Source organism: Geodermatophilus sp. SYSU D01180 (assembly GCF_054050415.1).
The window spans coordinates 1-56,350 of the sequence record NZ_JBJGZH010000022.1; the positions used below are offsets into that span (position 1 = coordinate 1).

Below are 56,350 nucleotides of genomic sequence, written 5' to 3' on the forward strand. Positions count from 1 at the left end.
CCCCCCCCCCGCGCCCCCCGCGGACCCCCGCGCCCCCCCGCGCCCGCCCCCCCCCCCCCCCCCCCCCCCCCCCCCCCCCCCCCCCCCCCCCCCCCCCCCCCCCCCCGGGGCCGGGGTGCCCGGGGGCGCCTCGAGGAACCCGGGCAGGTCGTCGACCGCCCAGTGCGGGCCGGGCGGCCGCTCCGGCGGCGGAGGCTCCTCCGCCGGCTGCGGCCGGGCCGGCGCCCCCCGCCGGCTCAGCGCCAGCCCCGCGACGACCGCCGCCAGCGCCACCAGGGCCACGCCGAGCACGACCCAAGGAGCGACCGGCGCAGGGAAGTCCATCCCCCTGAGCATCCCAGGGGCCCGCCCCGGGCGATCCCGTGCGGCACGCCGGGGCGCCTGACACGATCCCGGCGTGGCCGAGAACCCGGGAGCGACGGCGTCGGCGTCGGCGGCCCGAGACCGGGTGGTCGCCCTGCTCGCCGAGCTGGGGGTGTCCGACCCGGTCCTCGCCGTCACCGACCTGTCCGCGCGGGTGGGCCTGGTGCAGGGCGTGCTCGCCGACCGGGTGCTCGACCTCGCCGTCACCGAGAGCGGCCGGGGCCGGCTGCAGGCCGAGCTGCGCGGCCGGCGGTGGGCCGAGGAGCGGCAGGTCGGCGTCCCCGAGGTGGTCGCCGCGGCCGACGACGGCCGGTGGCTGCTGTCCCGCCGCGTCCACCCCGCCCCCTCCGGCGGGCCGCGCTGGACCGCCGCCGCGGTCGAGGCGGCGGTGCGGATCGCGCCGCTGCCCGCGCCGGCCGGGCAGCCGTGGGAGCCGCCGGCCGGCCGGTCGCTGCGCCGCGCCCGGGCCACCGTCGAGGACGCCTCCCGGCTCGTGCGCGGCGGCGTGCGCCTGGGCGAGCTGCGGGCGGTGCGCGCGGCCGCCGCGCAGCTGCCGCTGTCCGAGGTGGCGCACGGCGACCTGCGCGCCGCCAACGTCGTCGTCGACTCCGGCGGTCCCGACGAGGACGGGCGGCTGGTGGTCCTCGAGTGGTCCGGGGTGCGGGCCGCGCCCCGCCACCGCGACCTGCTCACGCTGTGGGCCACCACGCCCGACGCGCAGGACCGGGCGCAGGTGGGGGAGGTGGTGCTGTCCCGCACCGCCGGCTGGGAGGAGCCCGACGTCGGGCTGCTGTGGCACGCCGTCGCCCTCGAGCAGCTGGCGGCGCGGTTGACCCGCGCCGACCGCGGCGACGGCCTGGACACCGCCTTCGCCCGCGCCCGCCTCACCGAGGCCCGCGCGATGGCCGCCGAGCTCGGCAGCCCGGTCGCGACGTGATGGAACGGCCCCCTCGCAGGGGCCCGCCGCGAGCCTGCGAGCGGTGGGGGACGAGGGGGTCCTTCGTCAGCCGGTGGGGTCGATCTCCTCCGGGTCGCGGCCGAGCAGCACCGCCACCTGGTCGACGACGACGTCGCGCACGAGGTCGGCGAGGTCGTCGCGGTCGTGCGCCCGGATCTCCAGCGGCCGCCGGTAGACGACGATCCGCGCCGGCACCTCCCGCCCGTCCTCGCGGTGCGCCGGCAGCACCCGCGCCAGCGGCACCGTGCCGTCGTCGAGGACGTCGGGGTCGAGCACCACCTCGTCGGGGCTGGTGTGGTCGACCCAGGGCACGTCCTCGACGGCGAACTCCACCCCGGCCAGCTCCCGCTCCCAGCGGCGCTCGAGGTCCTCGACCGCGTCGAGCACCAGGTCGTCGAACTGCTCGGCGCGGCTGCGCGCGAGGGGGACCTCGTCGGGGACGAGGCGGCCCCGCAGGCCCCGGCCGTGCCGGTCGCGGCGGGACCGGGCGGGCCGGGAGCGGTCGGGACGGACGGGTCGGCTCATGGCGGGGCGAGCGTACGGCGCTTCGCGGGGGCGGGGCAGCGGGACATGGCCGTGCCCCGCTGACGGGGCGCGCGGGGACGTCGGGTTGGATGGGAACGGAGGGGCGCCGGTCCGGTGTGCCTGTCGCCGACTTCCTGGGTACGCGGTTACTGTGCCCAGCGTGAGGAACCGGTGGTGAGGCAGTCACGCCGCTGCAGTCGCAGCGGCTGCGCGCAACCGGCGGCGGCGACACTGACCTACGTCTACGCCGAGTCGACCGCCGTCGTCGGTCCGTTGGCCACGTTCTCCGAGCCGCACAGCTACGACCTCTGCGAGTTCCACGCCGAGCGGCTGACCGTGCCGCGCGGCTGGGAGGTCGTCCGGCACGAGATCGACGTCGAGGACTCCGGCCCGACCGGGGACGACCTGCTCGCGCTGGCCGACGCCGTCCGCGAGGCGGCCCGCCCCGAGCCGCCGCGCGCCCCGGCCGACGACGGCCGCGGCACCCGCCGCGGCCACCTGCGCGTCCTCCCCGACCTGGACTGACCAAGGACTCCGCTGCCACCATCGGCCCCGTCCGGAGGCTCACGCCGAACGTGCGAGGCGTGAGGAGGACGGGGTCCTTATAGGGTCGGCCCGACCGGGGGCAGCACCCGGCCAGTCCAGGCGAGGGTGGGCAGTGACGGACCTGTCGGCGATCATCAAGGCCTATGACGTCCGGGGCGTGGTCCCCGACCAGTGGGACGAGGACGTCGCGCGGCGCATCGGCGCCGCCTTCGCCGAGTTCGTCACCACCGAGAGCGGCGCGACCGCCGTCGTCACCGCGCACGACATGCGCCCGTCCTCGGTGCCGCTGTCCCGGGCCTTCGCCGAGGGCGTCCTGTCCCGCGGCGTCGACGTCCTCGAGGCGGGCCTGGGCTCCACCGACCTGCTCTACTTCGCCGCCGGCTCGCTGGACGTGCCCGGCGCGATGTTCACCGCCAGCCACAACCCGGCGCAGTACAACGGCATCAAGCTCTGCCGCGCCGGCGCCGCCCCGGTGGGGCAGGAGTCCGGGCTGGTCACGATCCGCGAGTGGGCCGAGCGCGACTCCTACGACCGCGTGCCCGACCGTGTCGCCGAGATCGGCCGGCGGGACCTGCTGCCCGACTACGCCTCGTACCTGCGGTCGCTGGTCGACCTGTCCCGGAGCCGCCCGCTCAGGGTCGTCGTCGACGCGGGCAACGGCATGGGCGGGCACACCGTCCCGGTCGTCCTGGCCGGGCTGCCGCTCGACGTCGTCCCGCTGTACTTCGAGCTCGACGGCACCTTCCCCAACCACGAGGCCAACCCGCTGGACCCGGCCAACCTGGTCGACCTGCAGGAGGCGGTCCGCCGCGAGGGCGCCGACATCGGCCTGGCCTTCGACGGTGACGCCGACCGGGTGTTCGTCGTCGACGAGCGCGGCGAGCCGGTGAGCCCCTCGGCGATCACCGCGCTGGTCGCCGTCCGCGAGCTGGCGAAGGGCCGGGGGACGACGGTGATCCACAACCTGATCACCTCGCGGGCGGTGCCCGAGATCGTCCGCGAGCACGGCGGCACCCCGGTGCGCACGCGGGTCGGGCACTCGTTCATCAAGGCCGAGATGGCCCGCACCGACGCGGTGTTCGGCGGCGAGCACTCCGCGCACTACTACTTCCGCGACTTCTGGCGCGCCGACACCGGGATGCTCGCCGCGATGCACGTGCTGGCCGCGCTCGGCGAGCAGAGCCGGCCGCTGTCGGAGCTGACCGCCGCCTACAGCCGTTACGCCGCCTCCGGTGAGATCAACTCCACCGTGGCCGACGCCGCGGAGCGGTCGAAGGTGGTCCGGGAGGCGTTCGAGGCCGACGGCGCCACGGTCGACGAGCTCGACGGGCTGACCGTCGACCTGCCGGACGGCTCGTGGTTCAACCTGCGGGCCAGCAACACCGAGCCGCTGCTGCGGCTCAACGTCGAGGCGCCCGACCGGGCGCGGATGGAACGGCTCAGGGACCGGGTGCTGGGGATGGTGCGCGCATGACGCAGGGGGCGACGCAGGGACCGCTGGGACTGGACCCGCTGCTGCTGGAGGTCCTCGCCTGCCCGGACACCCACCACAGCCCGCTGACCGTCGACGAGGCGGCGGGCGAGCTGGTGTGCCCGACGTGCGACCGGGCCTTCCCCGTGCGGGACGGCATCCCGGTGCTGCTGCTCGACGAGGCGCGCACCCGCGGCGGCGGGGGGACGGCGGGCCGATGACCTCGCCCGAGCTGGCCGAGGAGGTCCTCGACGACCTCGACGTGCTGCGCGCCCGCGACCCGCGCGGCCTGCTGCCGGCCGTCGCCGGCGCCGGGGCGCAGGTGCGCGAGACCGCCCGGCTGACCGAGGAGGCCGGGCTGGGCCGGGTCACCGAGGGCGGCCGCCCGCGCGGGCTGGTGATCGTCGCCCGGCGCGAGGGGGCGGTGGCGGCATCGGTGCTGCGGGCGCTGCTCGGCCCGGCCAGCCCGGTCACCGTCGACGTCGTCCCCGGCCCGGACCTGCCGGTGTGGACCGGCCCGACCGACATCGCCGTCGTCGCCACCCGGACCGGTGCCGGCCGCTACGCGGTGACCCCGGCCTACGAGGCGGCCCGGCGCGGGGTGACCCTGCTGGGCATCGGCGCCGACGACGCCCCGCTGCGGGCGGCCTGCTCCACCGCGCGGATGCCCTACGTGCCGCTGCCGCGCTCGCGGGTGCGGCACACCACCCTGTGGTCGCTGCTCACCCCGCTGCTGCGGCTGGCCACCGACCTCGGGCTGCTGCGGCCCGAGGCCGCCGACCCCGAGGCGATCGCCGCGGCCCTCGACGAGGTCGCCGCCGAGTGCGGACCCGCGCGCGAGTCATTCACCAACCCGGCCAAGACCCTCGCCCTGGAGCTGCTCGACGCCTTCCCGGTCATCGCCGCCGAGGGGCCGCTGGCCGGCACCGCGGCCGCCCGCTTCGCCGACCAGCTGGCCACCCTCGCCGGCCTGCCGACCAGCGGGTTCCGGCTGCCCGACCAGCGCGTCGCCGCCTGCGCGGTGCTCGGCGGTCCGCTGGCCCCGCGCGACGTCGACGACTTCTTCCGCGACCGCGCCGAGGACACCGGCCGCCGGCTGCGGCTGCTCACCATCCGCGACACCGACGCCGCCGACCACGACGGCGCCGGCGAGCGGGAGCCCCGCTCGGCGCACGAGGCGATGAGCGAGGTGCTGCGCACCGCGGCGGCCAACAACGTGCCGGTGAGCGGGCTGGCCGAGCACGGCGAGCCCGAGCGCCACGGCCGGCTGCCCCGCCTGGCGCGGCAGATGGCGGTGGCCGACTTCACCGCCGTCTACCTGGCGCTGGCGCTGGACCAGGAGCGGGCGCTGCGGCGCTGAGACCGGATCGGCCCGTGTCCGGGCGGCCGGTCCGGGGTACCGGATCGCGATCGACCGTGAGCGCACCCGACTGCTGACCGACTGGAAGGACCTCCCGTGGCCGGTGGACTCGTAGCCCTGTTCGACGACGTGGCACTGCTGGCCCGCGCCGCGGCCGCCTCCATCGACGACGTCGGGGCCGCCGCCGCCAAGGCCGGCGTCAAGGCCGCCGGCGTCGTCGTCGACGACACCGCGGTGACCCCGCAGTACGTGCAGGGCATCGCCGCCGAGCGCGAGGTCCCGATCGTCAAGCGCATCGCGATCGGGTCGCTGCGCAACAAGCTGCTGATCATCCTGCCCGCGATCCTGCTGCTCAGCGAGTTCCTGCCGTGGCTGCTCACGCCGATCCTCATGCTCGGCGGCGCCTACCTCTGCTACGAGGGCACCGAGAAGATCTGGCACCGGCTGCGCGGCCACTCTGCCGCGCACGGCGACGCCGAGGGACAGCCGCCGGACGAGGACACCCTGGTCCGCGGCGCCGTCCGCACCGATCTCATCCTGTCGGCCGAGATCATGGTCATCTCGCTGAACGAGGTGGCCGGCGAGGGCTTCTGGTCGCGGCTGGCCATCCTCGCCGTCGTCGGCGTGGCCATCACCGTCCTCGTCTACGGCGTCGTCGCGCTCATCGTGAAGATGGACGACGCCGGCCTGCAGCTGTCCCGGTCGGGGAAGAAGGGCGTGGCCGGCCTCGGCCGCGGGCTGGTCCGGGGCATGCCGAAGCTGCTCACCGGGCTCACCGTCGTCGGGACCGTCGCGATGCTGTGGGTCGGCGGGCACATCCTGCTGGTGGGCAGCGACGAGCTCGGGCTGCACGCCGTCTACGGCGCGGTGCACCACCTGGAGGAGGCGGCGCACGAGGCGACCGGCGCCCTGGGCGGGGTCGTGGGGTGGCTGGTCAACACGTTCGCCAGCGCCCTCGTCGGCCTGGTCGTCGGCGCGGTGGTCGTCGCCGTCGTGACCCTGCTGTTCCACCGGAAGAAGACGCCGGCCGCGGACGGGGCCGCCGCCCACTGAGCCGGGGCACCCCCTCCGGGGGAGGAGAGGGGATCCGCGGCGCCGGAGTGCCGGACAGGAGCGCTACCCGGCAGTAGCCTCCCCGGTGATGTGGCAGCTGACCAGTGCGGTCCGGCACTACCCCTGGGGTAGCCGGACCGTCATCCCCGAACTGCTGGGCGAGACCGTCCCGGCCGAGCAGCCCTACGCGGAGCTCTGGATGGGCGGGCACCCCGACCAGCCCAGCGTGCTCTCGGACGGCACGCCGCTGGACGAGGCGATCGCGGAGCAGCCCGACGCCCTGCTCGGGCCCGCGGTGCACGAGCGCTTCGGGCCGCGGCTGCCGTTCCTCATGAAGGTGCTGGCCGCCGACAGCCCGCTGTCGCTGCAGGCCCACCCGACGATGGCGCAGGCGCGGGCCGGCTTCGCCGCGGAGGAGGCGGCCGGGGTCCCGAAGGACGACCCGACCCGCACCTTCAAGGACCCGTGGCACAAGCCGGAGCTGCTGCTCGCGCTGACCACCTTCGAGGCGCTGTGCGGCTTCCGGCCGGTCGAGGAGTCGCTGCACTGCCTGGCCAAGCTGCAGCTGCCCGAGCTCAAGCCGACCATCGCGGCGCTGGCCCGTGGCGGGCTACAGGCGGCGATCCCGCAGCTGCTGGCGCTGTCGGGCAAGCGGCGCTCGCACCTGGTGGAGGTCGTCGCGCACAAGGCGGCGGAGTTCGTCGCCGCGCACGACCCGGAGTTCATCAACACCTACCGGTGGGCCACGACCCTGGCCGAGGAGTACCCGGGCGACTCCGGCGTGGTCATCTCGCTGATGTGCAACCACCTCAAGCTCGCCCCCGGCGAGGCGGTCTTCCTGCCGGCGGGCAACCTGCACGCCTACCTGTCCGGGGCCGGCGTCGAGGTCATGGCCAGCTCCGACAACGTGCTGCGCGGCGGGCTGACGAACAAGCACGTCGACCTCGCGGCGCTCATCGAGGTGCTCGACTTCTCCGACGGCAAGATCCCGGTGCTGCACCCGGTGCTCGGTCCCGGCGGGCTGCGCTACCCGGTGCCGGTCGACGACTTCGACCTCACCCGCTGCCAGCTCGACGAGCTGGCCGGCTCCCTGAGCACCCGCGGCCCGCAGGTCCTGCTGTGCACCGAGGGGGAGGCGGTCCTCGAGTCCGCGGGCGGCGAGGTCCGGCTGACCAGGGGCCGGTCGGCGTTCGTGCCGGCCGGGGCCCCGGTCACCGCCCGCGGCCCCGCGGTGCTCTACCGGGCGACCACGAACCTGCGCTGACGGACCCGCGGCGCGTGTCGCGGCCCCCGGCAGCGCGGCCGCGGACGTAGCGTCGGTCGTGCACCTCCGACCGGCCCCGCCGCGACCCGCCCCGCTGCGGGCGGCGCTGGCGCTGGGCTTGGTGGCCGCGCTGGGGTCCGGGTGCACCGCCCTGCTCGGCGACCCGCCCGCCGTCCCGTCCGCCGGCAGCGCCCTCGAGGCGCTCGACTCCGTCGAGGTCCGCGGCCGCGCGCCGCAGACCGGCTACTCCCGCGACGAGTTCGGCGACGGCTGGGTCGACACCGACCACAACGGCTGCGACACCCGCAACGACGTCCTCGCCCGCGACCTCACCGGGGAGCGCTTCGAGCCGGGCACCCGCGACTGCGTCGTCGTCAGCGGCACCCTCACCGACCCCTACTCCGGCCGCACCATCGCGTTCCGCCGCGGCGAGGGGACCAGCGACGCGGTGCAGATCGACCACGTCGTCGCGCTGTCCGACGCCTGGCAGAAGGGCGCCCAGCAGTGGGACGCCGACCGCCGCACCGAGTTCGCCAACGACCCGCTCAACCTGCTCGCCGTCGACGGGCCGCTCAACCAGGCCAAGGGCGACTCCGACGCCGCCACGTGGCTGCCGCCCGCCCGGTCCTACCGGTGCGCGTACGTGGCCCGGCAGGTCGCGGTGAAGGTGACCTACGGGCTGTGGATGACCCGCGCCGAGCGGGACGCCGTCGCCGGCGTGCTGGACGCCTGCCCGGACGAGCCGCTGCCCGGGCGCGGCCCGCTGCCGGGCCAGGAGGCGCCGGAGAGCGCGCCGCCGGCGCCGGCGACGCCCTATCCCGACTGCGCCGCGGTGCGCGCCGCGGGCGCGGCCCCCCTCCGCGAGGGCGACCCCGGCTGGAACCCGTCCCTGGACGGCGACGGCGACGGCGTCGGCTGCGAGGGCTGAGCCCGCCGGGCCCGCTGCGTTAGGCTGGACGACGGCACGAGCCCCGCCGAAGCCTCGGCATGCTCGCTCATCTCAGTGACCCCGAGTCCCCGCCGCTCCGGCGGGGCCCTCGACCCTGGAGCGACATGACCGCCTCAACCGGCACCCGCACGCTGTCCGACGGTGACTTCAAGGTCGCCGACCTCTCCCTGGCGCCGTTCGGCCGCAAGGAGATCCAGCTCGCCGAGCACGAGATGCCCGGCCTCATGGCGCTGCGCGCCGAGTACGGCGACGAGCAGCCGCTGGCCGGCGCCCGCATCGCCGGGTCGCTGCACATGACCGTGCAGACCGCCGTCCTCATCGAGACCCTGGTCGCGCTCGGCGCCGACGTCCGCTGGGTCTCCTGCAACATCTTCTCCACCCAGGACCACGCCGCCGCCGCGATCGTCGTCGGCCCCGAGGGCACCGCCGAGCAGCCCGCCGGCGTCCCGGTCTTCGCCTGGAAGGGCGAGACCCTCGAGGACTACTGGTGGTGCACCCAGCGGCTGTTCGAGTTCCGCGACGAGAACGGCGACGTCGTCGGCCCGAACATGCTCCTCGACGACGGCGGCGACGCCACCCTGCTGGTGCACCTGGGCACCCGCTTCGAGGCCGACGGCGCCGTCCCGGAGACGACCGAGGCCGACTCCGAGGAGTACGGCGTCATCCTCGCCGCGCTGCGCGACGGCCTGGCCACCGACGCCGGCTACTGGACCCGCATCGGGCAGGGCATCAAGGGCGTCACCGAGGAGACCACCACCGGCGTCATGCGGCTGTACGAGCTCGCCCGCGACGGCCGGCTGCTCTTCCCGGCGATCAACGTCAACGACTCGGTCACCAAGAGCAAGTTCGACAACCTCTACGGCTGCCGGCACTCGCTCATCGACGGCATCAACCGCGCCACCGACGTCATGATCGGCGGCAAGGTGGCCGTGGTGTGCGGCTACGGCGACGTCGGCAAGGGCTGCGCGGAGTCGCTGCGCGGCCAGGGCGCCCGGGTGATCGTCACCGAGATCGACCCGATCAACGCCCTGCAGGCGGCGATGCACGGCTACGAGGTGACCACCCTCGACGAGGTCATCGGCAGGGCCGACATCATCATCACGGCCACCGGCAACCGCGACATCATCACCGCCGAGCAGCTCGGGCGGACCAAGCACCAGGCGATCGTCGGCAACATCGGCCACTTCGACAACGAGATCGACATGGCCGGCCTCGCCCGCACCCCGGGCATCGAGCGGACGCAGATCAAGCCGCAGGTCGACGAGTGGCGGTTCGCCGACGGCCACACGATCATCGTGCTCTCCGAGGGCCGGCTGCTGAACCTGGGCAACGCCACCGGGCACCCCAGCTTCGTCATGAGCGCCTCGTTCTCCAACCAGGTGCTCGCCCAGATCGAGCTGTGGGGCAACCGCGCCGCCTACGAGGGCGAGACCCCCACCGTCACCGTGCTGCCCAAGAAGCTCGACGAGCACGTGGCCCGGCTGCACCTCGACGCGCTCGGCGTGAAGCTCACCGAGCTCACCAAGGTGCAGGCCGACTACATCGGCGTGCCGGTCGAGGGCCCGTTCAAGAGCGAGCACTACCGCTACTGAGGAAGGACCCCTCTGCCCCCCACGCCTCGCAGGCTCGGCGCGGGGCCCTGCAGAGGGGCCGTTCCATCCCCTCACCTCGCCCTTCGGGCAGGGGAGGATGGGACGGATGGTGGCGCCGGACCGGTGATTCGGTCCGGCGCCACCGTTATCCGGCCGTGACGTCGCAGAATGGTCACGTGCCTCCGACCGCAGCGAACAACGGGCCCAGTCGCGGCCGCGTCCTGGTCGTCGACGACGACGCCGCCCTCGCCGAGATGCTCGGCATCGTCCTGCGGCGCGAGGGCTACGACCCCGCCTTCGTCTCCGACGGCAACCGGGCGCTGTCGGTCTTCCAGCAGACCCGGCCCGACATCGTCCTGCTCGACCTCATGCTGCCCGGCCGCAACGGCCTGCAGATCGCCCAGGACATCCGCAGCCAGTCGACCGTCCCGATCGTCATGCTCACCGCCAAGGGCGACACCATCGACGTCGTCCAGGGACTCGAGGCCGGCGCCGACGACTACGTCACCAAGCCGTTCAAGCCCGTCGAGCTCGTCGCCCGGGTGCGCGCCCAGCTGCGCCGCGGCGAGACCGGCCAGGCCGAGACGCTGTCCATCGGCGACGTGCACATCGACGTCCCGGCGCACCAGGTCACCCGGGACGGCTCGCCGATCCCGCTGACCCCGCTGGAGTTCGACCTGCTGGTCGCCCTGGCCCGCAAGCCGCGCCAGGTGTTCACCCGCGAGCTGCTGCTCGAGCAGGTGTGGGGCTACCGGCACGCCGCCGACACCCGGCTGGTCAACGTCCACGTGCAGCGGCTGCGGGCCAAGATCGAGCGCGACCCGGAGAAGCCGGAGATCGTCCTGACCGTCCGCGGCGTCGGCTACAAGGCCGGCCCCCCGTGATCCCGTGAGCACCACCGAGCGCGCACCGGCCGCACCGGCGGACGACGGCGACACCGACGCCCCCGCGCCGGCGCGCCCGGCCGCGGTCCGCGCGCCCCGGCGGCGGCCGGCCGACCTGCCCGCGCTGCGCCGCGGGCTGCGCCGCCGGGCGGTCCGGGCGCGGATCCGCGCCCGCCGGCTGGCCGGGCGGGCGGTCACCGCCTGGCGGCGGTCGCTGCACGTGCGCATCGGCGCGATCACGATGGTCGTGGCCGGCACGGTCGTGGTGATCGTCAGCCTGGTGCTGTTCAGCCAGATCCGGACCCAGCTGCTGTCGGTCAAGGAGCAGGCCGCGATCGACCAGGCCCAGGCCGGCGTCGTCTACGCCCGGTCGGAGGTGGTGGGCATCGCCGCCGGCGACGCCGCCAGCGTCCGCGCCACCCTGGGCCGCACCGTGAACGGGCTGCTCACCCGCGGCGGCTCGGCCGGCGACTTCGACGTCGTCATGGTCTACCGCACCGGCAACGCCGAGCGGCCGCCCGCGATCAGCCGGCCCGGCGTCTACCCGGCGCTGCCCGACGACCTGCGCGCGGGCGTGCAGGGCGGCGGCCAGTACACGCAGTACGCGCTCGTCCCCGACGACACCGGCGAGCCGCAGCCCACGCTGCTGGTGGGGGTGCCCGTCCCCGGCGACGTCTCCTCCTCCGAGGCGATCGAGCTGTACTACGCGTTCCCGCTCGACCAGGAGCAGGAGACGCTGTCGCTGATCCGCAGCACCGTGGCGATCAGCGGCATCGCGCTCACCCTGTTCGTGGCCGGGATCGGCGTGCTCGTCACCCGGCTGGTCGTCGACCCGGTGCGCCGCGCCGCCGGCACCGCGCAGCGGCTGGCCGAGGGCCAGCTCGAGGAGCGGATGGCCGTCCGCGGCGAGGACGACCTGGCCCGGCTGGCCACCAGCTTCAACGCGATGGCCGACAGCCTGCAGCGGCAGATCACCCAGCTCGAGGGGCTGTCCCAGCTGCAGCAGCGGTTCACCTCCGACGTCAGCCACGAGCTGCGCACCCCCCTGACCACGGTGCAGATGGCCGCCGACGTGCTGCACGAGTCGCGCGGGGACTTCCCGCCGCACGTGGCGCGGTCGGCCGAGCTGCTGCACGAGGAGCTCGACCGGTTCGAGCGGCTGCTGTCGGACCTGCTGGAGATCAGCCGCTACGACGCCGGCGCCGCCGTCCTCGACTGGGCGCCCACCGACCTCGGCGCGCTGGTCGGCCGGGTGGCCGACGGGATGTCCTCGCTGGCCGAGCGGCACGGCTGCGAGCTGCGGGTCACCGGCCCGGCCGACCCGGTGATCGCCGAGGTCGACGCGCGGCGGGTCGAGCGGATCCTGCGCAACCTGGTCGGCAACGCCGTCGAGCACGGCAGCGGGCAGCCGATCGAGGTGACGCTGGCGGCCAACCGGACGGCAGCGGCGGTCACCGTCCGCGACCACGGTGTCGGGCTGTCCTCGGCCGAGGCCGCGCACGTCTTCGACCGGTTCTGGCGGGCTGACCCCTCGCGGGTGCGCACCGTCGGCGGCAGCGGGCTGGGCCTGTCGATCAGCCTCGAGGACGCCCGGCTGCACGGCGGCTGGCTGCAGGTGTGGGGCCAGCCGGGCCTGGGCGCGCAGTTCCGGCTCACCGTCCCGCTGGTGGCCGGCGCCGACCTCACCAGCTCGCCGCTGCCGCTGCGGCCGACGATCGTCCGCCGGCCGGGGGAGCGGCGGTGAGGCGGGTGCCGGCCGCGCTGGTCGCCCTGCTGGTGGGGCTGCTCGCCGCGTGCTCGACCGTGCCCACCGGCTCCGCGCCGCAGGCGATCACCGACGCCCAGGCCCGGCCCACCGGCGACGTCGGCATCGAGCCGCTCGGCCCGCGCGCCGGGGCGCCGCCGGAGGAGATCGTCCGCGGCTTCATCGACGCCGCCGCGAGCACCGTCAACGGCCACCCCGTCGCCGTCGAGCACCTGACCCCCGAGGCGGGCGCGACCTGGTCCGACGAGGCCGGCATCACCCTGGTGGGCCCGGACTACGCGACGGTGACCACCGGCTCGGGCACCGTCGTCATGACCGGCGACCTGGTCGGCACCGTCGACCCGCGCGGCGTCTTCACCGCGCCCGACGACACGGTGTTCACCCGCGAGTTCACGCTGGCCGAGGTGGACGGCGGGTGGCGGATCACCAACCCGCCGGACGGCCTGGTCATGCTCGTCCCCGACTTCGAGCGCCTCTACGACGACCTCGCCGTCTACTTCGTCGACCCGACCGGCGCCCGCGTGGTGCCCGACCCGCGGTACCTCATCTCCGGCGAGGCCCAGCCGACGACGCTGGTGCAGCGGCTGGTCGAGGGCCCCTCGCCGGCCCTGGCCGCCGGCGTCGGCAACGCGCTGGGCGGGGTGACGCTGACCCGCGCGGTGACCGTCTCCGGGGGGACGGTCACCGTCGACCTCGCCGGCCTCGACGACCTCGCGCCCAACCAGCTGGCCCAGCTGTCCGCCCAGCTGGTGTGGACGCTGGACCAGCTCGAGGGCACCAACTCGGTGGAGGTCACCACCAACGGCGAGCCGGTCGCCATCGACGGCGTCCCCACCGTCCAGCGCACCGACGACTGGGCCTCCTACAGCCCGGACTCGGTGCCCGCCGACGCCTCCGGCCACTACCTCGACGGCGGCCGGCTGATGACCGTCGACGGGCAGCCGGCGCCCGGGCCGGCCGGCGAGGGCGCCTACGGGCTGACCGGCGCGGCGGTGTCCGCGGACCCGCGCACCAGCGCCCTGACGGCGATGGCCGGCGTCTCGGCGAGCGGGGGGAGCGCGTCACTGCTGGCGGGCAGCTACGGCCAGGGCCTGGCCCCGGTGATCACCGGCGCCGGCCGGCTGTCGGTGCCGACGGTCGCGGCCACCCGGGCGGAGTTCTGGGTGGTCCGCGACGAGAGCACCGTCGTCCGGGTGCCGGCGTCCGGGCAGCCGCAGCCGGTGAACGCCCCGACCCTGCCCGGACAGGGCCGGGCGACGGCGCTGCAGCTCTCGCCCGACGGCGTCCGCGCCGCCGTCGTGGTCACCCGCGGGGACGGCGCCGTGCTGCTGGTCGGCACGGTCGTGCGCTCCGACGAGGGCCAGGTGGCGCTGCGCGACCTGCGCGAGGTGGCGCCGTCGCTGACCGCCGTGGTCGACGTCGGCTGGCGCACCGCCGGCAGCCTGATGGTGCTCGCCGACGGCGAGGAGGGCGTGGTGCCCTACGTCGTCGGCGTCGACGGGTGGGGGCTGGCCACGGTGCCCACCGCCGGCCTGCCCAGCGCGCCGACGGCGCTGGCGGCGGCGCCCGGGCAGCTGCCGCTGGTCAGCGCCGGCGGGACGATGTGGCTGCTGGTCGGCGGCACCTGGGTGACGCTGCTGCGCGGCCAGGAGCCGGTGCCGGGCACCGAGCCCTTCTACCCCGTGTAGCGGGAGGACCCCTCGCCCCCCGCCACTGGCAGGCTCGCGCCAGGCCTCGTCCTGAGGCTCGCCGCGAGCTCGCGAGCGGGGAGGAGGACGCGGTCCTTCTGCCTGCAGAGGGGCCGCTCTCCACAGATGCGGTCGGAGCCGGGTGCCGGGGGGCCCGGAGCCGCAGGCTGGGGCGGTGGGAGGTCCCGTCGCTGCGCTCGCGGGCAGCCTCGTGGACCTCGTGCTCCCGCGCACCTGCGCCGGCTGCGGCGTGCCCGGCCCGGCGCTGTGCCGGCGGTGCGCAGCCCTGCTCGGCGCACCGCGGGAGGCGACGCCGCGCCGGCTCCCGCCGGGCATGCCGCCCACCGTGGCCGCCGGCGCCTACGCCGGGCCGGTCCGCCCCGCGGTCGCGGCGTTCAAGGAGCACGGCCGCGCGGAGCTCGCCGGCCCGCTCGGCGCGGCACTGGCGCTGGCCGCCGGCGTGCACGCGGTGCTGCTGCCCGGCCGGCCGGTGCTGCTGGTCCCGGTGCCGCCGACCCGGGCGGCGCTGCGGGCGCGCGGCCGCGACTGCGTGCGGGAGCTGGCCGCGGCCGCCGTCGCCGACCTGCGCGCCGCGGGGGTGCCCGCCGGGTGCGTCCGGCTGCTGGCCCGGGCCGGGCGGGTGCGGGACTCCGCGGGGCTGTCGGTGGCGCAGCGGCGGGCCAACCTCGCCGGCACCTTCGCCGTCCGCCCGGCCCGGCTCCCGCCCGGGGCGGTGCTCGTGGTCGTCGACGACGTCGTCACCAGCGGCGCGACGCTCACCGAGGCGGCCGCCGCGCTGGCCGCGACACGCCCGGACGGCGACACGCCGGTGCTGGCCGCCGTGGTCGCCGCGACGCCCCGTACCGGTCCCCGGCCGGTCCACGCGGCGTCACCTGGGCGCTTCGCGGACGGCTCCGCGGGGGCTTCCCGGGTGTCCCGCTGATCGACTGTCCGGCCCACGTGACAGCGACTAGCGTTGCATCGATCACACCCGATGACCGGGAGGTCTGATGGAGATCGTGGTCCGTGGCCGCAACGTCGAAGTGCCTGAGCACTATCGGCAGCACGTGGAGGACAAGGTCGGTCAGCTCGAGCGGTTCGACGGCAAGCTCTCGCGCATCGACGTCGAGCTGTTCCACGAGAAGAACCCCCGCCAGTCCGCCAACTGCCAGCGCGTGGAGATCACCCTGCGCGGCAAGGGACCCGTGGTCCGCGCCGAGGCCGCCGCGCCGGACTTCTACGCCGCGCTGGACATGTGCTGCGGCAAGCTCGACAACCGGCTGCGGCGGGCGAACGACCGCCGCCGCGTGCACCACGGCCGGCGCACCCCGCCCAGCGTGCGGGTCGCCGGCCCCACCGCCGCGCCGCTGGAGACCCCGGCGCCCGGCATCCCCGACGTCGAGCAGCAGTTCGCCGGGGAGCCCCTCGTCACCGACCTCGACGAGCACCTGCCCGGCCGGATCGTGCGGGAGAAGCACCACCCGGCCGTGCCCATGACCGTCGACCAGGCCCTGCACGAGATGGAGCTCGTGGGCCACGACTTCTTCCTCTTCCAGTGCGCCGACACCGGCCAGCCGACCGTCGTCTACCGGCGGCACGCGTTCGACTACGGCCTCATCCGGCTGGTCGAGCCGCCGTTGGGCACGGAGTCCGCGCACGTCGCGGTACCGGCCGAGCCCGCCGCCGTCCCGCGCTGACCGCCCCCGGAGGGGCCGTGCCGTGCCGGCACGGCCCCTCCACCGTGTCCGGGCACCGATGAGCCACGGCCGGCCCGCCGGTCTGCCCCGCATGACGAGGACCGTGCAGCGGGTGCTGAGCGTGTCGGTGCGCGTGGCCGACCAGGACCGGGCGCTGGCCTGGTACCGGGACGTGCTGGGCTGCGAGGTGGTGCGTGACGTGGAACTCGGCCCGGGCGCCCGCTGGCTGGAGGTGGCGCCGCCCGGCAGCCCCGTCACCGTCGCGCTGCTCACCGAGGAGGGCGGGATCCCGATCAGCGTCCGCTACGCCGCCGGCCGACGTCCGGGCCTCGCACGCGGCGCTCATCGCGGCCGGCGGCTCGCCGGGCGAGGTGCTCGACACCGGCTTCGCACCGCCGATGCTCACGACGGCCGACCCGGACGGGAACGCCGTGGTGCTCGTCGAGGAGGAGTGACCCTCAGTCGGCGGCCAGCCGGCCGAACAGCACGGCGTCGGCGCGGGTGCCGTCGCGCCGCGGCAGGGCCGAGCGGACGACGCCCTCGCGGGTGAACCGGGCCCGCAGCGCCACCGCATGCGAGGCGGGGTTGTCCACGTCGACCACCAGGTGCACCCGCGGTGCCCCGTGCGCGAACGCCCAGCCGGCCAGGCCGTCGGTGACCTCGGTGGCGTAGCCGCGCCGGCGGGCCCACGGCGCCACCGAGTAGCCGATCTCCGGGCCGAGGTGCCGCCCGCCGAACAGCAGGCCCGCCGTGCCGACGAACTCCCCGTCGGCTTCGGCCACGACCGGCAGCCCCGTGCCCTCGGCGCGCTGGCGCACCACCGTGTCCACCCACGCGCGGGCGTCGGCGAGCGTGTAGGGCACCGGCGCGGCGCTGATCCAGCGCTGCGTCTCCGGGTCCTGGGTGGCGCGGTGCACGGCGCCGGCGTCGTCGGGGGTGAACGGCCGCAGGACCAGCCGGGCGGTGCGGACCACCTCGGTGGTCAGGTCGATGCCGGTGAGCTCCACCCGCTCATCGTCATGCGTTGCCGAGGACGCGGTCGACCGAGATCTCGACGACGACCCGCGCCGGGTTCTCCCGCGGCTGCCGGTACCGCCGCGCGTAGCGGGCCTCGGCGTCGGCCACCGCGGCCGGGTCGTCGCGCACGACCGCCGTCCCCTCGAGGGTCAGCCAGCGGCGCCCGTCGACCTGGCAGACGGCGACCCGCGACCGCCCGGCGCGGACGTGCCGGGCCTTGGCCGAGCCGCCGGAGGTGATGACGCGGGCGGTGCGGGTGTCCGGGTCGTAGGTGACGCCGACGGGCACCACGTGCGGGGTCCCGTCGGCGCGGAGCGTGGTCAGCGTGGCCAGGTGGCGCTCGGTCAGGAAGGCGAGCGCGCCGGGCCCGAGGGCGGCGGGGTCGGTGGCCACCCGGCGGAGGGTACGTGCGGCGTCCCCGGGGTGCTGGCCGGGCCGCCTACGCTGGTGCCGTGGTGTTCTCGAGAATCCTGCGAGCCGGTGAGGGCAAGATCCTCCGACGACTGGACCGGATCGCCGACGCGATCGAGTCCCTGGAGGGCGACGTCGCCGACCTCACCGACGCGGAGCTCCGGGCGAAGACCGACGAGTTCAGGCAGCGGTACGAGGACGGCGAGACCCTCGACCAACTGCTCCCCGAGGCGTTCGCCGTCGTCCGGGAGGCGGCCACCCGGACGCTGGGCCAGCGGCACTTCCGCGTCCAGCTCATGGGCGGCGCCGCGCTGCACCTGGGCAACATCGCCGAGATGCGCACCGGTGAGGGCAAGACCCTGACCGGCGTGCTGCCGGCCTACCTCAACGCCCTGACGGGCGAGGGCGTGCACGTGGTCACGGTCAACGACTACCTGGCCAAGCGCGACGCCGAGTGGATGGGCCGGGTGCACCGCTTCCTCGGCCTGAGCGTGGGCACGATCCTGTCCGGCGAGAAGCCCGCGCACCGCCGCGAGCAGTACGCCGCCGACATCACCTACGGCACGAACAACGAGTTCGGCTTCGACTACCTGCGCGACAACATGGCCTGGTCCAAGGCCGACCTCGTGCAGCGCGGCCACCACTTCGCGATCGTCGACGAGGTCGACTCGATCCTCATCGACGAGGCCCGCACCCCGCTGATCATCAGCGGCCCGGCCGAGTCCGCCGGCAAGTGGTACGTGGAGTTCGCGCGCATCGTGCCGCTGATGAAGCGGGACGAGCACTACGAGGTGGAGGAGGCCAAGCGGACGGTCGCCGTCACCGAGGAGGGCGTCGAGTTCGTCGAGGACCAGCTCGGCATCGACAACCTCTACGAGGCGGTCAACACCCCGCTGATCGGCTACCTCAACAACGCGCTGAAGGCCAAGGAGCTCTTCCACCGCGACCAGCAGTACATCGTCAGCAACGGCGAGGTGCTGATCGTCGACGAGTTCACCGGCCGCGTGCTGGCCGGCCGCCGCTACAACGAGGGCATGCACCAGGCCATCGAGGCCAAGGAGAAGGTGCAGATCAAGGACGAGAACCAGACCCTCGCCACGATCACGCTGCAGAACTACTTCCGGCTCTACGACAAGCTCTCCGGGATGACCGGCACCGCCCAGACCGAGGCGGCCGAGCTCTCGCAGACCTACAAGCTGGGCGTCGTCCCGATCCCGACCAACCGGCCGATGGTCCGCGAGGACCGCTCCGACGTCGTCTACAAGACCGAGAAGGCCAAGTTCGACGCGGTCATCGACGACATCGCCGACCGGCACGAGAAGGGCCAGCCGGTCCTCGTCGGCACCGCGAGCGTCGAGAAGTCCGAGGTGCTGTCGAAGCTGCTGCTGCGCCGCGGCATCCCGCACGAGGTCCTCAACGCGAAGAACCACGCGCGGGAGGCGGCGATCGTCGCCCAGGCCGGGCGGCTGGGCGCGGTCACCGTGGCCACCAACATGGCCGGCCGCGGCACCGACATCCAGCTCGGCGGCAACCCCGAGTTCATCGCCGACGAGGAGCTGCGCGCCCGCGGCCTGTCGCCGTCGGAGACCCCGGAGGAGTACGAGGCGGCCTGGGACGAGGCGCTGTCCGCGGCCAAGGACCAGGTGAAGGCCGAGCACGAGGAGGTCGCCGAGGCGGGCGGGCTCTACGTGCTGGGCACCGAGCGGCACGAGAGCCGCCGCATCGACAACCAGCTGCGCGGCCGGTCGGGCCGGCAGGGCGACCCGGGGGAGTCGCGGTTCTACCTCTCCCTCGGCGACGACCTCATGCGCCGGTTCAACGGCCCGATGCTCGAGTCGATGATGACCACGCTGCGGGTCCCCGAGGACCAGCCGATCGAGTCGAAGATGGTCTCCCGGGCCATCCGCTCGGCGCAGACGCAGGTCGAGCAGCAGAACTTCGAGGTCCGCAAGGACGTCCTCAAGTACGACGAGGTGCTCAACCGGCAGCGCACGGTCATCTACGACGAGCGCCGCAAGGTGCTCGACGGCGAGGACCTCCACGAGCAGGTGCAGCACATGCTCGACGACGTCGTCCGCGCCTACGTCGACGGCGCCACCGAGACCGGCTACGCCGAGGACTGGGACCTCGAGCAGCTGTGGACCGGCCTGAAGTCGCTCTACCCGGTGGGCCTGGACCGCCAGGAGCTCATCGACCGGGTCGCCGACGGCGAGCAGGCCGCGCTGACCGCCGACGTGCTGCGCACCGAGCTGCTCGAGGACGTGCACCGCGCCTACGAGGAGCGCGAGGCGGCGCTGGGCTCGGAGGTCATGCGCGAGCTCGAGCGGCGGGTGCTGCTGTCCGTGCTCGACCGCAAGTGGCGCGAGCACCTCTACGAGATGGACTACCTGCGGGCCGGCATCCACCTGCGCGCGATGGCCAACCGCGACCCGGTCGTGGAGTACCAGCGCGAGGGCTACGACATGTTCACCGCGATGCTCGACGGCATCAAGGAGGAGTCGGTCGGCTTCCTGTTCAACCTGGAGGTCAAGACCAAGGAACAGCAGGAGGCCGAGGCCAGGGCGCAGCAGGACGAGGCCGAGGCCAGGGCGCTGGCCGCCGCGCAGGAGGGCACCGCCCGCGTGCTCGCCCGGCAGCGGGCGGCGCAGGAGGCCGCGGCCCGCGCGGCCGCCGCGCCCGCCGACGGCGCCACCGCTCCGGCGGCCGACGGCGCTGCTGCTCCCGCCGCCGCCTCCGCCGACGGGGACGGGTCCGCGCCCGTGTCGATGGCCAAGCCGTCCGGCGGGCCGGCGGCCCGTCGCTCGACCGGCGCCCCGGCCGGGCGGCCCACCGCCCGCAAGAGCGGCACCCGGCCCGCGGCCCCGGCCGCGCCCGAGGCGGAGACCCCGGCGCCGTCGGGCACCGGTCCGCAGCTGGCGGTCAAGGGCCTCGACGAGCCGCGCCGCCAGGAGGACCTGAGCTACTCGGCGCCCTCGCTCGACGCCTCGCCGAAGGAGAGCGGCCCGGCCAAGGCGGCCAAGACCGCCACGGTCACCGGGACCAGGGAGCCGGCCCGCAACGCGCCGTGCCCCTGCGGCTCGGGCAAGAAGTACAAGGTCTGCCACGGGGCGGCCGGTCGCTGACCGCTCCCGCACACCCCCGGCGCCCCGTCGACCCCCGTGGTCGGCGGGGCGCCGTCGTCCGGGATCAGGTGCGCGATGAGGGTCTTCCCTGATGTGCCGGGGGCCGTGAGGCGAGGAGCCTTGCTCCATGCCCGCGACCGTCCTCGCTCCTCCACCCGACCGGGTGGGGCCGCGGGCGTCGGCGCCGACGCTGCTCGACCGGCTCCGCGGTGACCGCGTGCCCGCGCAGTTCGTCCGGTTCGTGCTGGTCGGGGGCTCGGCGAACGTCGTCTACGCCGGCCTGTTCCTGACGCTGGCCGGGCTCGGTGACCAGGCGGCCAACCTCGTGGCGGTGGTCGCCTCGACGGCCCTCGCCAACGAGCTGCACCGCCGGCTGACCTTCCGCGCCGCCGACCGGACCGGCTGGGCGACGGCGCAGTGGGCCGGCGGGGGGATCGCCGTCGCCGGGCTGGTGACCTCCAGCCTCACCCTGGCCGCGGTCGACGCCTGGACGGTCTCCGCCCCTCCGCTGGTGTCGGTGCTCGCGGTCATCGCGGTCAGCGGCCTCGTGGGCCTGGCCCGGTTCGTCGGTCTCCGCTGGGTCCTCGTGGTCCGCCCGGGAGCGGCGGCCCGCCGTCCGCGGGCATGCACCTGACCGTCAGCCGATCGAGAGGGCGGTGCACCGCCAGCGGCCGTCGATGCCCTCGAGCCGGGCGGCCACCGCGTGCGCGCGACCGGCCCGCCGCGCCACCGCGCTGACCTCGGCCACGCCGTCGACCGGCTCGCACACGTGCACCGGGCCGAGCAGCAGCGGCGCGGTGCCGGCGGCGCACCAGGCAGGCCGCCGTCCGGCGACGAGTGCCGCGTGCACGCCGGGGGAGGCGAGCCGCTGCACCTGGGACAGCGGTCGGCGGCCGGCCAGCGCCTCGAGCACGGTGGTGAACAGGAGCCGCCCGGTGGCGCGGGGGTCGGGCAGGTCGGCCCGCACCGACCAGGCCGGGCCGAAGAGGTCCGGCCGGCGGCTGCGGGGTCCCTCCGGCGCCGGCCGCGGACCGGGCCGGTGCGGCGGGCGGGGCGGCGGCGTCGCGGGGTCGACCAGGGCGACGGCCGGTCCGGTCAGCGGCGGGTGCAGCGGCGGGACGAGGCTCAGCCGCAGCGTGCGCAGCGGCGCGTCGGTCGGCGGGGCGGGCTGGGTGGGCGCGGTCACGGGAGCTCCCGGGGTCGGGTCGGGGTGGGGGACGACGCGGGCCGGGGGAGCGGCCGGACGGTTCGGCGGGATGCGGCCCTCACGGCGGCGGGCGCAGCACCTGACCGGGCAGCAGCAGGTCGGGGTCGGCGCCGATGACGGCCGCGTTCGCCGCCCACCAGCGGCCGACGGCGGCGGCGGTCGCGGCGTCGGCCGGTTCGGCGCCGGTGCGGGCGCGCAGGTCGGCGGCGGCGATGGTCCACAGGCACTCCCCGCGCAGCACGACGTGCTCGCCGGGGGCAGGGGCGGGCCAGTCGGGTACCGCGGGCCGGTCGGGCACCGCGACGGCGGGTGCGCCGGGTGCCGGCCAGTCGGGGACGGCCAGCGGGCCCGGCGCGCCGGCGGTCGCCACGACGACGGGCCCCGCGGCCGCGCAGCCGCTCAGGACCGGCGCCGTGGCCAGGCCGACGCCGAGGGCGAGCGCCGCGGCCCGCCGCCCGGACGCCGGCACCACCCGCTGCAGGAGGACGCCGGCGGCCGCGCCGGCCAGGCCGGGCAGCGCCGACAGCCCGGTGAGCACCAGCCCGAGCGCGCCCCAGGCCCAGACGGCCCACGCCGCGACGGCGACCGCGTCGAGCAGCAGCGCCTCGGGTCCGGCGGTGTCGACGAGGGCCTGCAGGGCGCCGCCGCTGCGCAGGAGCGCGGCGAGGTCCGGGGTGAGGGCGTGCAGGCCTCCGGCCAGCGCAGCCATGGCCGCCGTCGTGACGGCGAGTCGACGTGCCGACATGTGTCCTCCTCCCGATGACGTCGGCGTACTGAAGCAAGCAAACGCAATCAAACGCAAGCGTGCTTGTGGATCTAGGCTCTCCGGCATGCGCTGGCAGCAGCTGTTCGCCGACCTGCAGGCGGAGTTCGAGCAGGCCGCGGTGGCGGAGGAGCGGGCGGAGCTCCCGTCCCGGTCCCGGGCGGAGGTCGGGGCTCTGCGGCTGGCGGACCGGCTCGGCGGCGCGGTCGGCGGGCACGTGTCGCTGCGCTGCCGCGGGGCGGGGGAGGTGGCCGGCCGGCTCGCCGAGCTGGGGCCGGACTGGGCGCTGCTCGACGACGGCTCCGGGCGCGAGGTGCTGGTGGCGCTGCCGGCCGTCGTCGCGGTGTCGGGGCTGCTGCGGACCACGGCCGCCGCCGGGCCGCCGTCGGCCGTCCGGGCCGCGCTGGACCTGCGCCGGGCGTTGCGCGGACTGGCGCGCGACCGCAGCGCGGTGGCCGTCGTCCTCGACGACGGCGGGGTGCTGACCGGGACGGTGGACCGGGTGGGTGCCGACTTCGTGGAGCTCGCCGAGCACGCGGCCGACGACTTCCGCCGGGCCGGCGCGGTGCGCGGCGTGCGGGCGGTGGTGCTCTCGGCGGTCGCCGTGGTGCGGACGCTCGCGCCCGGCGCCGCCTGAGCTCAGCGGGTGCGGCGCCGCCCCTGGGCGGGCGCCCCGACGGCCGGGACCTCGTCCCCGGTGGTCTCCGCGCCGTCGGCCGCGACCTCGTCGGCGGCGGGCACGGCGCCGGCACGGGCCTCGGCGTACTTCTGCTGGATGAAGCGCTCGAGCTCGTCGACCTCGACCCGCCACTGGCCGCGGCCGCCGATCTGGATGGCGATCAGCTCCCGGCGCCGCACGAGGGCGTAGGCCTGCGACCACGAGACGTTGAGCGTCTCGGCGACGTCGTCGAGGGTCAGGAAGCGCGGTGTGGGCATGGGGGCTCTCCGTCCGGTCCCCGCCAGTCTGTCAGGAACGCACTCACCCGCACGCTTCCCGTCCACACCCGAACGTGTGGACAACCGGTGCACGCATCGGCGTCCGTACCGCATCATCTGCGTCCGACCGAGCCTCGCCGTGCCGGTCGGGACGGACACCCGCCGGTGGGCGGGCCGCCGGGGGAGCCCCGGCCAGCGGAGGGAGGAGCGCCCGGTGAGCGCTGCCACGCGCACGGTGCCGGCGGGTCCCGCCGCGGAGGCCCCGGCCGGGCCGGTGCCCCGCCGGGTGCGGCCGCCCCGCTGGCTGGACCTGCGCCTGGTGCTCGGCGTGCTGCTCGTCCTGGGCTCGGTGCTGCTGGGCGCCCGCGTGCTCACCGCCGCCGACGCGACCGTGCCGGTGTGGTCGGTGACCGCCGACCTCGCCACGGGCACCGTGCTCGGCCCCGAGGACCTGGCCGCCGTCGACGTCCGGCTCGGCGACGCCGCCGGCGCCTACCTCTCCACCGGCACCGACCCCGCGGGCCGGACCCTCGCCCGGGCGGTCCGGGCCGGCGAGCTGCTGCCGCGGACCGTGCTGGAGGAGCCGGAGGACCTGGTGCAGGTGGCGCTGCCGGTCCAGGCCGGCTACGTGCCGCCGGGCCTGGCCCGCGGCTCGGTCGTGGACGTCTACGGCGTCACCGACCCGGCGGGCACCACGACGGGGGAGGGCGTCGTGCTCGTGGTCGGCTCGGCGCCGGTGCAGGCGGTCAGCGGCCGGGCGGAGGGCGTCCTCTCGACGACGACCACGACCGTGCAGGTGGTGCTCGGCGTGCCCGCCGACGAGGCGCCCGACGTGCTGGCCGCGATCGGCGGCCGGCCGCTGGTGGTCGTGGTGCACGGTTCCGTCGAGGACGCCGGCGCGCCCGCGGTGTCCCGGTCGCCGGCCGCTCCGCCGTCGTCGGCCCCGACCTCCTCGCCGACGCCGACCTCCTCGCCGGCCCCGACCTCCTCGCCCGCACCGGCGACCTCGGCGCCCGCCCCGGCTCCGGCGCCCGTGCCCGTCCCACCGGTGCAGCCCGCGCCCGCGCCGGTGGAGCCCGTGGCCCCGCCGGTCGCCGTCGACCCCGCGGCGGGTGTCCCCGCCGCGCCCGCCGCCTGATGGCGCTGCAGGTCGTCACCGCGGTCACCGGCGCGCCGTGGGAGGCGGCGCTGGTCGGGGCGCTCGACCGCGCCGACCACGGCGTCACCGTCGTGCGGCGCTGCGTCGACGCCTCGGACCTGCTGGCCACCGCGGCCACCGGCACCGCCCAGGCCGCACTGCTCTCGGCCGACCTGCACCGGCTCGACGGTGACGCCGTCGCCCGGCTGACCGCCGCGGGGGTCGCCGTCGTCGGGCTCGCCGACCCCGCGGACGAGCGCGCCGGCGACCGGCTGCGCGCCCTCGGCGTGGGGACGGTGCTGCCGGCCGACGCCCCGGCCGAGGACGTCGTGCGCGCGCTGCGGGACGCCGTCGCGGGCGGGTCGGCCGCCGGGCGCGACGTGGCCGACCCGCGCGCGGCGCTGCCCGCCCCGGCGCTGCCCGGACCGGACCCGGAGGAACAGCGGCCCCCGCGCGGCCGGGTCGTGGCGGTCTGGGGACCGACCGGCGCGCCCGGCCGGACCACCGTCGCGGTCGGGCTCGCCGACGAGGCCGCCCGGCTCGGCGTCCCCACGCTGCTGGTCGACGCCGACGTCTACGGCGGCGTGGTCGCCCAGGTGCTCGGGCTGCTCGACGAGTCGCCGGGCCTGGCCGGGGCGGCGCGGCAGGCCGCGGCCGGCACGCTCGACGGCGCCGCGCTCACCCGGCTGGCCTGGTCGGTCCGCCCGCACCTGGCCGTGCTGACCGGGCTGGCGCGCGCCGACCGCTGGCCCGAGCTGCGGCCCGCTGCGGTCGCCGCGGTGCTCACGGAGGCGCGGCGGGCCGCCGACCTGGTCGTCGTCGACTGCGCGTTCAACCTCGAGGAGGACGAGGAGCTGTCCTTCGACACGGCCGCGCCCCGGCGCAACGGCGCCACGGTGACCGTGCTCGAGTCCGCCGACGACGTCCTCTGCGTCAGCGGCGCCGACCCGGTGGCCCTGCAGCGCACCATCCGCGCCCTCGGCCAGCTGCGCGACCTGCTGCCGGAGGTGGAGCCGGCGATCGTGGTCAACCAGGTGCGCCGCGGGCCGGTGCCCGGGGACCCGCGCGAGGAGATCGCGGGCGCGCTCGAGCGCTTCGCCGGCCGCGCGGTCCGCGCGTTCCTGCCGGCCGACCGCCGCGCCACCGACGCCGCCCTGGCCTCCGGCCGGACGCTCGCCGAGGTGGCGCCCGGTTCCCCGCTGCGCGTCGCCCTGCGGTCGCTGGCCGCCGGGCTCGCGCGGGTGCCCGAGCCCGCCGCGGGCCGGCGCGGCCGCGCGCGCCGGAGGGCCGGGTGACGCCGCCGTCCCGGTCCGGCGGCCACCCGTCCGGCGGGTGTGCCGGCCTCCGTCCGCGACGTACGGTGGGCTCCCGATCCGGAGGAGGACGATGGCCGAGCGGCTGAGCACCCTGGACGCGTCGTTCCTCTACCTGGAGGACGACGGGGTGCCGATCCACGTGGCCGGGGTGCTGGTCCTCGAGCCGGTCGAGGGCGGTCTCGACACCCTCGCCGAGCTGGTCGAGGCGCGGCTGCCGCTGGTGCCGCGCTACCGGCAGCGGATCGTTCCGGTGCCGGGCCACCTGGCCAACCCGGTGTGGGCCGACGACCCCGACTTCGACGTCGCCTACCACGTCCGGCGGTCGGCGGTGCCGCGTCCGGGCACCGAGGCGCAGCTGCTCGACCTGGTCTCCCGGGTGACCTCGCGCCCGCTGGACCGCGGTCGGCCGCTGTGGGAGGTCTACCTGGTCGAGGGCCTGTCCGGTGGCCGGGTCGCGGTGGTCACCAAGACCCACCCGGCGCTGGTCGACGGCCTGGGTGCCGTCGACATCGCGCAGGTCCTGCTCGACCCCTCGCCGGACGCTCCGGTCCCGGCGGCCGACGACTGGGCGCCGCGGCGGGTGCCCGGGCGGGTCGAGCTGGTCCGCGACGCGCTCGGGGAGTACGTGCAGCGCCCGACGGCGGTGCTGGAGACCGCGCGGTCGGCGGTCGGTGACCTGCGGTCCACCGCGGCCCGGGTGCGGGGCGTGGCCGGCGGGCTGGTGCGGGCGGCCCGCTCGGCGGTCGTCCCGGCCCCGCACGGACCGCTCGCCCGCACGCTGGGCAACCAGCGGCGGGTCGCCGTCGCGCGCGCCGACCTCGAGGACCTCAAGGCGATCCGCAAGGCGCACGGCGGCACGATCAACGACGTCCTGCTGACCGTGCTCAGCGGCGCCCTGCGCGACTGGCTGCTGTCCCGCGGCGAGCCGGTGCTCGGCTCGACCGCCGTCCGCGCGCTGGTGCCGGTGTCGGTGCAGGGGGAGGACCAGGACGCGCCGGGCAGCAGCGTGGCGGCCTACCTGGTCGACCTGCCCGTCGGGGAGCCCAACCCGTGGGTGCGGCTGGCCCGCCTCAGCTACGCGATGCGCGGGGTGACCGGCTCGGGCCGCTCGGTGCGCGCCGACACGCTCGTCGCGCTGACCGGCTTCGCCCCGCCCACGCTGCACGCGCTGGGGGCGCGCGCCGCCCGGGGGCTGTCGCGGCGGATGTTCAACCTCGTCGTCACCAACGTCCCGGGCCCGCAGGTGCCGCTGTACGCCGCCGGCAGCCGGATGCTCGAGGTGTTCCCCGTGGTCCCGCTGGTCGGCGGGCAGGGCCTGGCGGTCGGCATGACCAGCTACGACGGGCACGTCCACGTCGGGCTCAACGCCGACCGGGACGGCGTCGGGGACGTGGACGTCCTGGCCGACCTCGTCGAGCAGGAGGTCGGGGCGCTCGCCGACTCCGTGCGCTGACCCGGCGGCGGACCCGCGCCGGGAGGTGCGGGATACGGTCGCCTTCCCCGACAGGAGAGGAGCGGCCGGGTGCGGATCTACCTGCCGGCGACGACGAGCGTCCTGCGGACGCTCGTGGACGAGGGCCGGCTGAGCGGGCCGCATACCGGCTTCGCCGTCACCCCGGGGCTGCGCGACCACTACGCGCTCAGCGACGCCGCGGCCGACGTCGAGGAGCTGGAGTACGCGGCGCTGCTCGCCGCCGCCCGGGCCAGCCTGCGGCTGGTCGACGTCGACCCCACGGCCGCCCGCCGCCGGGTCGTGCTCGCCGCCGACGTGCCCGACGGCTCGGTCACCGAGATCGACGACCCGGACACCGACCCCGGCGCGGTGCGGGTGACCGCCGACGTGGCGCTCGCCGACGTGGCCAGCGCGCACGTCGACGGAGCCGAGGCCGAGGAGGACGTGCGCGCCGCGGTCGCCGTGGTGCTCGAGGCCGACCTCGGCAGCGAGGAGGCGCAGTTCGTCGTCGACCAGGCCGAGGGGCACGAGCTGGCCTGGTACGCCACGCAGGAGATCGGGCCGGCGCTCGACCTGCTCTGACCGGCCGGTCACGGCCGCTCCGGCCGGGCGCGGGCGACCTGGACCCGTTGCGCGGTCCCGGCGGTGACCAGCCAGCCCGACCCCGGCCGGACCGGCACCGGGGTCCGGGGCAGCCGGGTGCCCAGGAGTTCGGCGTCGCCGGGGCCCGGGCACAGCAGCAGCCCGCTGCGGCCGCGGCGCAGCTCGGCGACCGGGCCGCGGAAGGCGGGGGACAGCTCACCGGCCGTCCCGGTGGCGAGCACCAGCACCTCGCCGCCGGAGCGGTCGCCGCCGGCCAGTGCGGTGCCGACCGGTGAGTCGGCGAGCGTCCCGGCGTCGTCCAGCAGCACCGCGCCCGGGCGCCCGGCCAGGCGCGCGGACCACGCCCGCCAGCCGGGGACGTCGTCGGGGGAGAGCGCCGGCAGCCCGTCCGGTGCCGGCCGGCCGCCCCGCGCCACGCGCAGGACGGGGACGCCGGCCGCCGTCAGCGTCGCGCCGAGCGCCGCCAGCGTGCTGGTCCGGCCGCTGCCGGGCGGGCCGACGACGAGCAGCCCGCCGGCGCGCAGCAGGTCGACGGTGAGCACGCCGCCCTCGTCGCCGCCGGGTCCCAGCGGCACCCGGCGGAGCAGGTCGGTGTCCTCCCCGGCCGGCGGCTGCACCGGCGGCGGGTCCGGCGGCAGCTCGGGGACGACCAGCGGCCCGGCGCCCGGTGGGGCGGCCGGCGCGGTGCGGCGCAGCGGCCGGGGGAGTGCGACCTGGCACTCGAGCGCCTCCTCGCCCAACAGCGCCCGGCCCGGCGGGCGGGCGCCGGGCACCGCGCGGACCGGCACCCCGGCCACGGCGTAGTCGGCGCGGTCGGGCAGCGGGAGGACCAGGCGGGTCCCCACGGCCGCGGCCAGCCGGCCCCCGGGGACGGCGCGGTCGGCGGTCAGGACGCAGGTGAGCCTGGCCGCGCCGCCGTCGCGGACCAGCCGGAGGAACTCGGCCGCGCCCTGCCCGGGGACCGCCTCGTCCAGCTGCGCCAGCAGGGCGTCCACGCCGTCGACCAGGAGCAGGACGGCCGGGGCGTCCGCACGTCCTGAGGCCCGGCGCCCGGCGACCTCCCCGGCCAGCCGGGACACCAGCCGGACGGTGCGCAGCGCGTCGGTCGCGCCGACCACGGTCCCGGTGTGCGGCAGGCCCGCGGCCTCGGCGGCCAGCGCCCCCCCGGCGTGGTCGAGGACGTGCACGTGCAGCCGGCCGGGGGACAGCCGCTCCACGGCCTCGGCCAGCACGGTCCGCAGCAGGGTGGTGCGGCCGCTGCCGGGACCGCCCACGGCCAGCCAGCCGCCGCCGCGGTCGAGGTCGAGCAGCAGCGGCTCCCGCGCCTGCCGCTCGGGGCGGTCGACGACACCCAGCACCAGCCGCGTCGGCGGCCCGTCCGCGCCGGGGAGGTCGGTGGTGCTCAGCCGCTCGGGGAGCGCCGGCTGCCAGGGCCGGTGCGGCCGCCGCACGCCCACCGCCGCGGCGTGGCCGGTGGTGGCCGCGGTGACCCGGGCGAGGTCGGTGGGGCCCAGGGGCGTCCCGGGCGCGGTCCGCGCCGGGGGCGCCGGCCAGGACCAGCGGGTCACCGTCGGGCCGGCGGCCGCCGCCGCGGGGCCGAGGGCCACCCGTGCCGCCTGGAACGGGACCGGGCGCCCGCTGCCGGTGCGCAGGTACCCGCGGCCGGGACGGTCGGCCGGCACCGACGCGGCGACCCCGCTGCCGAGCACGTCGCGCGAGTCGGCCTCGTCGGTGGTGCGCAGGCACAGCCGCATCGAGCAGTTGGCCCGGATCTCGGGGGACACCACCCCGCCGGGGCGCTGGGTCGCGAGCACCAGGTGCACGCCGAGCGAGCGGCCCCGCTGGGCGATGCCTACCAGGCCCGCGACGAACTCCGGCAGCTCCTCGGCCAGGCCCGCGAACTCGTCGACGACGATCACCAGCCGCGCCAGCTCGACCTCCGGCGGGAGCGCCGCGAGGTCGGGGACCCCGGCCGCGGCCAGCAGCGCCTCGCGGCGGGAGAGCTCCGCCGTCAGCGACCGCAGCGCCCGGGCGGTGGCCGCGCCGTCCAGGTCGGTCACCAGGCCGACGGTGTGCGGCAGCGCCACGGCCTCGGCGAAGGCGGCGCCGCCCTTGTAGTCGACCAGCAGGAACGAGCACCGGTCGGGCGGGTGCGCCAGCGCGAGCCCGGCGACCAGCGTCTGCAGCAGCTCGGACTTGCCCGACCCGGTCGTCCCCGCGACCAGGGCGTGCGGTCCGTCCCGCACCAGGTCGACCTCGGCGACCCCGTCCCCGGTCACGCCCAGCCGCGCGGTGAGCGACGACCGCGTGGCCGACCAGCCGACCGGCACCTCCCCGGCGGCCCCGTCCCGGCCGTCCGCGAGCAGGTCGAGCAGGCGCACCGTGCCCGGCAGCCCCGCAGCCCGCCGGGCGGGTGCCAGGGGAGCGAGGTCGCGGGCCAGCCGCGCCGCGGCGGCGAGGGGCAGGCGGTCGACGGCGACGTCGACCGGGCGCGCGCCGTCGCCGAGCCCGAGCCCGAGCCGCCCGGTGTCGCCGGTCTCGCCCCCGACCTCGAGGACGGCCGGGACGCAGCCGCCGAGGTCCTCGCCGCGGCGGGCGAGCGCCAGCAGCACCGCACCCCGCTCGCGGTACCGGCGCAGGAGCTCGGCGAGCGCCGGGTCGACCGGCCGGTCGACGACGAGGACCGGCGTCCCCGCGGCGTCCCCGCACCCGTCGGCCGGGCCGGCCGGCCACGAGGACAGCGCCGCGTCCGCTCCGGACCCCGGGAGACCGGCCGAGACCGCGCCGGCCGGCAGGTGCGGCAGCCACCGCGCCCAGGCCCAGTCGGCCGCACGCCCGGCGGAGGCGAGGACCGCCAGGTCGACCTCGCCGGGCGCGGACAGGGCGACCAGCTGCGCCAGCAGCCCCCGCACCACCCCCAGCGCGGGTTCTCGCGGGCCGGTCACGGCGAGGCCTCCGGTGCGGCGCAGGTCGACGGTCACCGGCAGGTCGGCCGCGGGTTCCGGCACCCTCCGGCCCGCCTCGACGCGGACCACCCGCGTGGGACCCGCGCCGGTCCCCACCCGCACGGTCAACGCCGCCGGGTCCCCGGCGCCGCGGGACCACAGCAGGGTGGTCCGCCGGCGCGCCGCGGCGGTCAGGGCCGCCAGGTCGGGAACGGCGGCCCGCGCCGTCCGGACGTCGGCCCGGACCGCCTCCGCCAGCCGGGCGCGGGCCTCCCGCACCTCCCCGGCGTGCGCCGCGGCGGCCCGCCGGCCGGTGCGCGACCCGCTCCACCGGTCCGACGCCCAGCTGCCCACCGCCACCAGCGGGCCCAGCAGCGCGAAGAACAGGAAGGTGGGCGCCGACAGCACCAGCGCGAGCGTGACCCCGGCGACCGCCGGCAGCACGACGGCCACCCAGCCCAGCCGGCGCCGCGGTGCGGCCGCGGGCGGGTCCGGCCACGCCACCTCCACCTCCGGGCGGTGCGCGGACGGCGGGACGCCCGCGCGGAGGAGTCGGCGGCCACCCGGCCCGGGCCGCAGCCCCGCGCGGCCGTCCCGCGGGCCGGTGACGGTGACCGAGCTGGCGCCCAGCCGCAGCACCGCGCCGGGGGGCCACGGGTGCGCGGCGCCGTCGAGGTCGGCGTCGTCGAGCCGGCTGCCGTTGGTCGAGCCGAGGTCGGTCACGGTGAGGCCACCGGCGCCGACGTCCAGCGCGACGTGCCGGCGGGAGACCCCCGGATCGGGGAGGGACAGCGTGGCGCCGGCGCCGCGTCCGAGCACGTGCCGGCCGGTGGCCAGCGGGACGGCGGTGCCCGCGGCGGGCCCGCCGACCACGTGCAGCTCCAGAGGGCTGGCGGCCGGCTCGCCGGCCCGGGGGACCGGGCGGCCCAGGCCCAGGACCGCGCCGTGGAGCAGGCGTTCGTCGGTCAGGAGGAGGTCCCCGGGCAGCCGGGTGCTGCCGGACCACAGGCCCGTCGCCGCGGCGCCCAGAGCGGCGGCCAGCGGGGTCAGCACGGCGTCGAGCCGGGCGTCGTCGGGAGCGCGGACCTCGACGTCGACGGCGCCCTCGGCGCCGACCAGCGTCCAGCAGCGGGCCTCGGCGCCGGCGGGGAGGGGAGCGGACACGGGCGCGACGCTCCCGGCGGCGGGGTCGCCGCGGGGCCGGCCGGCCCGGGGTGTGGACGGGGCCGGGGCTGTGGACGGCCCGGGCGCCTCCGGGGCCGGTCCGGCCTAGCGTCCGCAGCCACCCGGGAGGGACCCGGGACGGACAGGAGGAGCCATGAGGATCGACATCGGGACGCTGCAGTCGATGGCCGGGCGGTGCCAGGCCGAGGCGGCCGAGACCGCCGCGCGTCACGCGACGCTGTCGAGCACGGTCACGAGCTCGGTGCTCGACGGCTGGACCGACAGCCAGGCCGCGGTGCAGTTCACCGCGCTCTACGAGCAGTGGCGGGTCTCGGCCCAGGGGGTGAGCGACGCGCTCACCGGCATGGGCGGGCTGCTCACCGCGGTCGCCGCGTCCTACCAGCAGCACGAGGCGGACGTGGCCGCCCGCATCGGGGCGCTGATCTGACGCCGGGTCAGCCGGGTGGTGCCGCGGCGGACAGCGCGGCGGCCCGCCCGGGCTGCAGCCGTCGGCGCACCGCGGCGAGGGCCTCGGGCGCCCGCTCCCACGGCAGGATCGACAGGATCGCCACGCAGTGCGGCAGGAAGATGATCCGCAGCCCGCCGAACACCATCAGGTGGAAGCCGAGCAGGAACACCACCAGGGCGACGCGGGCCCGGTCGGACCGGACCAGCAGCATCAGCGGCGCGGCGAACTCGAACACCAGCATCACCCACTGCACGGCCACGAGCAGGCCGGGGACGTCGAGCGTCCAGTCCGACAGGGCGGTGCCGCGGCGGATCACCGCCCGGGTGATGGTCGAGCCGGTCGCCCAGTCCCAGCCGCCGAAGCGCATCTTCGCCCAGGCGGCGAGGAAGTAGGTGAGCATCACCGTCACCATCACCGCGGCCATCGCCCAACCGGCCGCCTCGGAGCGGCGGCGGTCGCGCCAGCGGACCCGGCCGATGGTGGGCAGCACGGCGAGCGCGACGAGGTAGGCGATGCGGTCGTGGTCGACCTTGCCGTAGCTCATCGCGATGACCATCCACTCGAGGTACAGCACGAACACGGCCGTGCCGAGCAGACGGGGCGCGCGACCGGTGGCCGCGGCGAGGGCGGTGAGGACCAGCGCCCACTGCACGACGTGGACGACCGTCGACGTCGGCGTGGGCAGGTGCAGCACGCGGGCGATCTCGAGGGGCTGGTACCAGACGGTCGGCACCTCGGCGTGGGCGCGCACCCACGCGGTGGTGAGGAAGACGTCGACCGGCACGAACAGGTAGGCGATGGTGCGGAACACCGCGATGCGGGCCAGCGGGACCGGGCGGGTCCAGAAGCCGCGCAGGCCACGGACCGCGGACACGAGGGAGGTGACCGGGGAGGGGCTCACGCGCCGGCCCCCAGGTCCTGGCCGACGAGGACGCGGTCGGTCCACGCGCCGGTCGGCTGCCCGTCGGCGAGCTCGAAGTGCCGCTGCACCACCTGCACCTCGACGAGGTCGGGGGCGTCCGGGTGCCGGCGCGCGTAGGTCTCGGCGAGCGTCACCAGCAGTGCCGGGTCGTCGACCAGCCGGGGGAGCTGCCCCTCGAACTCGGCCCGGCGCAGCCCCACCTCGCCGCCGGACAGGCGCACCTCCTCGCCCTCACCGGTCAGGCCGACGACGCGGGTGGAGACCACCGGCGCGTCCACCTCGGCGCGGGTCGAGTACATCTTGAACGGGCCGAACGGGAACGAGGCGTCGGTGCCCCAGACCGTCCCGGCGAGCAGCAGCGCGAGGACGGCCAGGGAGGCGGCGAGGCGGACGCGGCGCCCGCCGCTGGAGAGCCTGACGACGTCCGCCTCCGCGGGGTCGCCGGCGCGGGACGGCTGGACCACCCGGGCATCGTAGGATCGGCGCCCGTCCAGATGGGTCACCGACGCCGCGTGGTGGGCAACTGGCCTGCCCGGCCCGGGACGGCCCCTGCCCGCGCTCGACGTCGGCACCGTCCACCGCACGACGACGTCGGAGGAGCGCACATGCAGTTCGGTCGGTACTACGAGGAGTTCGAGGTCGGTGCGGTCTACAAGCACTGGCCCGGGAAGACCGTCACCGAGTACGACGACCACCTGTTCTGCCTCATCACGATGAACCACCACCCGCTGCACCTGGACAGCCACTACGCGGCGGAGACCACGGACTTCGGCAAGAACGTCGTCGTCGGCAACTACGTCTACTCGCTGCTGCTCGGCATGAGCGTGCCCGACGTGTCGGGCAAGGCCATCGCCAACCTGGAGATCGAGTCGCTGCGGCACGTGGCGCCGACCTTCCACGGCGACACCGTCTACGGCGAGACCACCGTCCTGGACAAGACCGAGTCGAAGTCCAAGGACGACCGCGGCGTCGTGTACGTCGAGACGATCGGCTACAAGCAGGACGGCACCGTCGTGTGCGTCTTCCGGCGCAAGGTCATGGTGCCCAAGCGCTCCTACGGCGAGGCCCGCGGCGGCGAGCAGCCCGGCCGCCCGGAGCCCACGCCGCGCTCCTGAGCGGACGGGGCGCCGCCGGACCGGTCAGGACGGCAGCGCGCCCCAGCCGCGCAGCGTCGCGACCAGCCCCGGTGTGCAGGCCAGCCGGCCGAGGTCGGCGGCGCCGGCCCAGGTGACCGCGTCGGCGTCGTCGCCCGGGACCGGCGCCGCAGCCGGGTCCTCGGGGGTGCAGGCGAAGTCCACGACGTCGTAGACGACGCCGTCGCCGGGGATGGTCACCCGGCCGACCTCCGCGCCGACCCGGACCGCCAGCCCGGTCTCCTCGCGCACCTCACGGGCGACCGCCGCGGTCAGCGTCTCGCCCGGCTCCACCCGCCCGCCGGGCACCGACCACAGCCCCCGGCCGGGGGCGTTGCGCCGGCGGACCAGCAGCAGCCGGCCCGCCCCGTCGAGGACCACGGCGCCGACGCAGGCCTGCACCGGCAGCCGGTCGCCGGGGGAGTCGGGAGCCACGGCGGCAGGCTACGGCCGGGCCCGCGGCGGGGGTCGCGGCCGGGAACGCGGCGAGGCGGGACGGCGCCGTCCGCCTGCGCTTGACGTCAGCCCCGAGTGACAGGACGGTGTCTTGCGATGAGCGCCTCCCCGGTCTGTCCCCGCTGTGGCGAACCACTGGTGGTGCGCCCCGGGGACTCGGCGGTGGCCTGGTGCCACGTGCACGGCGCGGTCACCCCGCTGCACCACACCACGCTCATCGCCCACGACGCGATCGCGGCGGTGACCGCCGACGCCCGGGTGCCGGCGTGGGTGCCCGACCCGGTGCCGCCGGGCTGGTCGGTGACCGGCCTGGCCTGGGGCGGGGAGCCCGGGGCGCGGGCGATCGTCGTCGGCTGCGCCGGCCCGGCACCGCTGGGCGGGTCGGCGGAGCTGGTCCTGGTCGCCGAGGAGCCGGGCATGGGCGTGGGCTGCGGCTACGCCGGCCTGCCGGGCCTGGACCCCGGCGGCGTCATCACCGGCCCGTCGTCGGCGTCGGTGGAGGCCGCCGGCCAGCACGCGCCGCTGTGGGCGGTGCCCACCTCCGACGACCGGGCCGCCTTCGTCGGCGAGGCGTTCGGCGTGTGGCTGTGGCTGGTGATGTGGCCGATGTCGGCGGCCTGGCTGCTGGCCGAGGAGATGCGCCTGCTCGATCTGCGGGAACGGCTCTACCCGGATCTCCCGCTCGGCCCGCCCAGCGAGCACCTGCTGCCGGGGGACTGACCCGTCCGTCCGCCGCCCGGCGTGTCCCGGCGGAGGGTGGTGGGGCCTGTGTTACCCATGGGGCCGGCCTCCGGGCCGACCCGCGCGGGCACGTCGTCCGCCGGTCCGAGCGGATCCCCCGGGGGTGGCGGTGAACCTGAAGAAGGTGCTCGTCTGGCTGGCGGTGGCCTTCGTCGTGTTCTACGTCATCCAGCGCCCCGAGGCCTCGGCCGACGTGGTGCGCAGCGCCGGGGAGGCGCTCGGCAGCGCCGCGTCGTCGATCGCGGCCTTCGTCGGCTCGCTCGTCTGACCCCGCCGTGAGCGGCCCGGCCGGCGGCCGCCCGCCGCGGTGGGCCAAGGACGCCGCCAAGTACCTGCTCCCCGGCGAGCAGGCGGTCGTGGCGACCCGCCGGCACTGGGCGGTGCTGCTCTGGCCGGGCGTGAAGGCGGTCGCCGTCCTGCTCGTGGGGCTGTGGGTGCTCACCCTCGACCCGGACAACCGGGTCAGCGCGGGCGTCGGCCTGCTCGTCGTCGTCGGCGCCCTCGGTTGGTTCGCGCTGCGGGCCGGCGAGTGGTGGATGCGGCACTTCATCGTCACCCGCCGCCGCGTGCTGCTGACCTCGGGGATCGTCGCGCGCACGGTCAGCCTGCTGCCCCTCCGCCGGATCACCGACCTGACCTGGAAGGAGACCGTCCCCGGCCAGCTGCTGGGCTACGGCACCTTCCGGTTCGAGTCGGCCGGCTCGCAGCAGGCGCTGTCGCAGATCACCTTCCTGCCGCGCGCGGACCTGCTCTACCGGGAGGTCAGCGAGCTGCTGTTCGGCAGCGACGGCGGGGGTGCCGCGGCCGGCGACGACGAGGGCAACCCGGACGACGGGCGGCGCCCCGCCGCGGCGCCGCCCCGGCAGGACACCCAGCCGATCCCGCGCCTGCCGGGGGCCTGAGCAGCGCGCGCTCGTCTGGGGGAGGCTGGACGCCGATGCGCATCGACCTGCACTCCCACTCGTCGGTCTCCGACGGCACCGACACCCCGGCGGAGCTCGTGGCCGCCGCCCGCGCCGCCGGCCTCGACGTCGTCGCGCTCACCGACCACGACACCACCGACGGGTGGGCGCAGGCCGCCGCGGCGCGGCCGGAGGGGCTGACCGTCGTCCCGGGGCTGGAGCTGTCCGCGCGCTGGTTCCCCGCCGAGGGGCGGCCGGTCAGCGTGCACCTGCTGGCCTACCTGTTCGACCCCGGGCACCCCGAGCTGGCCGGCGAGCTGCGGCGGCTGCGCGAGGAGCGGCTGACCCGCGGCCAGCGGATGGTCGCCGCGCTCGCCGCGGCCGGCTACCCGGTGGAGTGGCAGCGGGTCCTGGACGCCAGCGGCGGCGCGGTGGTGGGCCGCCCGCACGTGGCCCGGGCGCTGGTCGAGGCGGGCGTCGTCGCGTCGGTCGAGGCGGCCTTCACCACGCTGCTGCACCAGGGCGGGCCGTACCACGTGACCAAGGCCGACACCGACGTGCTGGAGGGGATCCGGCTGGTCCGGGCGGCCGGTGGCGTGCCGGTGTTCGCCCACGGCCTGGCCACCCGCCGCGGCCGGGTGGTCGACGACGCCGCGATCGCCGCGATGGCCGACGCCGGGCTGGTCGGGCTGGAGGTCGACCACCCCGACCACGACCCGGCCCAGCGCGAGCACCTGCGCGGCCTGGCCGCCGACCTCGGGCTGCTGGTCACCGGGTCCAGCGACCACCACGGCGCGAACAAGGCGACGCCGCTGGGCGCGTGCACCACCGACCCGGAGCAGTACGAGGCGCTGGTGGCCGCGTCCACCAGCAGCGTGCCCCTGGCCGGCTGAGGCGCCGCCGCCGGTTAGCGTGGCGGGGTGAGGCAGTCCGACGGCGCGCAGCTCGAGATGCCCGGCATGCCGCGCCGGCTGTTCCCCGCGACGCCGAGCAAGCTGGCCACCTTCGCCGACTGCCCGCGCCGCTACCGCTTCGCCTACGTCGACCGCCCGACGCCGCCCAAGGGCCCGCCGTGGGCGCACAACACGGTCGGCTCCGCCGTGCACGCCGCCCTGCGCTCGTGGTGGGACCTGCCGCGGGGCCGGCGCACCGCCGTCGCCGCCCGGCAGCTGCTCTACGGCGTCTGGTCGGCCAACGGCTTCCGCGACGACGAGCAGGCCGCCCGCTGGCGCGCCACCGCGGCCGGCTGGGTCACCGGCTACGTCGAGTCGCTGGACCCCGCCGAGGAGCCGGTCGGGCTGGAGCGGCAGGTCTCGTGCACCACCGAGCGGCTGGCACTGACCGGGCGGGTGGACCGCATCGACCAGCGCGGCGACGAGCTGGTCGTGGTCGACTACAAGACCGGCCGGGTGCCCAGCACCGACGACGAGGCGCGCGGGTCGGCGGCGCTGGCGGCCTACGTGCTGGGCGTGCGGCGCACGCTGCGCCGGCCGTGCAGCCGGGTCGAGCTGCACCACCTGCCCAGCGGCACGGTGGCCTCCTTCGAGCACACCGAGCGGTCGCTGGCCAACCACGTGCGCCGGGCCGAGGACGTCGCGGAGGACATCGCCGTCGCCACCCGGCGGATGGAGGACGGTGTGCCGCCGGACGAGGCGTTCCCCGCCGCCCCCGGCCGGCAGTGCGGCTGGTGCGACTTCCGGCCCAGCTGCCCGGTGGGGCAGGCGGCGACGCCGCCGCGGGAGACGTGGAGCTTCCTGCCCGCCGACGACGCCCCAGCCGAGATCTAGGCGCCGACCTCGACCGCGCCCGCCGTCCGCTCGAAGGCGGCGCGCCGGATCGGGGAGTGCCGGGCGCGGTCGGGCAGCGCGAGCATCCCGGTGCGGAACGCCCGCAGCGCCGCCGTCGCCGCGGTGTCGGTCAGCGTCAGCCCGGGCAGCGAGGCCATCCGGCGCGCCCACGGCGGCAGGGTGGCCACCGCCAGCGACGCCAGCGACCCCCAGGCCGGCCGGGCCGGGGTCAGGAACTGCACCCAGCGCGGCATCGGCGGGACGACGAGGAAGCGCCACGCCTCCCGCCCGGCCGCCGTGAGGGTGAGCTCGGGCCGGAGCCGCTCGAAGTAGCCGGCGAGCGCGGCCACCGAGTCGGGGGCGTCGGCGCGGTCGATCCCGATGAGCTCGGCGGCGGTGACCTGCTCGGCCACGTAGCGGTCGGCCTCCGCGGGGGTGACCACGCCCGTGCGGCGCGCCACGTCGAGCAGCGAGTCGACCTCGCAGTTGTGCACCCACAGCAGCAGGTCGGCGTCGTCGACGCGGTAGGTGCGGCCGGTGGTCTCCTCCGTGCCGCCCAGGCGCCGGTGCATGCCGCGGACCCGCCGCACGGCGCGCACCGCCTCGCGGCGGGTGCCGAAGGTCAGCGTGTCGACGTACTCGGCGGTGCGCACCAGCCGCTGCCACGGCGACGCGCGGAACACCGAGTTGCGGGCCACGCCGTCCATCGCGACCGGGTGCAGCGCCTGCAGCAGCAGCGCGCGCAGCCCGCCGACGCTGTAGACCGGGTCGGCGTGCACCCGCCAGGTGACGCTGTCGGGCCCGAAGAACCCGAGCAGGTCCTCCTCGGCGGTCCAGTCCCGCGCCGAGGGCCGGGCGCCGCTCACCGGGTCCCCTCCGGCACCGAGGACCAGAACGCCTCGAGCACCTCGAGCGTGCGGCGCGGGTTCTCGACGGCGGGGGAGTGGATCGCGCCCGCGATGACCTCGTGCCGGGCGCCGAGCCGCCGGGCCATGTCCGCCTGCACGTCCGTCGGCCAGGCGTCGTCGGCCACGCCGTAGGCCACCAGCACCGGCACGCCGGTGGCGGCCAGCTCGGCCACGCGGTCGGGCTCGGTGGTCATCGCGTCGGCCATGCCGCGCAGCCCCGCCGCGGTGTTGGCGAGGAACCGGCGGGCGTAGAACGCGCGGGTAGGGGCGGGCACCGCCTGGGCGCGCTCGTCGGTCATGGCCAGCTGCTCGAGCGTGGCGTACACGGCCGGGACGCCGCCGGAGTCCAGCAGCGGGCCGAGGTGCTCGAGCAACTCGGCGCGCAGGCCGCCCAGCCGGGAGGGGCCCGACCCGAGCAGGGTCAGCGACCGGAAGGCGCCGGGGTCGGCGAGGACGGCGCCGCGGCCGACCAGCCCGCCGAAGCTGTGCCCGAGCAGGTGCGGGGTGCCGGTCTCCTCGCGCAGCAGGGCGGCCACGGCGACGACGTCGGCGGCGAGCTCGGCGACCGAGTAGGCGGCCGGGTCGTCGGGGCCGGGGGACTCGTACTGCCCGCGCTGGTCGATCGCCACCACCCGGTAGCCGTCGGCGGCCAGCGGCGCGAGCAGCGGGGCGAAGTCCTCCTTGCTGCCGGTGTAGCCGGCGACCAGCAGCACGGTGCCGCTGCGCCCGTCGCCGCCGGTGTCCAGCGCGGCCAGCGGCCCGGCCCGCCCGGGGAGGGTGCGCGGCGTCGCGTCGTGGTCGGCGAGCTGGCGCAGGTCGTCGGCGGCGATGGCGAGGTCGGGGCTGTGCGAGGTGCCGGGCAGGACCATGGTCCCCAGTGAACCTCGCCCGCGGCGGCCGCGCCGCCGTGCGGGGGACTAGGCGTACCCGAGCACCCGGCCGGGGAGGGCGTAGACGAGCACCGGCCCGGCGACGGTGGCCCGCCCGCCCGGCGCCGGCGGGTCCTGCAGGGCCACCCGGGCGACCTCCGCGCCGGTGGCCGGGTCGCGCAGCACGAGCCCGTCGGGCTCGGGCACCCAGACGCCGGCCTGCCCGACCTCGCCCTTGCCGGCGGCGGACGCGGTGGGCAGGCCGAGGGCGGGCAGCGACCACAGCGTCGCGCCGCTCGTCCGGTCCAGCGCCCAGACGGTGCCGCGCGCCCACACCAGCGCGACGTCGCCGATCCCGGACTGCAGCACCGGATCGCCCTCCGCGCCGCCGTCGGTCGCGGCCGGGAGCGCGAGCTCCTGCAGCTGCGTGCCGTCGTCGGGGCGGTGGACCAGCAGGGCGTCGCCGGCGACCACGTCGACCAGCCGGTCCACGCCGGCCAGCCGCACCTCGGCGCCGTCCGCGACGGCCAGGTCGCGGGTCCAGCGGGCCTCGCCGGAGAAGGAGTCGAACAGCCGCAGCTGGACGGCGGCCGAGCCGGTGCAGCGCTGCAGCACCGCGACGCCGGCGCTGCCCGCGGCGGTGTCGAGCAGCGTGCAGCCGGACTCCGCCCCCGCCCGCCAGCGGACGTTGTCCCCGACCGGGTCGAGCACGACGACGCCGGTGTCGCTGCTGGCGAGGACCACCTGCTCGGCGCCGGTGACCGTGGCGTCGCCGCGCAGGCTCAGGTTGCGGGTCCAGGCGCGCACGCCGGTGGCCGCGGTGAGCGCCAGCGCCTCGTCGCAGCGGTCCGCGGTGCGGAAGACGGCGACGACGAGCCCGTCACTGGCGGAGAGCCCGCACAGCGCGGCGTCGGTGCGCCGGTAGTGCCAGGCCTCCTCGCCGGTGGCCGGGTCCAGCGCCGTGACACCGTCGGCGACGGGCACGACCACCCGGCCGCCCTCCACGACGGCGTCCGGCAGCGGGACGTCGACGTCGACCGACCAGGCGGGCGCGAGCTCACCGGCCGGCGCGGCGGTGGGGGCCGGCGGCTCCGCGGCGGTGGTGCTGTCGGTCGCGGCGACGCTCGACCCCCGCCACAGGAGGGTGGCGACGACGGCCAGCGCGAGGGTGGCCGCCGTCCAGACCCACACCCGCAGCGGCGGGGGACGCAGCGCCATGCAGCGTCTTACGCGGCGGACTCGGAGTCGCCGCCGTCGCCGTCCTGACCCTCGGCCCCGGAGGCGGCGGAGGCGGAGCGACCCCGGCCGCCGCGGCGGCGACGGCGCCGGCGCGGCGTGGCCGCACCCTCGCCGGACCCGTCGGTCGCGTCCCCGGCCGGGGCCGCGGGGGCCTCGCCGGACTCCGCCTCACCCGACGCGGTGTCGGCGGGCGCGGCGGCGACGGCCGTGTCGTCGGCGGAGGCCGCGGCACCGCCGCCGCGGGTGCGGCGGCGCGAGCGGGACCGGGCCGGGCGCTCGCCCTCGGTGCGGGACTCGTCCCGCGCGGGACCGCGGCCGGCGCCCTTCGTCTTCCTGCCGGTCTCGCCGAGGTCCTCGAGCACCTCGGCGTCGAGGCCCTCGCGGGTCCGCTGCGCGCGCGGCAGCCGGCCCCGGGCGCCCTCGGGGACGTCGAGGTCGGTGTAGACCCACGGCGAGGTCGAGTAGGTCTCCGGCGGGTCCACGAACGGCAGGTCCAGCGCCTTGTTGATCAGCTGCCAACGCGGGATGTCGTCCCAGTCGACCAGCGTGACGGCGACGCCCTCGCGCCCGGCGCGGCCGGTGCGGCCGATCCGGTGCACGTAGGTCTTCTCGTCCTCGGGGCACTGGTAGTTGACGACGTGGCTGACGCCGGTGACGTCGATGCCGCGGGCGGCGACGTCGGTGGCGACCAGGACGTCGACCTTGCCGCTGCGGAAGGCGCGCAGCGCCTGCTCGCGGGCGCCCTGGCCGAGGTCGCCGTGGACGGCGGCGGCCGCGAACCCGCGGTCGACCAGCTCGTCGGCGACCTTCTGCGCGGTGCGCTTGGTGCGGCAGAAGACCATCGCCAGGCCGCGGCCGCGGGCCTGCAGCACGCGGGCGAGCAGCTCGGGCTTGTCGAGGTTGTGCGCCCGGTACACGAACTGCGTCGTCTGCGGGACGGTCGAGCCCTCGTCGTTGCCGTGCGCCCGGATGTGCGTCGGCTGGGTCATGAACGACCGCGACAGGGTGACGATGGGGCCGGGCATGGTGGCCGAGAACAGCATCGTCTGCCGCTGGGTCGGGACCATGCCGAGGATCCGCTCGATGTCGGGCAGGAAGCCCAGGTCGAGCATCTCGTCGGCCTCGTCGAGGACCAGGACGCGGACCTTGCCGAGAACGAGGTGGCCCTGCTCGGCCAGGTCCAGCAGCCGGCCGGGGGTGCCGACGACGACCTCGACGCCGGCCTGCAGCGCGGACACCTGCGGCTCGAACGCGCGGCCGCCGTAGATGGCCTGCACGCGGATGCCGCGCTTGGCGCCGGCGGTGCCGAGGTCGCGGGCGACCTGGACGCACAGCTCGCGGGTGGGGACGACGACCAGCGCCTGCGGGACGCCGTCGCCGCCCTCCGCGGCGGGGACGACGCGCTGCAGCAGCGGGACGCCGAAGCCGAGGGTCTTGCCGGTGCCCGTGCGGGCCTGCCCGATGAGGTCGTTGCCGGCCAGCGCCAGCGGGAGGGTGAGCTCCTGGATCGCGAAGGTCCGGGTGATGCCGGCCTCGGCCAGCGCCGCGACGACGTCGGGGTGGACGTCGAAGTCGCTGAACAGCGGCGCGGTCTCCTCGACGGGGGCGCCGCCGAGCGCCTCGACGGTCTGCTCGACCTGCTCGGGGGCCGGCGCGCCGGTCTCGGCGTGCTCGAGCTCGGTGCCCGGCGTGGGGGTGTTCTCGGTTGGGGTGTTCTCGATGGAGGTCAGTGCTCTCGCCTCTGGTCGGCTGGGGGAGCTGCCGGGGGCGACGGCGTCGTCGCCCGGGCGCTCCGCGGTCGGGTGTCGCGGGATGCGTTCCAGCGCCGACGCGGCCAGCGGACCGGGGAGGACCGGGACGCACCCGGTGCCCGGTCGGGGCTCCTCAGGGCGTCGTCCGACGTTCGTCAGCGCACAGATACCAGCGAGCCTGGCGGCCCGCCTGTTCCCCATGCTAGCGCGGACAGCGGCTAGCCTCGGTCGCCGCGCGGCCCCGTCCGCCCCGACACCACCCGGAGGTGGCACGTGACCACGGTCGACACCCGAGCCGTCGTCGACCTGCTCGGCGTGCTCGCCTACGCGGAGCTGACCGCGTTCGACCGGCTGGCCGAGGACGCGCGGATGGCGCCGACCCTGGCCGGCCGCGCCGCGCTGGCGCGCATGGCCGCCGCGGAGATGGGCCACCACGACCGGCTGGCGCAGCGGCTGACCGAGCTCGGCGCGGAGCCGACCGAGGCGATGCGCCCGTTCGTCGCCGCGCTCGACGGCTTCCACGAGGGCACCCGGCCGCGCACCTGGCTCGAGGGCCTGGTGAAGGCCTACGTCGGCGACGGCCTGGCCGCCGACTTCTACCGCGAGATCGCGGGCTCCCTGCCCGAGCCGGACCGGTCGCTGATCCTCGAGGTGCTCGCCGACACCGGCCACGCCGACTTCGCCGTCCGCGAGGTCCGGGCCGCGATCGCCGCGCAGCGGACGCTGGCCGGCCGGCTCGCGCTGTGGGGGCGCCGGCTGGTGGGGGAGGCGATCTCCCAGTCGCAGGCGGTCATCGCCGAGCGGGACGGCCTGGCCCGGCTGATCATCGGCGGCACCGGCGACCTGACCGGCGTCGTCCGGCTGGTGGACCGCATCACCGCCGCGCACACCGAGCGCATGAAGACCCTCGGCCTCAACCCGTGAGGCCGTGACAATGCGATCCTCCCGGATCGCACCGCGGCCACGTGCCCGGAAGGACCCCGCTGCCCCCCACGCCTCGCACGCTCGGCGCGGGCCCCTGCACCGGGGCCGATGTGTCGAACTCCCCGCGGTGACACGACGACGGGGCGCCCCCGCGGGATGCGGGGACGCCCCGTCGGGACGTGCGGGTCTCAGGCGCCGGCGACGAAGCCCACCCGGCGCTGGTCGGCCTGGGCGATCTCGACGTAGGCGATCCGGTCGACCGGGACGAGGACACGGCGGCCCCGCTCGTCCTCCAGGGTCAACAGCCCGTCCTTCGTGCCGCCGGACACGGCGGCGGCCACGTCGGCAGCGATCTCGTCAGGGGTCTTCGGGCTGTCGACGACCAGCTCCCGGGGGGAGTGCTGGACACCGATCTTGACTTCCACGGGGGATGCCTCCTCGGGTTGCACGGCTGCCGACCACGCTAGTCCAGCGCGGGGTCCCCGGCCCCGGCGTGCGCCTGTGCCCTCAGCGAACAGGCACGGCGCGGGACCGGATCAGCTCGCGGCCGGCTCGCCCTCGACCCGCGGGAAGCGGGAGATGCCCCGCCAGGCCAGCGCGGACATCAGCGACACCGCCTCGTCGCGGGACACCGTGCCCTTCTGCGCCAGCCACCAGCGGGCGCTGGTCTCGGCCAGGCCGGTCAGCCCCGAGGCCAGCAGGTGCGCCTGCTCCGGGGAGCTGCCGGTGTCGCCGGCGATGACCTCGGCGATCGCCTCGACGCACGCCCGGTTGCCGCGGTCGACCAGGGCGCGCACGTCGTCGTCGTTGCGCAGGTCGGACTCGAAGACCAGCCGGAACGCGCCGCCCTCGGCGTCGATGAAGTCGAAGTAGGCGCCGACGGCGCCGTGCACGCGCTGCCGGTTGTCCTCGGTGCCGGCCATCGCCTCGCGCACCCGGTCGGTGAGCTCGGTGACCTGCTGCTCGAGCAGCGCCAGGTAGAGCTCCCGCTTGCCCGGGAAGTGCTGGTAGAGGACGGGCTTGCTGACGCCGGCGCGGTCGGCGATGTCGTCCATCGCGGCGGCGTGGAAGCCGTGCGCGACGAAGACCTCCTGGGCGGCCTGCAGCAGTTGCAGCCGGCGGGCGCCGCGGGGCAGCCGCGACGTGCGGCGGACGGGGGCCGGTCGGGAGGACTGCATGGTCCCGGGGATGTTACCGGCGGGTCACCGGCTCCACGCGACACCTCCGGCTGGCATACCGTTCGCCGCGTGCCCGAGGTCCGTCGTGTGCGCCGCCGCCCGCCGGCGCCCCCGTCGATCGCCCCGTCGTCCACCGCCCGGCTCTCGACGGCGCCCTTGCCCGTCCCGGACGCGCCGCCGGACGCCTGGCCCGGCGAGGAGCTGCCGGTCAGCGGTGGCAGCGTGTACGTCCGCACCACCCCGTGGGCCGGGGTGCCAGGGGCGCCACGGGAGCGCGCGCTGTACGTCCACGGCCTGGGGGGCGCGTCCACCAACTGGACCGACCTCGCGGCGCTGCTCGCCGTCCGCTGCGCGGGGTGGGCGGTGGACCTGCCGGGGTTCGGCCGCTCGCAGCCGCCGACCGGCGGGTCGTACTCCATCCGCGGGCACGTGCGCGCGGTGGTCGAGGTCCTCGAGCACGTCCGGGACCAGCCCGGCGACGGGCAGGGCGGGCCGGTACACCTGCTCGGCAACAGCCTCGGCGGCCTGGTCAGCCTGCTGGTGGCCGCCCGCCGGCCGGACCTCGTCGCGTCACTGACGCTGGTCTCCCCGGCGATGCCGGTCTACCGCGTGCCGCAGGCGTTCAGCCGCGCGCTGCTGCTGCTCCTGCTGCCGGGCGTGCCGGGCGTCGCCGAGCGACGGCTGGCGGGCGTGACGCCGGAGCAGTCGGTGCGCGGCATGCTGCAGATGTGCTTCGGCGAGCCCGCGCGGGTACCGCCGGAGCGGATCGACGCCGCCGTCGAGGAGACCCGCGAGCGGGCGCGGCAGGAGTGGGCCAACCGGGCGCTGACCCGCAGCATGCGCGGCCTGATCACCTCCTACCTGCGGGTGGGCCGGGCCAACGCCTGGCGGCTGGCCCGCGCGCTGCGGATGCCGACGCTGGTGGTGTGGGGCGACCGCGACCGGCTGGTCGACCCGCGGCTGGCCCCGCGGGTGGCGGCGGCCGTCCCCGACGCCCGGCTGCTGGTCCTGGAGACCGTCGGCCACGTGGCGATGCTCGAGGCGCCGGAGGAGACCGCCCGGGCGGTACTCGGCCTGCTCGAGGACCTCGACGCCGGGGACCGCGCTGACGGCGACCTCGACGCCGGGGACCGTGACGGCGCCACCGGGGCCGAGGAGGACGACGAGCCGGAGGCGCGCGCGGGCTGAGCCGGGCCGCGCGACGCGCCACCAACGGGTCGCACGGGTCTCGTGTGACGCGTGAGAACCTGACCTGGACGCGCGGTGACGCCGCCCGCGACACTGCGTGACCGGAAGGACGACCGGCGGCCCCCCGGCCGCGAGGCCCGACACGGCGAGGAGGCGGCACCGTGGCAGGTCCTCCGCCCGGCCGGCCCCCCGGGGCCCGGACCGGGAGGGAACCGGCTCGCGGGCTCCCGCCGCTCCCGCCGCTGCCCTCCCGCCCGGCGTCCGCGCGCCCGCCGTCGCCCGCGGCCGACCGCCGCGACGCGCCGGCCCGGTCCCGCTCCCCGCGCCCCGCGGAGCCGGAGGTGCGTCCCGGCGCCGGCCGCCGGGACGCGCGGCCGCAGCGGCGCCGGCGCGGCCCGGTGGGCCGGTTCGTGGCCCGCTGGGGCTGGCGCGCCTACGCGATCCCGCTGCTCGTCGTGGCCACCGTGCTGACGGTGCTCGACCTGCTCGGCCCGGGCACGCCGGCGCGGGTGGGCGCGACCGCCGGCAGCACGGGGTCGGTGGCCCCGACGGCGACCTCCTCGTCGGCGGCCTCCTCGACGCCGGGCACGACCCCGACGGGCACCCCCGCGCCCACCGCGCCCGCCGAGGGCGACGCCGGCCCGACCGGCCTGCCGGCGCCGGCGGCCGGCACGTACGTGGAGCAGGGCGCGGGCACCGTGGCGCTCGTCCCCGGCAGCTCGGGGGTGTACGGCACCGGGCCGCTGCAGCGCTTCGTCGTCGAGGTGGAGGACGGCATCGGCGTCGACGGCGCGGCGTTCGCGGCCGCGGTGGAGGCCACCCTCGGCGACCCCCGATCGTGGGGGAGCGGCGGCCGGATGTCCTTCCAGCGCGTCGACACCACCGACGCCGGCGCCTACGACTTCCGGGTCAGCCTGGTCAGCCCCGGCAGCATGGAGCGCTACTGCCCGGGCGTGGGCACCGGCGGCTACACCTCCTGCCGCTACGGCGAGCGCGCGGTCATCAACCTGGCCCGCTGGGAGACCGCCGTCCCCGACTACCAGGGCGACGTCGCCACCTACCGCCAGTACGTCGTCAACCACGAGGTCGGGCACGCGCTGGGCAACGGCCACCAGGACTGCCCCGGTCCCGGCCAGGTCGCCCCCGTGATGCAGCAGCAGACCCTCGGCCTCGAGGGCTGCGTGAAGAACGCCTGGCCCTTCCCCTGACCTGGGGCGCGGAGCCCTCCCGCCGGGCGCGGGCCGGGTCTACCCTCCGGGGCCGGCGCGCCGGGGAGTCTGGTCGGCAGTGGTGATCCCGACGAGCCGATCGGATGACCATGACGACTCCGGACGTCCCCGCAGTCCTGCTGGACTCCCTCGGCAAGCGCTTCGGCGCCACCGAGGCGGTCGTCGACCTCTCCCTGACCGTCCCGCCCGGTGAGGTCTTCGGATTCCTCGGGCCCAACGGGGCCGGCAAGTCCACCACCGTCCGCATGCTGCTCGGGCTGCTGCGGCCGACGACCGGCCGCGCCGAGGTGTTCGGGCACCCGGCGGCCGACGTCGCGGAGGCACACAGGCACCTCGCGTACGTGCCGGCCGACGTCGCGCTGTGGCCGTCGCTGACCGGCCGGGAGTGCCTGGACCTGCTGGCCGGGGTGGGCCCGGGCACCGACGCCGCCTACCGCGACGAGCTCGTCGAGCGGTTCGCCCTCGACGTCGGCAAGCGGGCCCGCGCCTACTCGACGGGCAACCGGCAGAAGGTCGCCCTCGTCGCCGCGTTCGCCACCCGCGCCCCGCTCCTGGTCCTCGACGAGCCGACCAGCGGCCTGGACCCGCTCATGGAGCGGGAGTTCCGCGCCTGCATCGCCGAGGCCGCCGCCCGCGGGCAGGCGGTCTTCCTCAGCTCCCACCAGCTCGCCGAGGTCGAGGCGGTGTGCAGCCGGGTCGGGATCCTGCGGGCCGGCCGGCTGGTGGAGGTCGCAGGCCTGGCGGAGCTGCGCCGGCTGCGCCGCTCGGAGGTGACCGTGCAGCTCGCCGGCCCCGCGCCCGGCCTCGCCCGGCTCGCCGAGCTGCCCGGGGTGGCCGACGTCCGGTGGACGACGCCGCTGGAGGTCACCCTCGCGCTCACCGGCCCGCCCGGCCCGGTGCTGCGCGTCCTCGGCGACGCCGACGTCGTGCGCCTCGACGTCCGCGAGCCGTCGCTGGAGGAGATCTTCCTCGACTACTACGGGCGGGCGGCGTGACGACCCGCACCGTGCCGCGCGCGGTCCCCGGCCGGCGTCCCGCCGTCGCCCCGGCGCGGCCGGCGACGGCGGTCCGGCGGGTGGCGGTCCGCTCGGTGCTCCGGGGGACCGTGGTCGTCGCGCTGCTGTGCGGCGGGCTGACCGCGTTCGTCGCGCAGCAGTACCGCCAGACCCTCAGTGGCGCGGTCGGCCTGGACTCGCTCGCCGCGCTGGCCGACAACCCCGCGATCCGCACGCTGTTCGGGCCGCCGCTCGCCCTCGACGACGCCGGCGGCTTCACCGTCTGGCGCACCGGCACGGTCGCGCTGGTGCTGGCCGGCGTCTGGGCCGCGCTGGCCGGGACGCGGCTGACGCGCGGCGAGGAGGAGGCCGGGCGGGCCGACCTCCTGCTCGCCGGCCGGGTCCGGCTCGCCACGCTGGCCCGGACCGCGCTCGGGGTCCTGCTCGGGGCGGGTGCCGTGGTCGGCGCGGCCGTCGTCGCGGGGATGCTGCTCGCCGGGACCGCGCCGGCCGGGGCGGCGCTGTTCGGCGCCGTCGTGGGCGGCACCGCCATGGCCGGCGGCGCGCTCGGCGTGCTGGCCGGGCAGCTGCTGGCCGAGCGGCGGTCCGCCACGGGCCTCGCCGTCGCCGTCGTGCTCGCCGGCCTGCTCGCCCGGATGGCGGGCGACGGCGTGGCCGCGCTGTCCTGGCTGCAGTGGGCGAGCCCGTTCGGGCTGCTCGGCCGCGTGGCGCCCTACGCCGCCGACCGGGGGGCGCCGCTGCTCGTCCTGGCGGTCCTCGTGGCCGTGCCCGCCGTGCTGGCCGTCGCCCTGTCCGGCTCGCGCGACGTCGGCGCCGGCCGGTGGCACCGGGCCGACCGGGCGCACGCGCCGAGCCGGCTGCTGCGCTCGCTGCCCGGGCTCGCGGTGCACCGCACCCGCCGGCCGACGGCGACCTGGTCCCTCGGCGTCGCCGCCTACTTCCTGCTCATCGGCCTGCTCGCGACCGCGATGGTCGACTTCCTGCGGCAGAACCCGGTCTTCGCGGAGATGGCGGCCGCCGCCGGGTTCGACCGGCTGGCCTCGGTGCAGGGCTACGCGGCGTCGCTGTTCACCCTGCTGGCGGTGCCCGTCGGGGCGTACGCCGCCGCGCGGGTGGCGGCCGTCGCCGCCGACGAGACGTCGGGCCGGCTCACCCTGCTCTACAGCCGGCCGGTCGGGCGGGTGCGCTGGGTGGCCTGGGAGACGGGTGCGGTCGCGACCGGTGCCGTGGTCGTCGCCGCGGCCGCCGGGACGGCCACCTGGGCGGGCGCCGCCTGGGTCGGCGCCGGCCTGGGACTCGGCGAGGCGCTGGCCGGCGCCCTGTCGGTCGTCCCCGTGGCGCTGCTGTGCCTGGGCGCGGCGCTGTTCGCGCTGGGCTGGCTGCCGTCGGCCGTGCTCGCCGTCGGCGTGCTGCCCGCGGCCGGCGGCTACCTGCTGCTGGTCCTCGCCGACAGCTTCCGGTGGCCGGGGTGGGTCCGGGGGACCTCGCCGTTCGCGCACCTCGCGGCGGTGCCCGCCGAACCGTTCGACGTGGCCGGGGCGGCCGGGATGCTCGCCGTCGCGGCGGTGCTGGCGGCCGCCGGGCTGGCCCGGTACGCCCGGAGGGACCTCGAGGGCTGAGGACCCTGCGGGCTGAGGGACCTCCGGGCCGGGGGAACAAGGCGTCCTGTCACGCTGTTGTGCGCACGAAACACCGGCCAGGGCCGGAGTCCGCGACCCCTGAGGAGCAAGCGTGTCCCTGCCACCCCTGGTGGAGCCCGCCGCCGACCTGTCGATCGACGAGGTCCGCCGCTACAGCCGCCACCTGATCATCCCGGACGTCGGGATGGACGGGCAGAAGCGGCTCAAGAACGCCAAGGTGCTCGCCGTCGGCGCCGGTGGCCTGGGCTCGCCGGTGCTCATGTACCTGGCCGCCGCGGGCGTCGGCACGCTCGGCATCGTCGAGTTCGACGTCGTCGACGAGTCCAACCTGCAGCGGCAGATCATCCACGGGCAGTCCGACGTCGGCCGGTCGAAGGCCGAGAGCGCGCGCGACTCCATCAAGGAGATCAACCCGCTGATCGACGTCCGGCTGCACGAGACCCGCCTGGACAGCGACAACGTCCTCGAGATCTTCAGCCAGTACGACCTCATCGTCGACGGCACCGACAACTTCGCCACGCGCTACCTGGTCAACGACGCGTGCGTGCTGCTGGACAAGCCCTACGTGTGGGGCTCGATCTACCGCTTCGACGGGCAGGTCTCGGTCTTCTGGAACGAGCACGGGCCCAACTACCGCGACCTGTACCCGGTGCCCCCGCCGCCCGGGATGGTCCCCTCCTGCGCCGAGGGCGGCGTGCTCGGCGTGCTGTGCGCCACCATCGGCGCCATCCAGGCCACCGAGGCGGTGAAGCTCATCACCGGCATCGGCGAGACGCTGCTCGGCCGGCTCATGGTCTACGACGCCCTGGAGATGACCTTCCGCACGATCAAGGTGCGCAAGGACCCCGAGGCCGAGCCGATCACCGGGCTCATCGACTACGAGGCCTTCTGCGGCGTCGTCTCCGTCGAGGCCCAGGAGGCCGCGGCCGGCTCGACGATCACGGTCGACGAGCTCAAGGACATGATGGACGCGGGCAAGGACTTCGAGCTGATCGACGTCCGCGAGCCCAACGAGTACGAGATCGTGTCGATCCCCGGCGCGACGCTCATCCCCAAGGACGAGATCCTCTCCGGCCGCGCGCTGGCGCAGCTGCCGAACGACAAGCCGATCGTGCTGCACTGCAAGACCGGCGTCCGCTCGGCCGAGGTGCTCGCCGCGGTCAAGAACGCCGGCTTCAGGGACGCCGTGCACGTCCAGGGCGGCGTGACGGCGTGGGCCACGCGCATCGACAAGACCCTGCCGACCTACTGACGAAGGACCCCCTGCCCCCCGCCACTCGCAGGCTCGCGGCGGGACCCTGCAGGGGCCGTTCCAGCACGTCACCGAGGGCCCGGAACCCGTCACGGGTGCCGGGCCCTCGGCGTCCGTGTTGACTGGTCCGGTGCCCGACCCGACGACGTCCCCGACCGAGCTGCTGGAGCTCTTCCAGCGCGCCCAGGCCACGTTCACCGACCGCGTCGACGCGGTCGAGCCCGGACAGTGGGACCTCGAGGCGCTGCCCGGCTGGACCGTGGCCGACCTGGTCGCGCACCTGGTCGGCGAGGCGCACTGGGTGCCCGGCCTGCTGGCCGGCGAGCCCTTCGACGACGTCGCCGCGCGCGTGCCGGCCGGGACCGGGGCGCTGCTCGGCGACGACCCGCTCACCGCGTGGGAGACCGTCGCGGACGAGGCGCTGGCCGCCGTCGCCACCGCCGACCTGGACGCCTGCACCGTGCACCTGTCCCGCGGCCCGACGCCGGCGTGGGAGTACGTCGAGGAGCTCACCGCCGACCTCACCGTGCACGCGTGGGACCTCGCCCGCGTGACCGGCGGCGACGAGCACCTGGACCCGGCGCTCGTCCGCGCAGCGGAGGCGCTGGCCGGGCGGCTGCCCGCGGACGGCGTGCCCGGCCTCTTCGCGCCGGCGGTCGAGCCGCCCGACGGCGCCGGCCCACAGCAGCGCCTGCTCGCCCGCTTCGGCCGCCGGGCGTAGCCCGCCCGACGCGTCGGAGGGGACTGCCGCGGCCGACGTCTCCCTATCCTCCGGGGCACGTCAGCGGGAGGTGCCCATGAGTCAGCCGCCCTACGGTCCGCCCGGCCAGCCGGGTCCGTACGGCCAGCCGGGCCAGCCGGGTCCGTACGGCCAGCCGGGCCAGCCGGGTCCGTACGGCCAGCCGGGCCAGTACGGCCAGGGCCAGCCGCCGCAGTACGGCCCCCACGGGCAGCCGGGGCAGTACGGGCCGCCGGGCCAGTACGGGCCGCCGGGGCAGTACGGGCCGCCCGGAGGCCCGGGGCCGGGACGCAACCGGCGCGGGCTGGTCGTCGGCCTCGTGGCCGGCCTGGTCGTGCTGGTCGTCGCCGCGGTCGCCCTGTTCTTCGTCCTCCGGGACGACGACCCGGCCCCGGCGGCCGGCGCCACGACCACGTCGACCGGCTCGTCGGAGGCCGGCACGTCGTCGCGCCCGTCCTCGAGTGCGCCGTCCTCGTCGACCAGCGCGCCTCCGACGACGGGTGGGTCCGGGCCCGGCGGGGACCTGCTGGCGATCCTCCCGGCCGACTTCCCCGACTGCACGGAGGCCGCGCTCGCCGGCGACGGCGACGTCGCCCACGCGTCGTGCGGCCCGAGCACCACCCAGCCCGGTCCGCAGCAGGCCGAGTTCTTCCAGTACCCCGACAAGGCGACGATGGACTCGGTCTTCACGGACGACGCCTCGGGGCAGGGGCTGGCGCAGCTCCCCCAGGGGCAGGACTGCACCGCGACGACCGGCATCGGCACGTGGGGCGGCGGGAGCAACAGCGGCCTGGTGGCGTGCGCCATCGACACCGAGAACAACGCGGTGGTCATCACCTGGACCGACGACGCGGCGCTCGTCGAGGGCATCGTCGGGGCGCCGGGCGCCACGCAGGCCGACCTCGCCGCGCTCTACACCTGGTGGCAGGCGAACAGCGACTACCGGCTGTGAGGCCACCGGCGTCCGGGGACCCGCGCCGCCCGTCGGACGCGGACGCCGCCGACGTCGACGAGGCGGTGTACGACGCCGTCGAGTCGATCCCGCCGGGCCGGGTGAGCACCTACGGGGCGATCGGCCGGCTGGTCGGCGTCGGGCCGCGCCGGGTGGCCCGCGCGCTGTCCGCCGGGGGCGGCGGGGCGGCCGTGCCCTGGTACCGGGTGGTCCGCGCCGACGGCACGTGCGCCGAGCCCGTGCGGGTGCGCCAGCTGGAGCTGCTGGCCGGGGAGGGCGTGCCGGTGCGCGACGGCCGGGTGGACCTGGCCGCCGTCGCCTGGCCCTGACGGGGACCGCCGACCAGGGTGGGCCCGTGGCTCCGCTGCTGTACTCCGCGACCGCGTCGCTGGACGGCTTCATCGCCGGGCCGGGCGGCGACATGTCCTGGCTGACCCCGCACCTGGGCGGGCCGAACCCGACGGCGGACCGACTGGTGGCCCGCGTCGGCGCGATGGTGGTCGGCGCCCGCACATTCGGCGGCGACGACCCGAACCGGGGCATCGAGCAGGAGGGCGCCTTCGGCGGCCAGTGGTCGGGGCCGGTCGTCGTCCTCACCCACCGGCCGCCGGCCGGAGCGCCCGACGGCGTGACGTTCACCGACGACCTGCACCGCGCCGTCGACCTGGCCCGCGAGGCGGCCGGGGACGACTACGTCAACGCGCTGGGCGCCGACGTCGCGCGGCAGCTGCTCGAGGCCCGGCTGCTCGACGAGGTGCTGCTGTTCTTCGCGCCGGTCCTGCTCGGCGACGGCGTCCGGGTGTTCGAGCACCCCGGCGGGACGCAGGTGCTGCTGGACCGCCTCCCCGGGGAGACCGAGCACTGGTACCGGGTCCGGTACCCGCCCGCGTGACCAAGCGCTCTGCGGCGCTGTCGGTGAGTCGTGGTGTCATCGGAGGGTGGCACTGCGGGGGGACGAGGGTGCGCCGGTCTACCGGCTCGTGCAGCCGCACCGGGAGCCGGTGGCGCCGCCGCGGCTGGACCCCACCCAGCAGGCCGTCGTCGACCACGCCGGCGGCCCGCTGCTGGTGCTCGCCGGCCCCGGCACCGGCAAGACGACGACGATCGTCGAGGCCGTCGCCGCCCGGATCGACCGCGGCGTCGACCCCGAGCAGGTCCTGGTCCTGACCTTCAGCCGCAAGGCCGCCACCGAGCTGCGCACCCGGATCACCGCGCGGGTCGCCCGCACCATCCGCGAGCCGCTGGCCCGCACCTTCCACTCCTACGCGTACGGCGTGCTGCGCCGCGCGGCGCTGCTGCGCGGCGAGGCCCCGCCCCGGCTGCTCACCGCCGCCGAGCAGGACGCCGTCGTCGCCGAGCTGCTGCGCGGCGACCTGGCCGGGGAGGGCGCGGTGCAGTGGCCGGCGTCCCTGCTGCCGGCGCTGGCCACCGCCGGGTTCCGCGGCGAGCTGCGCGAGCTGCTGCTGCGGGCCACCGAGCGCGGCGTGGACCCCGAGCTGCTGGCCCAGTGGGCCCGGGAGACCGGCACCGACGCGTGGCTGCACGCCGCGGCGTTCCAGGAGCAGTACGAGGCGGTCACCGCCTTCTCCACGGCCGGCGGCGGCGACGCCTCCGGCTACGACCCCGCCGAGCTCGTCCGGGCTGCGATCGCCGAGCTGGAGGACGACCCCGAGCTGCTGCGCCAGGAGCGCGCGCGGGCCCGCTGGCTGTTCGTCGACGAGTACCAGGACACCGACCCCGCCCAGGTCGAGCTGCTGGAGCTGCTCGCCGGGGGCGGCGGTGACCTGGTCGTCGTGGGCGACCCCGACCAGGCGATCTACGCCTTCCGCGGCGCCGAGCCGCGCGGGATCGTCGAGTTCCCCGACCGGTTCCGCACCGTCGACGGCCGGCCCGCGCCGCGGCTGTCGCTCGGCGTCTGCCGCCGCTCGGGCCCGGCGCTGCTCGACGTCAGCCGCCGCGTCGCCGAGGCGCTGCCCGGCCCGTGGGAGCACCGCCGCCTGCAGCCGGCCGACGGCGCCGACCCGGGCAGCGCCGAGGTGCACGTGTTCGGGTCGGCCGCCGTCGAGGCCGCCCACGTCGCCGACACCCTGCGCCGCGCCCACCTCGTCGACGGCGTCCCGTGGTCGGACATGGCCGTCGTCGTCCGCACCGTGCTGGCCGTCGGCCCGCTGCGGCGCGCGCTGACCTCGGCGGGCGTGCCGGTCGAGGTGTCCACCGACGACCTGCCGCTGGCCGCGCAGCCGGCCGTCGCGCCGCTGCTGGCGGCGCTGACCGCGCTGCTGCCCCGGCCCGGGGACGAGCCCGGCGCGCTGGCCCTCGACGAGCCCGGCGCCGAGGCACTGCTCGCCTCCCCGCTCGGCGGCGCCACGGTCCTCGACCTGCGCCGGCTCCGCCGGGCGGTGCGGATCGCGCAGGCCCGGCGCGGCGTCGACGCCGACGAGCGCGGCACGCCGCTGGCCACCGCGCTGGCCGACGCGCCGCTGTTGGAGGAGCTGCCCGAGGCGGTGGCCCGCCCGGCCCTCCGGGTGGCCGGGGTGCTCGCCGCCGGCCGGGTCGCGCTCGCCCGCGACGGGTCGGCCGAGGACGTGCTGTGGGCGATGTGGCAGCGCAGCGGCCTGGCCGGCCGGTGGGCGCGGGCCAGCGCCGCCGGGGGAGCCGCGGGAGCCGCCGCCGACCGCGACCTCGACGCCGTCGTCGCGCTGTTCGACGCCGCGGCCGGGTTCGTCGACCGGCTGCCGTCGGCCACCGTCGGCGCGTTCGTCGAGCACCTGTCGGCCCAGGAGCTGCCCGGCCTCACCGGCGCCGAGCGCGACGCCGCCACCGACGCCGTCCGGCTGCTCACCGCGCACGCGTCCAAGGGCCTGG

At 77.0% G+C, this 56,350-nt stretch carries 56 protein-coding genes (1 of these 56 cut by a window edge); 40 read left to right on the forward strand and 16 right to left on the reverse strand.

Annotated elements, in window-relative coordinates; genetic code table 11:
- The first annotated feature begins 397 nt into the window (after positions 1-397).
- Positions 398-1,300: a hypothetical protein gene (locus ACI8AA_RS18030; RefSeq protein ID WP_457045767.1), complete on the forward strand. Its 903-nt coding sequence runs from the start codon at positions 398-400 to the stop codon at positions 1,298-1,300.
- Positions 1,301-1,366: 66 nt separating this feature from the next.
- On the opposite strand, the gene ACI8AA_RS18035 is transcribed toward ACI8AA_RS18030, so the two are convergent.
- Complete coding sequence (locus ACI8AA_RS18035) at positions 1,367-1,846, reverse strand: metallopeptidase family protein (RefSeq protein ID WP_387991485.1); 480 nt, start codon at positions 1,844-1,846, stop codon at positions 1,367-1,369.
- Between the two features lie 174 nt (positions 1,847-2,020).
- Here ACI8AA_RS18035 and ACI8AA_RS18040 point away from each other — a divergent pair, with 174 nt between their 5' ends.
- The 14 genes from ACI8AA_RS18040 to ACI8AA_RS18105 all read left to right on the forward strand — a co-directional run bounded on the left by ACI8AA_RS18040 (position 2,021) and on the right by ACI8AA_RS18105 (position 16,665).
- Positions 2,021-2,371 carry a DUF3499 domain-containing protein gene (locus tag ACI8AA_RS18040; RefSeq protein WP_089402638.1) on the forward strand — a complete coding sequence of 117 codons (351 nt, stop codon included), beginning with the start codon at positions 2,021-2,023 and terminating at the stop codon, positions 2,369-2,371.
- 133 nt (positions 2,372-2,504) lie between these two features.
- Positions 2,505-3,866, forward strand: coding sequence for a phosphomannomutase/phosphoglucomutase (locus tag ACI8AA_RS18045; protein ID WP_457045768.1), 1,362 nt, complete (start codon positions 2,505-2,507; stop codon positions 3,864-3,866).
- Positions 3,863-4,084 (forward strand): Trm112 family protein, encoded by a 222-nt coding sequence (locus tag ACI8AA_RS18050; RefSeq protein WP_457045769.1) that lies wholly within the window; start codon positions 3,863-3,865, stop codon positions 4,082-4,084. Before ACI8AA_RS18045 ends, ACI8AA_RS18050 begins: the two co-directional genes overlap by 4 nt.
- Complete coding sequence (locus ACI8AA_RS18055; protein WP_457045770.1) at positions 4,081-5,223, forward strand: SIS domain-containing protein; 1,143 nt, start codon at positions 4,081-4,083, stop codon at positions 5,221-5,223. Before ACI8AA_RS18050 ends, ACI8AA_RS18055 begins: the two co-directional genes overlap by 4 nt.
- Before the next feature lie 96 nt (positions 5,224-5,319).
- Positions 5,320-6,276 carry a DUF808 domain-containing protein gene (locus tag ACI8AA_RS18060; RefSeq protein WP_457045771.1) on the forward strand — a complete coding sequence of 319 codons (957 nt, stop codon included), beginning with the start codon at positions 5,320-5,322 and terminating at the stop codon, positions 6,274-6,276.
- Between the two features lie 88 nt (positions 6,277-6,364).
- Entirely contained in the window at positions 6,365-7,540 is a 1,176-nt protein-coding gene (gene manA, locus ACI8AA_RS18065) for a mannose-6-phosphate isomerase, class I (RefSeq protein WP_457045772.1), read from the forward strand.
- Positions 7,541-7,598: 58 nt separating this feature from the next.
- A complete protein-coding gene (locus ACI8AA_RS18070) occupies positions 7,599-8,468 on the forward strand; it encodes a GmrSD restriction endonuclease domain-containing protein (RefSeq protein ID WP_457045773.1) in 870 nt (289 codons plus the stop codon).
- 125 nt (positions 8,469-8,593) lie between these two features.
- A complete protein-coding gene (gene ahcY, locus ACI8AA_RS18075) occupies positions 8,594-10,081 on the forward strand; it encodes an adenosylhomocysteinase (RefSeq protein ID WP_457045774.1) in 1,488 nt (495 codons plus the stop codon).
- 176 nt (positions 10,082-10,257) lie between these two features.
- Positions 10,258-10,965 (forward strand): MtrAB system response regulator MtrA, encoded by a 708-nt coding sequence (gene mtrA / locus ACI8AA_RS18080; RefSeq protein ID WP_387991509.1) that lies wholly within the window; start codon positions 10,258-10,260, stop codon positions 10,963-10,965.
- A 4-nt stretch (positions 10,966-10,969) separates the two neighbouring features.
- Positions 10,970-12,709: an MtrAB system histidine kinase MtrB gene (gene mtrB, locus ACI8AA_RS18085; protein ID WP_457045775.1), complete on the forward strand. Its 1,740-nt coding sequence runs from the start codon at positions 10,970-10,972 to the stop codon at positions 12,707-12,709.
- Entirely contained in the window at positions 12,706-14,418 is a 1,713-nt protein-coding gene (locus ACI8AA_RS18090) for an LpqB family beta-propeller domain-containing protein (protein WP_457045776.1), read from the forward strand. Before mtrB ends, ACI8AA_RS18090 begins: the two co-directional genes overlap by 4 nt.
- 175 nt (positions 14,419-14,593) lie before the next feature.
- Complete coding sequence (locus ACI8AA_RS18095; RefSeq protein ID WP_457045777.1) at positions 14,594-15,361, forward strand: ComF family protein; 768 nt, start codon at positions 14,594-14,596, stop codon at positions 15,359-15,361.
- A gap of 67 nt (positions 15,362-15,428) precedes the next feature.
- The gene (gene hpf, locus ACI8AA_RS18100) at positions 15,429-16,115 is read left to right on the forward strand and encodes a ribosome hibernation-promoting factor, HPF/YfiA family (RefSeq protein WP_457045778.1); all 687 of its coding nucleotides are present in this window, start codon (positions 15,429-15,431) and stop codon (positions 16,113-16,115) included.
- Between the two features lie 91 nt (positions 16,116-16,206).
- Positions 16,207-16,665 (forward strand): VOC family protein, encoded by a 459-nt coding sequence (locus ACI8AA_RS18105; RefSeq protein ID WP_457045779.1) that lies wholly within the window; start codon positions 16,207-16,209, stop codon positions 16,663-16,665.
- Here the strand turns inward: ACI8AA_RS18105 and ACI8AA_RS18110 are convergent.
- Both ACI8AA_RS18110 and ACI8AA_RS18115 read right to left on the reverse strand, forming a co-directional pair.
- A complete protein-coding gene (locus ACI8AA_RS18110; RefSeq protein WP_457045780.1) occupies positions 16,574-17,122 on the reverse strand; it encodes a GNAT family N-acetyltransferase in 549 nt (182 codons plus the stop codon). The two genes, ACI8AA_RS18105 and ACI8AA_RS18110, sit on opposite strands and share 92 nt — an antisense overlap.
- A 10-nt stretch (positions 17,123-17,132) precedes the next feature.
- Entirely contained in the window at positions 17,133-17,525 is a 393-nt protein-coding gene (locus ACI8AA_RS18115) for a pyridoxamine 5'-phosphate oxidase family protein (protein WP_457045781.1), read from the reverse strand.
- Between the two features lie 59 nt (positions 17,526-17,584).
- Between ACI8AA_RS18115 and secA the strand changes: the two genes are divergently transcribed.
- Together secA and ACI8AA_RS18125 are read left to right on the forward strand one after the other, a co-directional pair.
- Positions 17,585-20,665 (forward strand): preprotein translocase subunit SecA, encoded by a 3,081-nt coding sequence (gene secA / locus ACI8AA_RS18120; RefSeq protein WP_457045782.1) that lies wholly within the window; start codon positions 17,585-17,587, stop codon positions 20,663-20,665.
- A 127-nt stretch (positions 20,666-20,792) separates the two neighbouring features.
- Positions 20,793-21,299, forward strand: a complete 507-nt coding sequence (locus ACI8AA_RS18125) for a GtrA family protein (protein WP_457045783.1) — start codon at positions 20,793-20,795, stop codon at positions 21,297-21,299.
- A 3-nt stretch (positions 21,300-21,302) separates the two neighbouring features.
- Here ACI8AA_RS18125 and ACI8AA_RS18130 read toward each other — a convergent pair whose 3' ends face one another.
- The gene (locus tag ACI8AA_RS18130; protein ID WP_457045784.1) at positions 21,303-21,851 is read right to left on the reverse strand and encodes an Rv3235 family protein; all 549 of its coding nucleotides are present in this window, start codon (positions 21,849-21,851) and stop codon (positions 21,303-21,305) included.
- 79 nt (positions 21,852-21,930) lie between these two features.
- On the reverse strand, positions 21,931-22,617 hold the full coding sequence (locus ACI8AA_RS18135) for a hypothetical protein (protein WP_457045785.1): 687 nt from the start codon (positions 22,615-22,617) through the stop codon (positions 21,931-21,933).
- An 85-nt stretch (positions 22,618-22,702) separates the two neighbouring features.
- Here ACI8AA_RS18135 and ACI8AA_RS18140 point away from each other — a divergent pair, with 85 nt between their 5' ends.
- Positions 22,703-23,272 carry a hypothetical protein gene (locus ACI8AA_RS18140; RefSeq protein ID WP_457045786.1) on the forward strand — a complete coding sequence of 190 codons (570 nt, stop codon included), beginning with the start codon at positions 22,703-22,705 and terminating at the stop codon, positions 23,270-23,272.
- A gap of 2 nt (positions 23,273-23,274) precedes the next feature.
- On the opposite strand, the gene ACI8AA_RS18145 is transcribed toward ACI8AA_RS18140, so the two are convergent.
- Positions 23,275-23,571 (reverse strand): helix-turn-helix domain-containing protein, encoded by a 297-nt coding sequence (locus tag ACI8AA_RS18145; RefSeq protein ID WP_457045787.1) that lies wholly within the window; start codon positions 23,569-23,571, stop codon positions 23,275-23,277.
- Between the two features lie 214 nt (positions 23,572-23,785).
- On the opposite strand from ACI8AA_RS18145, the gene ACI8AA_RS18150 reads away from it, so the two are divergent.
- The 4 genes from ACI8AA_RS18150 to ACI8AA_RS18165 all read left to right on the forward strand — a co-directional run bounded on the left by ACI8AA_RS18150 (position 23,786) and on the right by ACI8AA_RS18165 (position 28,060).
- Positions 23,786-24,709: an SAF domain-containing protein gene (locus ACI8AA_RS18150; protein ID WP_457045788.1), complete on the forward strand. Its 924-nt coding sequence runs from the start codon at positions 23,786-23,788 to the stop codon at positions 24,707-24,709.
- Positions 24,709-26,004, forward strand: coding sequence for an AAA family ATPase (locus ACI8AA_RS18155; protein ID WP_457045789.1), 1,296 nt, complete (start codon positions 24,709-24,711; stop codon positions 26,002-26,004). The genes ACI8AA_RS18150 and ACI8AA_RS18155 overlap by 1 nt, the downstream gene beginning before the upstream one ends.
- A gap of 91 nt (positions 26,005-26,095) precedes the next feature.
- Positions 26,096-27,478: a WS/DGAT/MGAT family O-acyltransferase gene (locus ACI8AA_RS18160; protein ID WP_457045790.1), complete on the forward strand. Its 1,383-nt coding sequence runs from the start codon at positions 26,096-26,098 to the stop codon at positions 27,476-27,478.
- 69 nt (positions 27,479-27,547) lie between these two features.
- Positions 27,548-28,060, forward strand: coding sequence for a DUF6912 family protein (locus ACI8AA_RS18165; RefSeq protein WP_457045791.1), 513 nt, complete (start codon positions 27,548-27,550; stop codon positions 28,058-28,060).
- 8 nt (positions 28,061-28,068) lie between these two features.
- Here the strand turns inward: ACI8AA_RS18165 and ACI8AA_RS18170 are convergent, their stop codons facing one another.
- Positions 28,069-32,190, reverse strand: coding sequence for an FtsK/SpoIIIE domain-containing protein (locus tag ACI8AA_RS18170; RefSeq protein WP_457045792.1), 4,122 nt, complete (start codon positions 32,188-32,190; stop codon positions 28,069-28,071).
- 154 nt (positions 32,191-32,344) lie between these two features.
- Here ACI8AA_RS18170 and ACI8AA_RS18175 point away from each other — a divergent pair, with 154 nt between their 5' ends.
- Complete coding sequence (locus ACI8AA_RS18175) at positions 32,345-32,638, forward strand: WXG100 family type VII secretion target (protein ID WP_457045793.1); 294 nt, start codon at positions 32,345-32,347, stop codon at positions 32,636-32,638.
- Positions 32,639-32,645: 7 nt separating this feature from the next.
- Here the strand turns inward: ACI8AA_RS18175 and ACI8AA_RS18180 are convergent, their stop codons facing one another.
- Positions 32,646-33,560 carry an HTTM domain-containing protein gene (locus ACI8AA_RS18180; RefSeq protein ID WP_457045794.1) on the reverse strand — a complete coding sequence of 305 codons (915 nt, stop codon included), beginning with the start codon at positions 33,558-33,560 and terminating at the stop codon, positions 32,646-32,648.
- Complete coding sequence (locus ACI8AA_RS18185) at positions 33,557-34,045, reverse strand: hypothetical protein (protein WP_457045795.1); 489 nt, start codon at positions 34,043-34,045, stop codon at positions 33,557-33,559. The genes ACI8AA_RS18180 and ACI8AA_RS18185 overlap by 4 nt, the downstream gene beginning before the upstream one ends.
- Positions 34,046-34,186: 141 nt before the next feature.
- Here ACI8AA_RS18185 and ACI8AA_RS18190 point away from each other — a divergent pair, with 141 nt between their 5' ends.
- Entirely contained in the window at positions 34,187-34,696 is a 510-nt protein-coding gene (locus ACI8AA_RS18190; protein WP_457045796.1) for a MaoC family dehydratase, read from the forward strand.
- 24 nt (positions 34,697-34,720) lie between these two features.
- On the opposite strand, the gene ACI8AA_RS18195 is transcribed toward ACI8AA_RS18190, so the two are convergent.
- A complete protein-coding gene (locus ACI8AA_RS18195) occupies positions 34,721-35,149 on the reverse strand; it encodes an NUDIX hydrolase (protein WP_457045797.1) in 429 nt (142 codons plus the stop codon).
- A gap of 117 nt (positions 35,150-35,266) precedes the next feature.
- Between ACI8AA_RS18195 and ACI8AA_RS18200 the strand changes: the two genes are divergently transcribed.
- From ACI8AA_RS18200 to ACI8AA_RS18220, 5 genes are all read left to right on the forward strand, one after another.
- The gene (locus ACI8AA_RS18200) at positions 35,267-35,890 is read left to right on the forward strand and encodes a DUF6758 family protein (RefSeq protein WP_457045798.1); all 624 of its coding nucleotides are present in this window, start codon (positions 35,267-35,269) and stop codon (positions 35,888-35,890) included.
- 124 nt (positions 35,891-36,014) lie between these two features.
- Positions 36,015-36,179 carry a hypothetical protein gene (locus ACI8AA_RS18205; RefSeq protein WP_456929373.1) on the forward strand — a complete coding sequence of 55 codons (165 nt, stop codon included), beginning with the start codon at positions 36,015-36,017 and terminating at the stop codon, positions 36,177-36,179.
- Between the two features lie 7 nt (positions 36,180-36,186).
- Positions 36,187-36,813: a PH domain-containing protein gene (locus tag ACI8AA_RS18210; RefSeq protein ID WP_457045799.1), complete on the forward strand. Its 627-nt coding sequence runs from the start codon at positions 36,187-36,189 to the stop codon at positions 36,811-36,813.
- A gap of 35 nt (positions 36,814-36,848) precedes the next feature.
- Positions 36,849-37,706 (forward strand): PHP domain-containing protein, encoded by an 858-nt coding sequence (locus ACI8AA_RS18215; protein WP_457045800.1) that lies wholly within the window; start codon positions 36,849-36,851, stop codon positions 37,704-37,706.
- Positions 37,707-37,733: 27 nt separating this feature from the next.
- Positions 37,734-38,600 (forward strand): RecB family exonuclease, encoded by an 867-nt coding sequence (locus ACI8AA_RS18220; protein ID WP_457045801.1) that lies wholly within the window; start codon positions 37,734-37,736, stop codon positions 38,598-38,600.
- Here the strand turns inward: ACI8AA_RS18220 and ACI8AA_RS18225 are convergent.
- From ACI8AA_RS18225 to ACI8AA_RS18240, 4 genes are read right to left on the reverse strand one after another with little or no spacing between them, the layout of a single operon-like run.
- The gene (locus tag ACI8AA_RS18225) at positions 38,597-39,466 is read right to left on the reverse strand and encodes an oxygenase MpaB family protein (protein ID WP_457045802.1); all 870 of its coding nucleotides are present in this window, start codon (positions 39,464-39,466) and stop codon (positions 38,597-38,599) included. The two genes, ACI8AA_RS18220 and ACI8AA_RS18225, sit on opposite strands and share 4 nt — an antisense overlap.
- On the reverse strand, positions 39,463-40,377 hold the full coding sequence (locus ACI8AA_RS18230) for an alpha/beta fold hydrolase (protein ID WP_457045803.1): 915 nt from the start codon (positions 40,375-40,377) through the stop codon (positions 39,463-39,465). Before ACI8AA_RS18230 ends, ACI8AA_RS18225 begins: the two co-directional genes overlap by 4 nt.
- 48 nt (positions 40,378-40,425) lie before the next feature.
- The gene (locus ACI8AA_RS18235; RefSeq protein ID WP_457045804.1) at positions 40,426-41,595 is read right to left on the reverse strand and encodes an outer membrane protein assembly factor BamB family protein; all 1,170 of its coding nucleotides are present in this window, start codon (positions 41,593-41,595) and stop codon (positions 40,426-40,428) included.
- Between the two features lie 8 nt (positions 41,596-41,603).
- On the reverse strand, positions 41,604-43,568 hold the full coding sequence (locus tag ACI8AA_RS18240) for a DEAD/DEAH box helicase (protein ID WP_457045805.1): 1,965 nt from the start codon (positions 43,566-43,568) through the stop codon (positions 41,604-41,606).
- Between the two features lie 72 nt (positions 43,569-43,640).
- Here ACI8AA_RS18240 and ACI8AA_RS18245 point away from each other — a divergent pair, with 72 nt between their 5' ends.
- A complete protein-coding gene (locus ACI8AA_RS18245) occupies positions 43,641-44,291 on the forward strand; it encodes a ferritin-like fold-containing protein (RefSeq protein WP_387991597.1) in 651 nt (216 codons plus the stop codon).
- Positions 44,292-44,479: 188 nt separating this feature from the next.
- Here ACI8AA_RS18245 and ACI8AA_RS18250 read toward each other — a convergent pair whose 3' ends face one another.
- Positions 44,480-44,716 carry a DUF3107 domain-containing protein gene (locus ACI8AA_RS18250; protein ID WP_387991600.1) on the reverse strand — a complete coding sequence of 79 codons (237 nt, stop codon included), beginning with the start codon at positions 44,714-44,716 and terminating at the stop codon, positions 44,480-44,482.
- A gap of 111 nt (positions 44,717-44,827) precedes the next feature.
- The gene (locus ACI8AA_RS18255) at positions 44,828-45,469 is read right to left on the reverse strand and encodes a TetR/AcrR family transcriptional regulator (protein WP_457045806.1); all 642 of its coding nucleotides are present in this window, start codon (positions 45,467-45,469) and stop codon (positions 44,828-44,830) included.
- 69 nt (positions 45,470-45,538) lie between these two features.
- Between ACI8AA_RS18255 and ACI8AA_RS18260 the strand changes: the two genes are divergently transcribed.
- The 10 genes from ACI8AA_RS18260 to ACI8AA_RS18305 all read left to right on the forward strand — a co-directional run.
- Positions 45,539-46,657, forward strand: a complete 1,119-nt coding sequence (locus ACI8AA_RS18260) for an alpha/beta fold hydrolase (RefSeq protein ID WP_457045807.1) — start codon at positions 45,539-45,541, stop codon at positions 46,655-46,657.
- A 341-nt stretch (positions 46,658-46,998) separates the two neighbouring features.
- Entirely contained in the window at positions 46,999-47,865 is an 867-nt protein-coding gene (locus tag ACI8AA_RS18265; protein ID WP_457045808.1) for a DUF3152 domain-containing protein, read from the forward strand.
- A 110-nt stretch (positions 47,866-47,975) separates the two neighbouring features.
- On the forward strand, positions 47,976-48,881 hold the full coding sequence (locus ACI8AA_RS18270; protein ID WP_457045809.1) for an ATP-binding cassette domain-containing protein: 906 nt from the start codon (positions 47,976-47,978) through the stop codon (positions 48,879-48,881).
- Entirely contained in the window at positions 48,878-50,521 is a 1,644-nt protein-coding gene (locus tag ACI8AA_RS18275) for a hypothetical protein (RefSeq protein WP_457045810.1), read from the forward strand. The genes ACI8AA_RS18270 and ACI8AA_RS18275 overlap by 4 nt, the downstream gene beginning before the upstream one ends.
- 112 nt (positions 50,522-50,633) lie before the next feature.
- Positions 50,634-51,794, forward strand: a complete 1,161-nt coding sequence (gene moeZ / locus ACI8AA_RS18280; RefSeq protein ID WP_457045811.1) for an adenylyltransferase/sulfurtransferase MoeZ — start codon at positions 50,634-50,636, stop codon at positions 51,792-51,794.
- A 130-nt stretch (positions 51,795-51,924) separates the two neighbouring features.
- Positions 51,925-52,515, forward strand: coding sequence for a TIGR03086 family metal-binding protein (locus ACI8AA_RS18285; protein WP_457045812.1), 591 nt, complete (start codon positions 51,925-51,927; stop codon positions 52,513-52,515).
- A gap of 76 nt (positions 52,516-52,591) precedes the next feature.
- A complete protein-coding gene (locus ACI8AA_RS18290) occupies positions 52,592-53,485 on the forward strand; it encodes a hypothetical protein (RefSeq protein WP_457045813.1) in 894 nt (297 codons plus the stop codon).
- Positions 53,482-53,814: an MGMT family protein gene (locus ACI8AA_RS18295; RefSeq protein WP_457045814.1), complete on the forward strand. Its 333-nt coding sequence runs from the start codon at positions 53,482-53,484 to the stop codon at positions 53,812-53,814. The genes ACI8AA_RS18290 and ACI8AA_RS18295 overlap by 4 nt, the downstream gene beginning before the upstream one ends.
- A gap of 26 nt (positions 53,815-53,840) precedes the next feature.
- Positions 53,841-54,377, forward strand: coding sequence for a dihydrofolate reductase family protein (locus ACI8AA_RS18300; protein WP_457045815.1), 537 nt, complete (start codon positions 53,841-53,843; stop codon positions 54,375-54,377).
- 46 nt (positions 54,378-54,423) lie between these two features.
- A protein-coding gene (locus ACI8AA_RS18305) for an ATP-dependent helicase (RefSeq protein WP_457045816.1) crosses the window boundary here: on the forward strand, positions 54,424-56,350 show its 5' portion. 1,262 nt of this gene lie beyond the right edge of the window; the window shows 1,927 of its 3,189 coding nt (coding positions 1-1,927); its start codon is at positions 54,424-54,426; the stop codon falls past the right edge of the window.

Bases quoted from the DNA above. Each gene is read 5' to 3' on its own strand.
- ACI8AA_RS18200 (WP_457045798.1), top strand. From the start codon at position 35,267: ATGAGCGCCTCCCCGGTCTGTCCCCGCTGTGGCGAACCACTGGTGGTG.
- ACI8AA_RS18235 (WP_457045804.1), bottom strand. From the start codon at position 41,595: ATGGCGCTGCGTCCCCCGCCGCTGCGGGTGTGGGTCTGGACGGCGGCC.
- ahcY (WP_457045774.1), top strand. From the start codon at position 8,594: ATGACCGCCTCAACCGGCACCCGCACGCTGTCCGACGGTGACTTCAAG.
- hpf (WP_457045778.1), top strand. From the start codon at position 15,429: ATGGAGATCGTGGTCCGTGGCCGCAACGTCGAAGTGCCTGAGCACTAT.
- ACI8AA_RS18155 (WP_457045789.1), top strand. From the start codon at position 24,709: ATGGCGCTGCAGGTCGTCACCGCGGTCACCGGCGCGCCGTGGGAGGCG.
- manA (WP_457045772.1), top strand. From the start codon at position 6,365: ATGTGGCAGCTGACCAGTGCGGTCCGGCACTACCCCTGGGGTAGCCGG.
- ACI8AA_RS18215 (WP_457045800.1), top strand. From the start codon at position 36,849: ATGCGCATCGACCTGCACTCCCACTCGTCGGTCTCCGACGGCACCGAC.
- ACI8AA_RS18035 (WP_387991485.1), bottom strand. From the start codon at position 1,846: ATGAGCCGACCCGTCCGTCCCGACCGCTCCCGGCCCGCCCGGTCCCGC.
- ACI8AA_RS18125 (WP_457045783.1), top strand. From the start codon at position 20,793: ATGCCCGCGACCGTCCTCGCTCCTCCACCCGACCGGGTGGGGCCGCGG.
- ACI8AA_RS18145 (WP_457045787.1), bottom strand. From the start codon at position 23,571: ATGCCCACACCGCGCTTCCTGACCCTCGACGACGTCGCCGAGACGCTC.
- ACI8AA_RS18050 (WP_457045769.1), top strand. From the start codon at position 3,863: ATGACGCAGGGGGCGACGCAGGGACCGCTGGGACTGGACCCGCTGCTG.
- ACI8AA_RS18175 (WP_457045793.1), top strand. From the start codon at position 32,345: ATGAGGATCGACATCGGGACGCTGCAGTCGATGGCCGGGCGGTGCCAG.
- ACI8AA_RS18255 (WP_457045806.1), bottom strand. From the start codon at position 45,469: ATGCAGTCCTCCCGACCGGCCCCCGTCCGCCGCACGTCGCGGCTGCCC.
- ACI8AA_RS18135 (WP_457045785.1), bottom strand. From the start codon at position 22,617: ATGTCGGCACGTCGACTCGCCGTCACGACGGCGGCCATGGCTGCGCTG.
- ACI8AA_RS18290 (WP_457045813.1), top strand. From the start codon at position 52,592: ATGAGTCAGCCGCCCTACGGTCCGCCCGGCCAGCCGGGTCCGTACGGC.
- ACI8AA_RS18240 (WP_457045805.1), bottom strand. From the start codon at position 43,568: ATGGGGAACAGGCGGGCCGCCAGGCTCGCTGGTATCTGTGCGCTGACG.
- ACI8AA_RS18270 (WP_457045809.1), top strand. From the start codon at position 47,976: ATGACGACTCCGGACGTCCCCGCAGTCCTGCTGGACTCCCTCGGCAAG.
- ACI8AA_RS18230 (WP_457045803.1), bottom strand. From the start codon at position 40,377: ATGGTCCTGCCCGGCACCTCGCACAGCCCCGACCTCGCCATCGCCGCC.
- ACI8AA_RS18055 (WP_457045770.1), top strand. From the start codon at position 4,081: ATGACCTCGCCCGAGCTGGCCGAGGAGGTCCTCGACGACCTCGACGTG.
- ACI8AA_RS18190 (WP_457045796.1), top strand. From the start codon at position 34,187: ATGCAGTTCGGTCGGTACTACGAGGAGTTCGAGGTCGGTGCGGTCTAC.
- ACI8AA_RS18105 (WP_457045779.1), top strand. From the start codon at position 16,207: ATGACGAGGACCGTGCAGCGGGTGCTGAGCGTGTCGGTGCGCGTGGCC.
- ACI8AA_RS18140 (WP_457045786.1), top strand. From the start codon at position 22,703: ATGCGCTGGCAGCAGCTGTTCGCCGACCTGCAGGCGGAGTTCGAGCAG.
- ACI8AA_RS18160 (WP_457045790.1), top strand. From the start codon at position 26,096: ATGGCCGAGCGGCTGAGCACCCTGGACGCGTCGTTCCTCTACCTGGAG.